55 protein-coding genes, 2 pseudogenes, 1 riboswitch and 1 other annotated feature are annotated in these 57,671 nt (G+C 41.0%); of the genes and pseudogenes, 49 read left to right on the top strand and 8 right to left on the bottom strand.

Annotated elements, in window-relative coordinates; genetic code table 11:
• Positions 1–2 precede the first annotated feature (2 nt).
• On the top strand, positions 3–977 hold the full coding sequence (locus AC4HAJ_RS05730) for a Fic family protein (RefSeq protein ID WP_491079203.1): 975 nt from the start codon (positions 3–5) through the stop codon (positions 975–977).
• 140 nt (positions 978–1,117) lie between these two features.
• Here AC4HAJ_RS05730 and AC4HAJ_RS05725 read toward each other — a convergent pair.
• Positions 1,118–1,459: pseudogene (locus AC4HAJ_RS05725) on the bottom strand (type II toxin-antitoxin system PemK/MazF family toxin).
• A complete protein-coding gene (gene mazE, locus AC4HAJ_RS05720) occupies positions 1,449–1,664 on the bottom strand; it encodes a type II toxin-antitoxin system PemI/MazE family antitoxin (protein WP_491079202.1) in 216 nt (71 codons plus the stop codon). Before mazE ends, AC4HAJ_RS05725 begins: the two are co-directional and overlap by 11 nt.
• A gap of 117 nt (positions 1,665–1,781) precedes the next feature.
• Between mazE and AC4HAJ_RS05715 the strand changes: the two genes are divergently transcribed.
• The 6 genes from AC4HAJ_RS05715 (at position 1,782) to mmuM (ending at position 8,209) form a co-directional block, all read left to right on the top strand.
• Positions 1,782–3,383 (top strand): type I restriction-modification system subunit M, encoded by a 1,602-nt coding sequence (locus AC4HAJ_RS05715; protein WP_491079201.1) that lies wholly within the window; start codon positions 1,782–1,784, stop codon positions 3,381–3,383.
• A gap of 109 nt (positions 3,384–3,492) precedes the next feature.
• Positions 3,493–3,741, top strand: coding sequence for a type II toxin-antitoxin system RelB family antitoxin (gene relB / locus AC4HAJ_RS05710; RefSeq protein ID WP_491079200.1), 249 nt, complete (start codon positions 3,493–3,495; stop codon positions 3,739–3,741).
• Positions 3,734–3,988: a type II toxin-antitoxin system RelE family toxin gene (locus tag AC4HAJ_RS05705; protein WP_491079199.1), complete on the top strand. Its 255-nt coding sequence runs from the start codon at positions 3,734–3,736 to the stop codon at positions 3,986–3,988. The genes relB and AC4HAJ_RS05705 overlap by 8 nt, the downstream gene beginning before the upstream one ends.
• 247 nt (positions 3,989–4,235) lie before the next feature.
• Positions 4,236–5,603, top strand: coding sequence for an FAD-dependent oxidoreductase (locus AC4HAJ_RS05700; RefSeq protein ID WP_491079198.1), 1,368 nt, complete (start codon positions 4,236–4,238; stop codon positions 5,601–5,603).
• 269 nt (positions 5,604–5,872) lie between these two features.
• The gene (locus AC4HAJ_RS05695; RefSeq protein WP_491079197.1) at positions 5,873–7,249 is read left to right on the top strand and encodes an amino acid permease; all 1,377 of its coding nucleotides are present in this window, start codon (positions 5,873–5,875) and stop codon (positions 7,247–7,249) included.
• 12 nt (positions 7,250–7,261) lie between these two features.
• Positions 7,262–8,209 (top strand): homocysteine S-methyltransferase, encoded by a 948-nt coding sequence (mmuM, locus tag AC4HAJ_RS05690; protein WP_491079196.1) that lies wholly within the window; start codon positions 7,262–7,264, stop codon positions 8,207–8,209.
• 72 nt (positions 8,210–8,281) lie between these two features.
• On the opposite strand, the gene AC4HAJ_RS05685 is transcribed toward mmuM, so the two are convergent.
• Positions 8,282–9,460 (bottom strand): MFS transporter, encoded by a 1,179-nt coding sequence (locus AC4HAJ_RS05685; RefSeq protein WP_491079195.1) that lies wholly within the window; start codon positions 9,458–9,460, stop codon positions 8,282–8,284.
• A 146-nt stretch (positions 9,461–9,606) separates the two neighbouring features.
• Positions 9,607–9,759 (top strand) — a sequence feature (ribosomal protein L10 leader region).
• Positions 9,760–9,789: 30 nt separating this feature from the next.
• Here AC4HAJ_RS05685 and rplJ point away from each other — a divergent pair.
• From rplJ to AC4HAJ_RS05660, 5 genes are all read left to right on the top strand, one after another.
• Positions 9,790–10,293, top strand: coding sequence for a 50S ribosomal protein L10 (rplJ, locus tag AC4HAJ_RS05680; RefSeq protein ID WP_491079194.1), 504 nt, complete (start codon positions 9,790–9,792; stop codon positions 10,291–10,293).
• Between the two features lie 74 nt (positions 10,294–10,367).
• A complete protein-coding gene (gene rplL, locus AC4HAJ_RS05675) occupies positions 10,368–10,736 on the top strand; it encodes a 50S ribosomal protein L7/L12 (protein ID WP_491079193.1) in 369 nt (122 codons plus the stop codon).
• Between the two features lie 208 nt (positions 10,737–10,944).
• On the top strand, positions 10,945–11,763 hold the full coding sequence (locus tag AC4HAJ_RS05670; RefSeq protein ID WP_491079192.1) for an oxidoreductase: 819 nt from the start codon (positions 10,945–10,947) through the stop codon (positions 11,761–11,763).
• A gap of 23 nt (positions 11,764–11,786) precedes the next feature.
• Positions 11,787–12,614 (top strand): AraC family transcriptional regulator, encoded by an 828-nt coding sequence (locus AC4HAJ_RS05665; protein ID WP_491079191.1) that lies wholly within the window; start codon positions 11,787–11,789, stop codon positions 12,612–12,614.
• Positions 12,611–12,730 (top strand): helix-turn-helix domain-containing protein, encoded by a 120-nt coding sequence (locus AC4HAJ_RS05660; RefSeq protein WP_491079287.1) that lies wholly within the window; start codon positions 12,611–12,613, stop codon positions 12,728–12,730. Before AC4HAJ_RS05665 ends, AC4HAJ_RS05660 begins: the two co-directional genes overlap by 4 nt.
• A gap of 53 nt (positions 12,731–12,783) precedes the next feature.
• Here the strand turns inward: AC4HAJ_RS05660 and AC4HAJ_RS05655 are convergent, their stop codons facing one another.
• The gene (locus AC4HAJ_RS05655; protein ID WP_491079190.1) at positions 12,784–13,653 is read right to left on the bottom strand and encodes a fumarylacetoacetate hydrolase family protein; all 870 of its coding nucleotides are present in this window, start codon (positions 13,651–13,653) and stop codon (positions 12,784–12,786) included.
• Positions 13,654–13,932: 279 nt separating this feature from the next.
• On the opposite strand from AC4HAJ_RS05655, the gene AC4HAJ_RS05650 reads away from it, so the two are divergent.
• A complete protein-coding gene (locus AC4HAJ_RS05650; protein ID WP_491079189.1) occupies positions 13,933–14,241 on the top strand; it encodes an antibiotic biosynthesis monooxygenase family protein in 309 nt (102 codons plus the stop codon).
• Positions 14,242–14,313: 72 nt separating this feature from the next.
• On the opposite strand, the gene AC4HAJ_RS05645 is transcribed toward AC4HAJ_RS05650, so the two are convergent.
• On the bottom strand, positions 14,314–15,234 hold the full coding sequence (locus AC4HAJ_RS05645) for a phosphatase PAP2 family protein (RefSeq protein ID WP_491079188.1): 921 nt from the start codon (positions 15,232–15,234) through the stop codon (positions 14,314–14,316).
• Positions 15,235–15,428: 194 nt separating this feature from the next.
• Between AC4HAJ_RS05645 and AC4HAJ_RS05640 the strand changes: the two genes are divergently transcribed.
• From AC4HAJ_RS05640 to AC4HAJ_RS05550, 19 genes are all read left to right on the top strand, one after another.
• Positions 15,429–16,307 (top strand): substrate-binding domain-containing protein, encoded by an 879-nt coding sequence (locus tag AC4HAJ_RS05640; protein WP_491079187.1) that lies wholly within the window; start codon positions 15,429–15,431, stop codon positions 16,305–16,307.
• Between the two features lie 10 nt (positions 16,308–16,317).
• Entirely contained in the window at positions 16,318–17,163 is an 846-nt protein-coding gene (gene pstC / locus AC4HAJ_RS05635) for a phosphate ABC transporter permease subunit PstC (protein ID WP_491079186.1), read from the top strand.
• 2 nt (positions 17,164–17,165) lie between these two features.
• Positions 17,166–18,044, top strand: coding sequence for a phosphate ABC transporter permease PstA (pstA, locus tag AC4HAJ_RS05630; RefSeq protein WP_491079185.1), 879 nt, complete (start codon positions 17,166–17,168; stop codon positions 18,042–18,044).
• The gene (gene pstB / locus AC4HAJ_RS05625) at positions 18,037–18,786 is read left to right on the top strand and encodes a phosphate ABC transporter ATP-binding protein PstB (protein WP_491079286.1); all 750 of its coding nucleotides are present in this window, start codon (positions 18,037–18,039) and stop codon (positions 18,784–18,786) included. Before pstA ends, pstB begins: the two co-directional genes overlap by 8 nt.
• The gene (gene phoU / locus AC4HAJ_RS05620; protein ID WP_491079184.1) at positions 18,786–19,436 is read left to right on the top strand and encodes a phosphate signaling complex protein PhoU; all 651 of its coding nucleotides are present in this window, start codon (positions 18,786–18,788) and stop codon (positions 19,434–19,436) included. The genes pstB and phoU overlap by 1 nt, the downstream gene beginning before the upstream one ends.
• Positions 19,433–20,107 carry a winged helix-turn-helix domain-containing protein gene (locus tag AC4HAJ_RS05615; RefSeq protein WP_491079183.1) on the top strand — a complete coding sequence of 225 codons (675 nt, stop codon included), beginning with the start codon at positions 19,433–19,435 and terminating at the stop codon, positions 20,105–20,107. Before phoU ends, AC4HAJ_RS05615 begins: the two co-directional genes overlap by 4 nt.
• Positions 20,097–21,755, top strand: coding sequence for a sensor histidine kinase (locus tag AC4HAJ_RS05610; protein ID WP_491079182.1), 1,659 nt, complete (start codon positions 20,097–20,099; stop codon positions 21,753–21,755). The genes AC4HAJ_RS05615 and AC4HAJ_RS05610 overlap by 11 nt, the downstream gene beginning before the upstream one ends.
• Before the next feature lie 144 nt (positions 21,756–21,899).
• A complete protein-coding gene (locus AC4HAJ_RS05605; RefSeq protein WP_447451311.1) occupies positions 21,900–22,892 on the top strand; it encodes an aldo/keto reductase in 993 nt (330 codons plus the stop codon).
• 186 nt (positions 22,893–23,078) lie between these two features.
• The gene (locus tag AC4HAJ_RS05600; RefSeq protein WP_491079181.1) at positions 23,079–24,671 is read left to right on the top strand and encodes a type I restriction-modification system subunit M; all 1,593 of its coding nucleotides are present in this window, start codon (positions 23,079–23,081) and stop codon (positions 24,669–24,671) included.
• Entirely contained in the window at positions 24,671–25,273 is a 603-nt protein-coding gene (fic, locus tag AC4HAJ_RS05595) for a protein adenylyltransferase Fic (RefSeq protein WP_491079180.1), read from the top strand. The genes AC4HAJ_RS05600 and fic overlap by 1 nt, the downstream gene beginning before the upstream one ends.
• 1 nt (position 25,274) lies before the next feature.
• Positions 25,275–26,573 carry a restriction endonuclease subunit S gene (locus AC4HAJ_RS05590; RefSeq protein WP_491079179.1) on the top strand — a complete coding sequence of 433 codons (1,299 nt, stop codon included), beginning with the start codon at positions 25,275–25,277 and terminating at the stop codon, positions 26,571–26,573.
• Positions 26,574–26,586: 13 nt separating this feature from the next.
• Positions 26,587–27,114 carry a restriction endonuclease subunit S gene (locus AC4HAJ_RS05585; RefSeq protein ID WP_491079178.1) on the top strand — a complete coding sequence of 176 codons (528 nt, stop codon included), beginning with the start codon at positions 26,587–26,589 and terminating at the stop codon, positions 27,112–27,114.
• A 52-nt stretch (positions 27,115–27,166) separates the two neighbouring features.
• On the top strand, positions 27,167–28,321 hold the full coding sequence (locus AC4HAJ_RS05580; protein ID WP_491079177.1) for an anticodon nuclease: 1,155 nt from the start codon (positions 27,167–27,169) through the stop codon (positions 28,319–28,321).
• A 60-nt stretch (positions 28,322–28,381) separates the two neighbouring features.
• Positions 28,382–28,654, top strand: coding sequence for a type II toxin-antitoxin system RelB/DinJ family antitoxin (locus AC4HAJ_RS05575; protein WP_491079176.1), 273 nt, complete (start codon positions 28,382–28,384; stop codon positions 28,652–28,654).
• Positions 28,641–28,919, top strand: coding sequence for a type II toxin-antitoxin system RelE/ParE family toxin (locus AC4HAJ_RS05570; RefSeq protein ID WP_491079175.1), 279 nt, complete (start codon positions 28,641–28,643; stop codon positions 28,917–28,919). Before AC4HAJ_RS05575 ends, AC4HAJ_RS05570 begins: the two co-directional genes overlap by 14 nt.
• A gap of 2 nt (positions 28,920–28,921) precedes the next feature.
• Positions 28,922–31,984: a type I restriction endonuclease subunit R gene (locus AC4HAJ_RS05565; protein ID WP_491079174.1), complete on the top strand. Its 3,063-nt coding sequence runs from the start codon at positions 28,922–28,924 to the stop codon at positions 31,982–31,984.
• 62 nt (positions 31,985–32,046) lie between these two features.
• Positions 32,047–32,697, top strand: coding sequence for an endonuclease III domain-containing protein (locus AC4HAJ_RS05560; protein WP_491079173.1), 651 nt, complete (start codon positions 32,047–32,049; stop codon positions 32,695–32,697).
• A gap of 79 nt (positions 32,698–32,776) precedes the next feature.
• Positions 32,777–32,874: riboswitch (purine riboswitch) on the top strand.
• Between the two features lie 171 nt (positions 32,875–33,045).
• A complete protein-coding gene (locus AC4HAJ_RS05555) occupies positions 33,046–33,627 on the top strand; it encodes a xanthine phosphoribosyltransferase (RefSeq protein ID WP_491079172.1) in 582 nt (193 codons plus the stop codon).
• Entirely contained in the window at positions 33,627–34,898 is a 1,272-nt protein-coding gene (locus AC4HAJ_RS05550; RefSeq protein WP_491079171.1) for a nucleobase:cation symporter-2 family protein, read from the top strand. The genes AC4HAJ_RS05555 and AC4HAJ_RS05550 overlap by 1 nt, the downstream gene beginning before the upstream one ends.
• Positions 34,899–35,216: 318 nt before the next feature.
• On the opposite strand, the gene guaA is transcribed toward AC4HAJ_RS05550, so the two are convergent.
• Complete coding sequence (guaA, locus tag AC4HAJ_RS05545; protein WP_491079170.1) at positions 35,217–36,770, bottom strand: glutamine-hydrolyzing GMP synthase; 1,554 nt, start codon at positions 36,768–36,770, stop codon at positions 35,217–35,219.
• Between the two features lie 142 nt (positions 36,771–36,912).
• Between guaA and AC4HAJ_RS05540 the strand changes: the two genes are divergently transcribed.
• The 6 genes from AC4HAJ_RS05540 to AC4HAJ_RS05515 all read left to right on the top strand — a co-directional run bounded on the left by AC4HAJ_RS05540 (position 36,913) and on the right by AC4HAJ_RS05515 (position 42,340).
• Positions 36,913–37,611, top strand: a complete 699-nt coding sequence (locus AC4HAJ_RS05540; RefSeq protein WP_491079169.1) for a GntR family transcriptional regulator — start codon at positions 36,913–36,915, stop codon at positions 37,609–37,611.
• Between the two features lie 73 nt (positions 37,612–37,684).
• Entirely contained in the window at positions 37,685–38,017 is a 333-nt protein-coding gene (locus tag AC4HAJ_RS05535; protein WP_491079168.1) for a putative DNA-binding protein, read from the top strand.
• Between the two features lie 30 nt (positions 38,018–38,047).
• On the top strand, positions 38,048–39,619 hold the full coding sequence (gene ffh / locus AC4HAJ_RS05530; protein WP_491079167.1) for a signal recognition particle protein: 1,572 nt from the start codon (positions 38,048–38,050) through the stop codon (positions 39,617–39,619).
• Between the two features lie 165 nt (positions 39,620–39,784).
• Positions 39,785–40,768 (top strand): hypothetical protein, encoded by a 984-nt coding sequence (locus AC4HAJ_RS05525; RefSeq protein ID WP_491079166.1) that lies wholly within the window; start codon positions 39,785–39,787, stop codon positions 40,766–40,768.
• Between the two features lie 149 nt (positions 40,769–40,917).
• Entirely contained in the window at positions 40,918–41,631 is a 714-nt protein-coding gene (locus AC4HAJ_RS05520) for a SatD family protein (RefSeq protein ID WP_491079165.1), read from the top strand.
• The gene (locus AC4HAJ_RS05515) at positions 41,618–42,340 is read left to right on the top strand and encodes a DUF3307 domain-containing protein (protein WP_491079164.1); all 723 of its coding nucleotides are present in this window, start codon (positions 41,618–41,620) and stop codon (positions 42,338–42,340) included. Before AC4HAJ_RS05520 ends, AC4HAJ_RS05515 begins: the two co-directional genes overlap by 14 nt.
• Before the next feature lie 70 nt (positions 42,341–42,410).
• Here AC4HAJ_RS05515 and AC4HAJ_RS05510 read toward each other — a convergent pair whose 3' ends face one another.
• The gene (locus AC4HAJ_RS05510) at positions 42,411–42,980 is read right to left on the bottom strand and encodes a TetR/AcrR family transcriptional regulator (RefSeq protein ID WP_491079163.1); all 570 of its coding nucleotides are present in this window, start codon (positions 42,978–42,980) and stop codon (positions 42,411–42,413) included.
• Positions 42,981–43,093: 113 nt separating this feature from the next.
• Between AC4HAJ_RS05510 and AC4HAJ_RS05505 the strand changes: the two genes are divergently transcribed.
• Both AC4HAJ_RS05505 and AC4HAJ_RS05500 read left to right on the top strand, forming a co-directional pair.
• Positions 43,094–43,795: an ABC transporter ATP-binding protein gene (locus AC4HAJ_RS05505; RefSeq protein ID WP_491079162.1), complete on the top strand. Its 702-nt coding sequence runs from the start codon at positions 43,094–43,096 to the stop codon at positions 43,793–43,795.
• Positions 43,796–43,804: 9 nt separating this feature from the next.
• Positions 43,805–46,426 carry an ABC transporter permease gene (locus AC4HAJ_RS05500; RefSeq protein ID WP_491079161.1) on the top strand — a complete coding sequence of 874 codons (2,622 nt, stop codon included), beginning with the start codon at positions 43,805–43,807 and terminating at the stop codon, positions 46,424–46,426.
• A 138-nt stretch (positions 46,427–46,564) separates the two neighbouring features.
• On the opposite strand, the pseudogene AC4HAJ_RS05495 reads toward AC4HAJ_RS05500, so the two are convergent.
• Positions 46,565–46,852, bottom strand: a pseudogene (locus AC4HAJ_RS05495) (transposase); the annotation flags it as partial.
• A 182-nt stretch (positions 46,853–47,034) separates the two neighbouring features.
• On the opposite strand from AC4HAJ_RS05495, the gene AC4HAJ_RS05490 reads away from it, so the two are divergent.
• From AC4HAJ_RS05490 to AC4HAJ_RS05450, 9 genes are all read left to right on the top strand, one after another.
• Entirely contained in the window at positions 47,035–47,859 is an 825-nt protein-coding gene (locus AC4HAJ_RS05490; RefSeq protein ID WP_491079160.1) for an HAD family hydrolase, read from the top strand.
• A gap of 259 nt (positions 47,860–48,118) precedes the next feature.
• Complete coding sequence (locus AC4HAJ_RS05485) at positions 48,119–48,709, top strand: TetR/AcrR family transcriptional regulator (protein ID WP_491079159.1); 591 nt, start codon at positions 48,119–48,121, stop codon at positions 48,707–48,709.
• A 99-nt stretch (positions 48,710–48,808) separates the two neighbouring features.
• Complete coding sequence (locus AC4HAJ_RS05480) at positions 48,809–50,062, top strand: MFS transporter (protein ID WP_491079158.1); 1,254 nt, start codon at positions 48,809–48,811, stop codon at positions 50,060–50,062.
• Positions 50,063–50,073: 11 nt separating this feature from the next.
• The gene (locus AC4HAJ_RS05475; protein ID WP_491079156.1) at positions 50,074–52,425 is read left to right on the top strand and encodes an ABC transporter permease; all 2,352 of its coding nucleotides are present in this window, start codon (positions 50,074–50,076) and stop codon (positions 52,423–52,425) included.
• A gap of 31 nt (positions 52,426–52,456) precedes the next feature.
• Positions 52,457–53,179: an ABC transporter ATP-binding protein gene (locus tag AC4HAJ_RS05470; RefSeq protein ID WP_491079155.1), complete on the top strand. Its 723-nt coding sequence runs from the start codon at positions 52,457–52,459 to the stop codon at positions 53,177–53,179.
• A 352-nt stretch (positions 53,180–53,531) separates the two neighbouring features.
• Entirely contained in the window at positions 53,532–54,542 is a 1,011-nt protein-coding gene (locus tag AC4HAJ_RS05465) for an SIR2 family protein (RefSeq protein WP_491079154.1), read from the top strand.
• 54 nt (positions 54,543–54,596) lie between these two features.
• Positions 54,597–55,280: a DUF3800 domain-containing protein gene (locus AC4HAJ_RS05460; protein WP_491079153.1), complete on the top strand. Its 684-nt coding sequence runs from the start codon at positions 54,597–54,599 to the stop codon at positions 55,278–55,280.
• The gene (locus AC4HAJ_RS05455) at positions 55,273–55,794 is read left to right on the top strand and encodes a hypothetical protein (RefSeq protein WP_491079152.1); all 522 of its coding nucleotides are present in this window, start codon (positions 55,273–55,275) and stop codon (positions 55,792–55,794) included. The genes AC4HAJ_RS05460 and AC4HAJ_RS05455 overlap by 8 nt, the downstream gene beginning before the upstream one ends.
• A 178-nt stretch (positions 55,795–55,972) precedes the next feature.
• A complete protein-coding gene (locus AC4HAJ_RS05450) occupies positions 55,973–57,484 on the top strand; it encodes a serine/threonine-protein kinase (protein ID WP_491079151.1) in 1,512 nt (503 codons plus the stop codon).
• Positions 57,485–57,671 lie beyond the last annotated feature (187 nt).

Genomic DNA, 57,671 nt, shown 5'->3' with positions numbered 1-57,671 from the left:
CTATGCAGCCTTCATACCGTATCACTGAAAAGATTTTGAACCAGGTTCAGCGGATTTCGGAGCTGACGACCCAGCTGGCCTTGGAGCGGCGGGAGTTGCACCTGCGTAAGGAAAATCGGGTTCGCTCGATCCAGTCCTCCCTAGCCATTGAAAATAATAGTCTGAGTTTGGAACAGGTGACGGCTGTGATTGACGGTAAGCGCGTGCTTGGTCCACCCAAGGATATTCATGAGGTGGAAAATGCCTATGAAGCATATGAGAGTGCTTTTAGACTAGATCCTTACCGTCTGGAGGATTTCTTAGAAGCGCACAGACTGCTGACCAAGGATTTGGTTAAGCATGCTGGTCAGTTTCGCACGGGTGATGTTGGTGCCTATGACAGTACAGGTCACGTAGTGCATGTCGGCGCCCGTCCTCAGTTTGTACCTGCCTTAGTTGAGGAGCTATTTGCATGGGCAAAAGCTAGTAGCGTGTCGGATTTTGTCAAATCCTGTGTTGTTCATTTTGAGTTGGAAATTATCCATCCCTTCGAGGATGGCAATGGACGTATGGGACGTCTCTGGCAGAGTCTGATTCTCAGTCAGTCCAATCCCATCTTTGAGTGGCTGCCTGTTGAGTCGGTGATTTACCACCACCAGCAAGGCTATTACGATGCCCTCACCCTCAGCAATCAAGCAAATGACTCGACTGTCTTCATTGAGTTCATGCTGGACGCTATCTTAGAGACCTTGCAGGAATATCAGACAGCTCAGCCTACTGCCTCCGTAACGTTAAAACCTAAAGAAGAAGCCGTCTGGCAAAAAATCAGAACCTACCTCCTTGAACATGGTGTCATTACCACTTCCTTGGCACAAGACGTGATTGGACTAAGCCAAGCCAGTACCCGTCGCTATTTGTCTTTGTTTGTTCAAAAGGATTTACTGACAGTAGAAGGATCGACACGTGACAGGCATTATAAGCTGCCCTCATCTCACTAAAAATTCGCTCATAATCCGCTTAAAATCCGCTCATTTTTATGAGCGGATTGCGGGATATTTTTATGGTGACACAGCATGATGAGACATCAAGCTATAACAAAAAAGACTGGACGAATTTCTGTCCAGTAACGTAAAGAGCTTTAAAAGATAAATTGGATCAGTTGTTTGACGATGACAAATTCTTGATCGGCCAGTTCAGCAATCTTTTCAATCTGTCTTGCCCTGAAGTCGAAGGTATGCAGCTGAAAAGGATTGACAGCACCGTCCACCTTTTTTGAATGAACAGGAACTAATAATCCTTTTTCTCTTAACTTAGCTTGGCCGTGTGTAATGGGACAGACAGCCACAAATCCTGTACGTCTACTCTAGTTTTCATTGGAGATGACCAGAGCTGGTCGGCGTTTTTGGATTTCTTTACCAGCAGAAGGGTCAAAGTCAATCCAGACAATATCTTGCCTTTGAGGAATGTAACTAGAATTCATTATCAAGTAACCTCATGTCCGCAAAGTCATCTTCCATCCGCAAATCATCATTGCCATCAAAGGGATTATTGATTTTGGGAGCTAGGAGAATAATGCCATTTCGCCCTCTTTCAATGATGAATTCCTGTCCATCTTCAACCTGCAAGTCTTTAGGAAGCGTTACAGTTACGGAATTTCCTACTTTTCTTGCTTTTATGGTAGCCATATGAGCACCTCCAGATGTTTTTATGTTGTATACACAAGTATATTATGATCCCTTAGCTTTTTCAAATATGGCTTACTTATATTAATACGAAAATTATTTTTAGAAAGTGAAAAACTTATGTCAGAAACCCCTACCTCACAAGCCCTTTATCAGGCACTTTGGAATTCAGCGGATTTGCTGCGCTCCAAGATGGATGCTAATGAGTACAAGTCCTATCTCTTAGGTCTAGTCTTTTACAAGTATCTCTCAGACAAGATGCTTTTTGAAGTCGCTAAGACCATGCAGGAGCCGACCGATGATTTGGAGCAGGCGCTTGAGCTCTACCGCAAGTATTATGCGGATGAGGAGACTCATGAGGATCTGATCTTTGTCCTCATGGATCAGCAATCCTATGTCATTGAGCCCGATCTGACCTTTACGGCTCTTATCACTGCCATCAATGACGGGACCTTCCAGCTGGAGTCCCTAGCTCAAGGCTTTCGCAATATCGAGCGCAGTGATGACCTTTTTGAAAATCTCTTTGAGGACATTGACCTCTATTCCAAAAAGTTAGGCGCAACGCCGCAGAAGCAGAATCAAACCATTGCCAGTGTCATGAAGGAGCTGGCTGGTCTTGATCTTGCCGGTCATGCCGGTGATATGCTGGGTGATGCTTATGAGTACCTGATCGGTCAGTTCGCCTCGGACTCGGGTAAAAAAGCCGGCGAGTTTTACACGCCCCAGCCTGTAGCCAAGCTCATGACCCGCATTGCCCTGCAAGGGCGTGAAGACAGGCAGGGCTTTAGCCTCTACGACCCGACCATGGGCTCTGGCTCCTTGCTGCTCAATGCCAAGAAGTACAGCCGCCAGCCAAACACAGTGACCTACTATGGTCAAGAGCTCAATACCTCGACCTACAACCTGGCACGTATGAACATGATTCTGCACGATGTCCCTGTTGAAAACCAGCACCTCAACAACGGTGACACGCTGGATGCTGACTGGCCGGATGAGGAGCCGACTAACTTTGACGGCGTCCTTATGAATCCCCCTTACTCAGCCAAGTGGTCTGCGGACTCTGGTTTCCTAGAGGATCCCCGTTTTTCACCTTATGGTAAGCTAGCGCCCAAGTCCAAGGCTGACTTTGCTTTTCTCCTGCATGGTTATTACCACCTCAAGCAGGACGGCGGGGTCATGGCTATCGTCTTACCTCATGGGGTTCTCTTTCGTGGCAATGCCGAAGGGCAGATCCGCCAGCACCTCCTAGAGGAAGGGGCTATCGATACGGTGATCGGTCTGCCGGCCAATATCTTCTTTAATACCAGCATTCCGACCACGGTCATTATTCTTAAGAAAGACCGTACCAATCGTGATGTCTACTTTATCGATGCCTCAAAAGAGTTTGACAAGGGCAAGAACCAGAACATCATGACCGATAGCCATATCGAGAAGATTCTGGACGCTTATACCCAGCGCAGTGATATAGATAAGTTTGCCCATCTAGCCAGCTTTGAAGAGATTGTGGAGAATGATTACAACCTCAATATTCCCCGCTATGTCGATACCTTTGAGGAAGAAGCAGTCGCCCCGCTGCCAGACATCATGGCCGACATAAGCAAGACCAACCAAACCATCGCTGAAAAATCTGCCCAGTTGGAAAACCTTCTCAAGGACCTGCGAGGCACCACCCCAGAAGCTCAAGCTGAGCTGGATGCCTTTTTGAAAGGGTTGAAGTTGTAAACTGAATATAGTTATCAGTCATTTTACAATGCCTCATCTCGTCACTTTGGAGATTGACTTTTATCAAATCAAGTAATACAATGGTATTACCTTGAGAATAGGAGGAATTATGGCAACTATTACATTAAAAGTCTCTGAAGCAGATAAGACATTTATGAAAGCCATGGCAAAGTTTGAAGGGGTCTCCCTGTCTGAATTGATCCGCAACAAGACCTTAGAATCCCTAGAAGATGAATATGATGCCCATGTCGGTGAGTCAGCCTATCAAGAGTATCTAGATGACCTCAAGGCAGGCCATGAGCCAATGAGTTGGGAGGATATGCTAGCTGAACTTGATTTGGAGGATGATCTTGTATAAGTTGGTTCCGACGAAAAGGTTTATCAAACAGCTTAAAAAGCTAGATAAGTTTACGCAAAAGCGAATCACAACTTACTTATCCTCACATGCTCTGGATGATCCAAGGCAGTATGGAAAAGCTCTTAGTGCTAATCGTACCGGCCAATGGCGCTATCGCATTGGTGATTATCGGGTCATCTGTCAGATTCAAGACCAGGAATTGATCGTATTAGCCTTGTCAGTTGGCCACCGACGAGATATTTACTAATTGATGATCAGTCATTCCTTTTAAAATCGTCAATAGAGCAATACCAAGCACCGGCAACTAATGCTGGTGCTTTTATATTTTTTAAATTTATAGGGTCATCAGTTGAAATCCTATGCCAAGAGCAGTAGAATGAGGGTGTAGTGGAAAGCGGTTACTTTTCACTGCGCAAGATCGCAAATCTGATGAGTGAGATGCCATCATCTCACGTCGTCTTAATGATATTTATAGCTTATCAGGAGGTATACCTATGGAGAAGCAAAAAGTTGTTATTGTCGGTGCGTCCCACGGTGGTCATGAGTCCGCTATTGAGCTGCTAGACCAGTATCAGGGGCTAGACGTTACTATTTATGAGGCAGGTGATTTTGTCTCCTTCATGTCCTGCGGGATGGAGCTCTATCTAAAAGATGAGGTCACTGCTAAAGATGATGTCCGCAACTTTGCACCAGCAGACTTAGAAGCCAAGGGCGGCAAGATTTTTAACAACCACCAAGTCACTGCGATCAATGCCGATCAAAAGACAGTGACTGTCAAAGATACGAAATCAAATCAGACCGAGGAAGTCGCCTACGACAAGCTGATTTTAAGTTCTGGTGTTCGTCCTGTGACGCTACCAGTTGAGGGATCTGACCTTGACAATATCTATCTCATGCGGGGCTATGACTGGGCGACTAAGATCAAGGCTGCCTTGGAATCACCGACCATTCAAAATGTCGTTGTGATCGGTGGAGGCTATATTGGATTAGAAGCTGTTGAGGTTTTTGCCAGCCGTGGTAAAAAGGTCAGCTTGGTTGATGTTATCGACCGACCGCTAGGTACCTACCTCAATCCTGAGCTGGCAGATCTAGTAGCCAAAGAGCTTGAGCACCATAATGTCGACCTCTACATGAATACCAAAGTAGAGCGTTTCCAAGGTGATGATAAGGTCCAAGCAGTCATCACTGATAAGGGAGACATTCAGGCTGACCTAGTGATCCTTGCAGCAGGTGTCAAACCCAATACTGACTGGCTGCAGGGAACTGTTGATTTAGAGCCACGTGGATTTATCAAGGTCGATGAATATTTCCGTACCAATCTTCCAGATGTTTATGCCATCGGTGATGCGGTCTTACCGCTCTCCATTCCTGCTGGCAAGCCAATGCCTATAGCCCTAGCGACGACTGCTCGGCGTGAAGCCCAGTATGTCGTCAAACACCTCTTTGAAGCTAAGCCTAGTCGAGCCTTCGCAGGAGTAGTCGGAGCTTCCGCCCTCAGTGTCTTTGATCTGCATTTCGCCTCTAGCGGTCTTAACACCTTTACAGCCGAGCAAGCGGGCCTTACCTACCAGACCAGCCTGTATCAGGATCGCTTACGCCCTGCCTATATCCCTGATGATAACAACCCTCAGGTTTATGTCAGCCTCACCTACCATCCTTTGACCCATCAGATTTTAGGAGGAGCTGTCTTATCGACTTACAACGTGACCGCCCAAGGCAACGTCCTAGCCCTAGCGATTGGGCATAAGATGACACTAGAAGATCTAGCTCAGGCTGATTTCTTCTTCCAACCAGGCTTTGATCGCCAGTGGAGCCTGCTCAATCTCGCTGCCCAGCATGCCTTAGGTCTCGCACCATTCTAATTGTTTTTCCCTTAGCTTAGCTCCCGTAAGAGCTTGTGTCTAGACTATATGACCACCTAGAAAAAGGGCTGATCGCATAGATGCCATATAATGAGCAAGAGCAGTAAAGCCAACTCGAAAATGAACTGCACCCCAAAAGTTAGACACAAAATTTAACGATTGGGGTGCTTTTCTATAGCCTATCCTTATACCACTTGATAAAAAAAGGCAATGGTCGTAGTTCTCTAAATCTATGGTATGATTAAGGGACAAAACTATTTGGAGGCGCTATGGAAAATCATAACTTTGAAAATGAAGGCCAATTCCAGCGAAAGATGACCAGTCGACATCTACAGATGCTGTCAATCGGTGGGATCATCGGTACAGGTCTCTTCCTGAGTTCGGGCTATGCGATTGCTCAGGCAGGGCCGCTCGGTGCGGTCTTATCCTATATCTTTGGCTCTGTCATGGTCTATCTGATCATGTTTTCTCTAGGAGAGCTAGCAGTAGCTATGCCAGTTACAGGCTCTTTTCATACCTATGCGACCAAGTTCATTAGTCCAGGGACTGGCTTTACGGTTGCTTGGTCTTACTGGCTTTGCTGGACAGTTGCTCTGGCATCTCAGTTCATCGGAGCCGCCAACCTCATGCTACGCTGGTTCCCTGGCGTACCCGTTTGGATTTTTGCGACTGGTTTTGCAGCCTTGGTCTTTTTGGTCAATAGTTTGAATGTCAAATGGTTTGCTGAGACTGAGTATTACTTTTCTAGTATCAAAGTCTACGCCATTATTCTCTTTATCCTATTAGGAGGGCTGGCGATTTTGGGAGTGCTTCCCTATGAGGGAAGTCATCAGGCGCCGCTCTTGACTAATTTCGTCAAAGATGGGCTCTTTCCCAAAGGGCTGCTAGGAGTCATCACTGTTATCCTATCGGTCAACTACGCCTTTTCAGGGATTGAGTTGATCGGAGTGGCAGCAGGGGAGACTGACAATCCTAAAAAAGAGATTCCTTTTGCCATCAAATCGACTATCGGTCGCTTGGTGCTTCTCTTTTGTATGACCATAGCAGTGCTCGCTGCCTTGATGCCAGCCAGTCAGGCGGGTGTCGTAGAAGCTCCTTTTGTCGTAGTCTTCGACAAGATTGGCATTCCCTTTGCCGCTGATCTGATGAACTTTGTTATCCTGACGGCTATTTTATCCGCAGCCAACTCTGGACTCTATGCCTCTGGGCGCATGCTCTGGTCACTGGCTAATGAAGGTATGATCAGTAAGAATGTCGTTCGTATTAATGAAAACGGTGTGCCCATGCGTGCCATGATTCTCTCAATGATCGGTGTTGTGATTGCCCTGGTAGCAAGTGTCTATTACGAAAAGACTATTTTCTTGGCCCTAGTATCGATCGCAGGTTTTGCAGTTGTCGTGGTTTGGCTGTCCATCCCGATCGCCCAGATCAATTTTCGTAAGCGTTGGCTCAAAGACCATAGCCTTGAAGAATTAGACTACAAGACACCGCACAGTCCAGCACTGCCTTACCTCACGATCATTCTTCTGGTCATTTCTATCATCGGAATCGCCTGGGACCCCTCCCAGAGAGCCGGACTTTATTTTGGGGTTCCCTTTGTCATTCTTTGCTACATTTATCATTTTATCCGCTTTAAAAAGTGGTAGAAAGGAGCAGTCATGGGAGCATTTCATTCATTACTGCAATCGCAAGATTATATCATTTTGCACGGTGCCTTGGGGACTGAGCTTGAATATCAGGGACATGATGTCTCAGGTAAGCTTTGGTCAGCTAGGTACCTCTTAGAAAATCCAAAACTCATCCAAGACATTCACGAAACCTACCTGAGGTCTGGCAGTGATCTGGTCACGACGTCGAGCTATCAGGCAACCCTACCGGGTCTCCTTGATTATGGTGTCTCCGAGTCTAAAGCTAGGGCCTTGATCGCTCTGACAGTTGATCTGGCCAAGCAGGCACGAGAAAAGGTTTGGCGAGAGCTATCTGATCAGGAAAAAGCCCAGCGTCCCTTCCCTTTAATCAGTGGCGATGTTGGCCCATACGCAGCCTATCTAGCTGACGGCTCCGAATATACCGGTCGCTATGGTGACGTGACCAAGGAAATGATCAAGGATTTTCATCGCCCCCGCATTCAGATTCTTTTGGATAACGGCGTCGATCTCCTAGCCCTTGAAACCATGCCCAACTTTCTTGAAGCGCAAGCGCTTGTTGAGCTATTAGCCCAAGAATTTCCTCAGGCTGAAGCCTATATGAGCTTCACATCGCAAGATGGCAAGACTATCTCAGATGGGACTAGTATCGGGACTGTAGCAGAGCTCATCAATAGTTCTGAGCAGATTTTAGCACTGGGTCTCAACTGCAGCTCACCTAGTGTTTATCACGATTTCTTAACCCAGCTGAGACGCTATACCGACAAACCCTTTGTGACCTATCCCAATTCTGGTGAAGTCTATGATGGCGCTAGTCAAACCTGGACACAAGCCGCTGATCACTCGCACAGCCTTTTAGAAAATACTCAAAGCTGGCATGAACTAGGTGCCAAGGTGGTCGGTGGCTGCTGCCGTACCCGACCGCAGGATATCGCAGTCTTATCCAGTCAATTACGCTAATAAAAACGACCCTAAGTGGTCTGCCTTACAACAATCTAACCTGTTTCGGGCAGTACCAAGGTCGTTTTTTTATTAAATAATGCTATCAGCTCTTTCAAAGGAGATTAGGGCTACAGCCATTATGAGAGTGACCAGTGCTAAAATCCAAACGAGAGCATTCCAAGAACCAAAGAGCTGTTGGCTATAGCCTAGAAGAATAGGCCCGATAGCTGCCAGCAGATAACCGCCTGTCTGTACCATACCAGAAAGCCGGGCGGTCTCTTGTGCAGTTCTCGTCTTAAGATTAAAGCTAACCAGCATATAAGGAAAAAGAGCTGCTACTGATAAACCTAGGCTGAGGTGAGCAGTAGCCCAAACCATATAATTCGCTGGTCCTAAAAGAATCAGGGCTAGACCGACGAGACTTAGACTGGAAAAACTCAGCATAGTCCAAACTCTAGCCTGACGGGACTGCTGACTTACTAAGCCAGGGATAAGTAAAGACATAGGGAAACTGACCAGATTGAACAAGCCCAGAAGGGAGCCTGCTTGATTGGCTGAAAATCCTGCCGCCTGAGAAACCGTCGGCAGCCAGGTCAGCTCAGTATAAAACAGCAGGGACTGTAAGCCTCCAAAAATGAGCATAGACAGAGCAGCAGGATTCCTCCAGAGACTTCGAGAAACTGGCTGCCTAGACCCGGCTTGAGCCCTGCTAGCTTGCTGAGGGGCAGGCTTAGCATTAGGTAGCCAAATCAGAAAACCGATTAAAACAAGGCTAGATAACAATAGGATAAAGCCCCGCCAGCTGATGATTGTAGAGATAGGTGAAGCCAGTGAAGTCAGGGCGGTCGATGACAAGCCCATAATACTGGTGTATAGACTTGTGTACAGGCCGATTTTATGAGGAAAATGAGTAGCCACAATACTTGGCAATAATACATTGACACAAGCGATACTAGCACCCACGAGGACCGTCCCTAGATAGAGAGTAGGCAGAGAAATGATGCGCACCGCAGAGCCTACAGCCATGATCAAAAGTGCCAGTGTTATCAATCGTTCTAAGCCAAAGCGCTGAGATAATTGGGGAGCCAATGATGAAAAGCCTGCAAACATCAGCAGAGGAATAGAAGTCAAAGCTCCCAAAGAGCTCAAAGAGACTCCCAGATCCCGAGCAATATCAGGCAGGATAGTCGAAATCGTCGTAAAGGGCGAGCGCATGACAACCCCTAGCATGATCAGTCCCAAAACAATCCAGAATCTTTTTAATCGCATAGTCTTATACCTCAATTTTAAATTCAGGATCATCATATCAAATCTCAAGAGACATTTCATCCTTATTTTTAGGCATTTTCCATTTTTTTATTAATTATTGGGCTGTAAGTGTTGACAGTGATAAAAAGCCATGATACTATAATTAAGGTTTTGAAAAAAACTGACCTAAGACAGCAGGGGAGCTTGACTCATAAGAATCCTGCCGAGGCACAAAAACGTCACAATACCAGCTTGGTCTGGTTACTATAGCGTATTTGTACTTTCGTGTCTGGGTTTGGATGCGATTTTTTCGTATTCAGACAAAATAATTACGGAGGTAAATCTTAATCATGAGTGAAGCTATTATTGCTAAAAAAGCTGAACTGGTCGATGCAATTGCTGAGAAAATGAAAGCTGCTGCAGCTATCGTGGTTGTAGACTCACGTGGTTTGACTGTTGAGCAAGATACCAACCTTCGTCGCAATCTTCGTGAAAGCGGCGTTGAGTTGAAAGTTATCAAAAACTCAATCTTGTCACGCGCAGCTGAAAAAGCTGGTCTTGACGACTTGAAAGATATTTTCGTCGGACCATCTGCTGTAGCATTTTCAAACGAAGATGTTGTAGCGCCAGCGAAAATCATCAACGACTTTTCAAAAGAAGCTGAAGCACTTGAAATTAAGGGTGGTGCCATCGAAGGCGCAGTATCTTCAAAAGAAGACATCCAAGCATTGGCAGCTCTTCCAAACAAAGAAGGTATGCTCTCTATGCTCCTTTCAGTACTTCAAGCGCCTGTCCGCAACGTTGCTTACGCAATCAACGCTGTTGCCGACAGCAAAGAAGACGGTGCTGCCTAAGCAGATTATCGTTACAGGTAGCCTAAGGCTACAACCCATTTATTAAATAAAAAAACATTTGGAGGAAAATGACAATGGCATTGAACATTGAAAACATTATTGCTGAAATTAAAGAAGCTTCAATCCTTGAATTGAACGACCTTGTAAAAGCTATCGAAGAAGAATTTGGCGTATCTGCAGCTGCTCCTGTAGCTGTCGCTGCTGCTGGCGGTGAAGACGCTGGTGCTGCTAAAGATTCATTCGACGTTGAATTGACTTCAGGCGGAGACAAGAAAGTTGCCGTTATCAAAGTGGTTCGTGAAATCACAGGTGAAGGTCTTAAAGAAGCTAAAGGTCTTGTTGATAACGCACCATCAGTTCTTAAAGAAGGTGTAGCTGCTGCAGAAGCAGAAGAAATGAAAGCTAAATTGGAAGAAGCTGGTGCTTCTGTAACTCTTAAATAATAGAGTCCAATTATCATAGAAACCGTTCCCTAGGGGGCGGTTTTTTTAGTGCCATTTTTAACTAACGACGACAAAGAGTTTCACAATTAAGAGCTTAACATTGTGAAATTATCTGTCCATAGATAGCTTGTCGCCTTTTGTCCTTCCTTAGCCAGTGATAGTTCTTTATAATGAAAAGAAAACTAAGAAGAGTGGAGGACTATTAGGTATGACAAAGGTTGTTTTACTGACAGGAGCATCATCTGGTATTGGTCTAGCAACAGCTAAGCTGCTAGCGCATAAAGGTTACAAAGTTTATGGATCAGCCAGACATTCATCTGTGATTACTGATCTAAATCACCCTCATATCCAGCCGATCACTATGGATCTGACAGATACTAGCTCTATCGAGCAAGCACTGGAGAAAATTCTTGACAGTGAAGGACGGATCGATATCCTAATCAATAATGCTGGCTACGGTCAATTTGGTCCTATTGAAACGACGGCCATAACTGACGCCCGTCAACAATTTGAAGTCAACTTATTTGGCTTAGCACGGCTGACCCAATTAGTCCTTCCAATAATGAGGAAGCAAGGGCAGGGGCGTATTATCAATCTATCATCGGTTGGCGGACGCTTGACAACCCTGATGGGTGGATGGTATCATGCCAGCAAATATGCTCTTGAAGCCTTATCAGACGGACTGCGTATGGAGACCAGAGCTTTTGGAATCACAATAGTCCTCATCGAACCTGGCAGTGTCCGAACCCCTTGGAATACAATTATGCAACAGCATCTAGCTGATAGTAGTAAGAAAACCGTCTATAGTAGTCAAGCTCAAAAAATGATCAAGCGACTGCCTAAACTGTACCAAAGCGCTCTCTTCTTAGAGCCAGAATCAGTTGCAAAAACCATTGTCAAGGTCTGTCAGAAAAAACATACCAAGGCACGCTACCTTGTAGGAAAAGGAAGTAGGGGACTCATCTTTTTACACGCTATCCTACCAGCCAAATGGTTTGACCGCCTTGTCATCAAATCTTTAACCTAAATAGTAGCCAAGGAAAAACGACTGTGAAAATAGTATTAACCCCTGCATTTCAAAACTTTTTACACACTAATGGCATAGATGTCCAAGCCATTATAGAGAGTGCTCACTTATCTAATCAACTGACGCACCATACACTTCGCTACAGCAATAGCGACTACCACCAATTCATGATGACTGCTGATCCCCTAATCTCTGATCAAGCCATACTGGAACTAAGTAAAATAGAGAATATCCAGTACTTTGTTCCAGTATTTTTTGCAGCCTTATCCAGCTCCAATGGATTAGTAGCCTATGAGAAAATCAAACGCTATAAATCGCTAATAGGGCCTCTGCAACTGAACATTCAGGATCTTGGTGAGACCATCAGTCTATCCTTTGACTATCAATTTCCGTATTTACCGCGTACTGTTTTGCTTCAAGAGCAATTATTATTGCTGAATCTTCTAAGAGCAGGAACGGCTAAACAGATCAATCCCATCAAAGTTTCTGGACCTTATCGCTATGGTTCGCTCTTAGAGCAGGCATTAGGGCTTCCTACTGAGAAAGCAACTAACAATACTATAGTCTTTCAGAAAGCAGATCTAGAGCTACCTTTTTCTAAGGCAAACCATACCCTGTGGCTGATTTTAAAACCCTATCTTGAGCAACAATTACACTTGACTAAGCAAAAGCAAATGCTGCAAAGGCAGCTCATCGAAGCTATCATCAAGGGGGACACCTCCTTAAGGGCTGTATCTCAGCAGCTCCATATCAGTCCACGGACTTTACAGCGCCAACTGGCGCGACAAAATACAAGCTTCAAGCTAGAGCTAGCTGCCATTCAAAAAGCCTTTGCCCTTAGCTATTTATAACAACAGACGATATTGCTTTTCTGCTGGGTTTCTCAGATAGCTCCAGCTTTCTGAGAGCCTTTAGGAGATGGACAGGACTAGGGATTAAAGAATATCACAAACAGCTAAAAAAGTAGCAGAACTATAAGATATTAAAATGAGTTAAGCAATGGCTCAACTCATTTTATATTTATATCCGCAATTTGAAAGTGTTGATCAGTGTTCCAATACCTGTGATAGAGATATCAATCGTATCGCCGTCTGATAGCCAAGATTGTTTATCTTCATCTTGGCCCAAGATAACACCACTCGGGGTTCCTGTAAAAATCAAGTCCCCCGGTAGAAGAGTCATATACTTGGAGAGGTAGGAGACAATTTCATGAGGCTTATAAATCATGTGACGCACTTGCTCTTGTTGACGAATCTCTCCATTAACACGGGTGATCAGTTCTGCCTCTTCAAAGTCAAAGTCTTCCCTAGTCACTAAGAAGGGGCCAACTGGGGCAAAGCCGTCCATAGACTTTCCTAAAGTCCATTGACTGGTCTGGAACTGCGGGACACGTGCAGTAAAGTCATTGCCGATCGTATAGCCAAAAATGGCTTTCTCTGCCTGATCCAGATTGGCATTTTTGACAGTTTGCCCAATGACTATGACCAACTCCCCTTCATAGTCATAATGGTGGGCAACATCTGTCCCATAAATCGTAGCATTATGATGATTCAAGGTATTAGGGAGCTTGGTAAAAATCTCAGGAAAGTCAGATTTGATAAACAAATCGGTCTCAGATTGATGATCCCTATAATTCAACCCTACCGCTAAAATCTTTGAAGGATTAGGGAGAATAGGTGCACGGTCGTAGCCAAAAATATCTTTAACAAGATAGGCAGAAAAGTCTATACCTTCCAGCGCTTGCTGGGCCTCTCCCGATTGGATAAATTCTAATAGATCACTCTGCTTGGATTTAGTATCTGCCAATAGTTGACTGACATTGATCCAGTAGCCCTGCCATTCCATCAGGACCTGCTCCTGATTGTCTTTGGTAATTGCTGTTAATTTCATCGCTAAACACCTCACTTTATTCCCCCCTATTATACCAGAAGAGCCTTGAAAAAATAACTAATCTTAAAAAATGATAAATAGATCGTGATCTTTCTGATAGCCTTGCAACGGAGCTAGGAGGAGAAGCGTTCTCTATGTGATCCCAACTTTCAAACGAATCATTTGCTGGCTATGACTGATTTTGCTACACTAAGAGCACAAAAGGTTGTTGGGAAATAGGAGTAATGTCCTAAAGTTTCAATGCAGCCTGATGCTAATAACGTTAGGGAGGACTTTCTTATGACACATGTACAAACCGCTGTATTTACTGTAGACGCTGATTACCAAGCAGCTTTTGAAGAAAAGATAAAAAATGACCTCAATTCTCTTCATTCTTGGCCTGGAAATGTCTCAGCAGAAGCATGGCAAGCAGGCGAAGAAGACGGTAAAATCGACTTTGTCTTAGTATCTAAATGGACAGACAAGGCTGATTTTGAAGCCTGGCTCAGCCGCCCAGAACATGCACAGAGACATCAAAAACCAGAGGTACAAGAAGTCCGCAAACACGTGACAAGAAAAGTTGCTAGCTATCAAGTCTTGGCTGACTAAGTCAAGAACCTAAGATAACAATAAAAGAGTTGATTAGACCAAGCTGTAAAGCCCGATCTAATCAACTCTTTTTTAATCGTCTTCAATAAAGCGATAACCAGCAACCTTTGCCAAGGCAAAGATAACAAAGAAGGTAATCATAGCGCTGGCTGCGACATCAGATAAGAAATGCGCCTCTACCCGCACACGTGAGATTGCCATGAGAAAGCCGTAAGCTAAGCAGATATAAGTCATGCGAGTTTGCCCCTTGACGTGGTCACGACTGATGAGAAAAGGAAAGAACATGGCACTCATCCCAGCTAGCGTGTGCCCAGATGGGAAGGAACGATGACCGTTTTCCCCATTGATCTGCCACCAATTAGTAAAATGAGCCCCATCGACATGGCCAAAGACTTCGTAAGGACGAAAGCGCCCCCAGGTTTCCTTCATTGTATCGATGATGTTTTCAGATAAGAAGTAAAAAGCGATCCCTAAAATAGCAACAGAGATAAGATCATTAAGAGCTCTGGGCTTTTTTTTTGAAAGCCATCTAAACTGTATGATACTGCCCACAGCCCATATAGCTATACTCATGCTGTATTTCAAGCTCATAGGGTAGCTGATGGCAGCTCCCGTATCGTTATTAGCCGTGGCAATAGGAAGTCCTTTGGCGATATTGTCTGCACTACTATAGCCATAGTAAAGCCAGTCATCCACCATATGAAGAATAGCCCAAAAAGATAACAGCAGAGCAGCTCCGGTTAGAATCAACTTAAGCAGAGGAACCTGGCTGCGCTTATAGGCTACAAACCCTAGAATATTGGCAGAGACAAAGAGTACCAGAGGTTCTGGAAACATGCCAAAGTCCTGAAAGACGGTCCCAAAGATAGAGTCTTGGCTCCCCAACTGTTGGGAAATAACTTGATCAAAAAAACTAGCCAAGATGAGCAGTAGGATAGAACTACCATAGACAATGGTCAGCAGACGTTTTTCCTGACGATTAAGTGTAAACATATCAAAATCCTTTCAAAAGTGATGGGCTCATTGTAACAAGTCTTTTCAAAGAAACCATCAGCTTCATGTAAAATCCATGCAAAATCAATCGATTCCCAGATTTTACAAAAACTTTACAAAACTATAGGAATAAATTTGATAGTTGATCGGTAAAATAAGACGTGTAAAAATTAAAACTAAGGAGACCCTTACTCATGAAAAAAATGACACGTTTCTCACTAATCGCCTTAGCCGGATTGGCTGGCCTAAGTCTCTTAACGGCTTGTGGTGGTTCAAAATCAGGATCTAGCAACCAACCTATCAATATCATCACTCGTGAAGATGGCTCTGGCACACGCGGTGCCTTTATCGAACTCTTTGGCGTCGAAGAGAAAAACAGTGATGGTAAAAAAGTTGATAAGACAACTCAACAAGCAACTGTTACTAATTCAACAGCCGTCATGCTGACGACAGTGGCTGGTGATGAAAGTGCGATTGGTTATGCGTCGCTGGGATCTGTCAATGACACCGTTAAGGTACTAAAAGTCGATGGAACCAAGGCTAGCGCCGAGGCAGTGAAAGATGGTAGTTATAAGATTTCACGTCCTTTCAATATCGTAACCAAGGACAATCTTAATAGCCAAACAAAAGATTTCATTCAGTATATTCAAAGTAAAGATGGGCAAAAGATTGTCGAAGACAATGGCTATATCTCGGATTCCAATACAGGTGCCTACAAGTCTCAAAACAAGAGTGGAAAGATCGTTATCGCAGGCTCAAGCTCAGTGACTCCAGTTATGGAAAAACTCAAAGAAGCCTACATCAAGGAAAATCCAGATGTAACGATCGAGATTCAGCAAAGCGATTCCACAACAGGGGTAACCAGTGCCATTGATGGAACATGTGACATCGGTATGGCTTCTCGTGAACTGGAACAGTCTGAAACAGACAAGGGTGTTAAATCACAAGCCATTGCACTAGATGGTATCGCCATTATCGTCAATAAGAATAACAAAGTAAACAATATTACAAGTGATCAAGTCAAAGCCATTTATACTGGTAAGACAAGCACTTGGGCTGAACTTGACAAATAAGGAGTCTTAGATGGCCCAGACAAAGGAAAAAATCATGCAGGCAGTCTTCTTCCTGACTGCTTGTATTTCTGTATTATCGGTTTTACTGATCTGTCTCTTTATCTTTTCAAATGGAATTCCAGCTATCACAAAGATTGGACTAGGTGACTTTATCTTTGGCAAGATATGGCAGCCAGCTAATAATAGCTATGGAATCTTTCCTATGATCATCGGATCTATCTATGTGACGGCGGGTTCCTTGGTAGTCGGGGTTCCTGTCGGAATTCTCAGTGCCATTTACATGGCTAAATTTTGTCCAGATAAGATCTATAAGCCACTCAAGATGGCCATTAATCTCATGGCGGGGATTCCATCGGTTGTCTATGGTTTCTTTGGCTTGGTAGTCTTGGTCCCCTTTATCCGAGAACAGACACTGAGTCTTGGTACTGGGGTTCTGACAGCTTCCCTACTTTTGGGGTTGATGATTCTTCCAACCATCATTACCGTCTCAGAGACGGCTATCCGAGCAGTCCCTGATAGTTACTATGAAGGAGGGCTAGCTCTCGGTACCTCCCACGAGCGCAGTATCTTTTTCATTGTTGTCCCCGCTGCCAAACGCAGTATCTTAGCTGCCGTGATTTTAGGATTAGGACGTGCTATCGGTGAGACTATGGCTGTTATTATGGTCGCAGGAAATCAAGCCGTCATCCCGACATCGATCACCTCTGGTGTCCGGACCTTAACCACCAATATTGTGATGGAGATGGGCTACTCAACTGGTCTTCATCGTCAAGCCCTAATCGGGACGGCAGTCGTCTTGTTTGTCTTTGTACTAATCATCAATGTCAGCTTCTCGCTGATACGTAAAGAGGAGTAAAGATGAAAATCAAAAAATCAAGCCACTGGCAAGAAAAGTGGTTAGCCTATAAAAATGATCCTCTATCCCTATTTTTAAACCTACTGGTGCATATAGGGATTGTCTTAACCGCTTTATCGATCCTAACGCTTGTGGGCTACATAATGATCAAGGGTATTCCCAATATTAAGTCCAGTCTCTTTGAAATGACTTACACCACACAAAATGTATCCCTCATGCCTGCTCTCATCAATACTGTTTTTATAACGATACTAGCGCTCTTGTTTGCAGTTCCAGTTGCCATCGGAGCTTCTATCTATTTGACAGAATATGCAAGACGAGACAATCCCTTTGTAACGGTGATCCGTATTGCAACTGAGACTCTGGCAGGTATCCCATCCATTATCTATGGTTTGTTTGGTGCCCTCTTTTTCGTTAAATATGCCCATATGGGTCTCTCGCTCCTATCTGGAGCAGTGACCTTAGCGGTTATGGTCCTTCCTTTAGTGATGCGCACGACAGAAGAAGCTCTTCTATCAGTTCCAGATGGCTATCGTGAAGGGAGCTTCGCTCTGGGTGTTGGAAAATTGCGCACCATTTTTCAAATTGTTTTGCCGAGCGCCCTGCCTGGAATCTTTTCTGGGATTATCCTAGCCATTGGTCGCATTGTCGGTGAGTCTGCTGCCCTGATCTTTACAGCGGGAACCGTAGCAGAAGTGGCTAAGAGTGTCTTTAGTTCCAGCCGTACTTTGGCTGTTCATATGTATGCTATTTCAGGAGAAGGACTCTATATCAACCAAACCTACGCTACAGCGGTTATCTTGCTAGTCTTAGTTATCGTCATCAACCTCTTTTCAGAATGGGTTGCTAAAAAATTAGAAAGAAGGATCAATGGTGAATAAATTAGTAATAGACCAATTAAATCTCTACTATGGTGACCATCATGCGCTCAAGGATATCAAGCTAGACATTGCTGAAAAAGAAATCACTGCCTTTATCGGCCCTTCTGGTTGTGGAAAATCAACCCTGCTTAAAAGCCTCAATCGCATGAATGATTTAGTTAGAAACTGCCATATCCAAGGACTAGTAGCCTTGGATGGTGAAGATATCTACAAGGATGTAGATACAAATATCCTGCGCAAAAAAGTCGGTATGGTCTTTCAGAAGCCCAATCCCTTTCCTAAAAGCATCTATGATAATGTTGCCTTTGGACCACGCTCACACGGGATTCACAACAAGGCCAAGCTCGATGAAATTGTCGAGCATTCTCTGCGCCGAGCTGCCATCTGGGACGAAGTGAAGGACCGACTCAACAAATCAGCCCTAGGACTATCAGGGGGACAGCAGCAGCGATTGTGCATTGCGCGTGCCCTAGCTATTGAGCCTGAAATTCTGCTCATGGACGAGCCAACTAGTGCCCTAGACCCAGTTTCCACCGCTAAGATTGAAGAATTAGTCATGGAACTGAAAAAGAACTATACCATTATCATGGTCACCCACAACATGCAGCAAGCTGTCCGGGTATCTGATAAAACAGCTTTCTTCCTATCTGGTGAGTTGGTCGAGTTTGATAGGACCAGTCAACTCTTCTCAGTGCCACAAGACAAACGAACAGAAGATTATATTACAGGGAGGTTTGGCTAATGCGTTCTAAGTTTGATCACCAACTCAATGACCTCAATAAGGATTTAACCCTTATGGGTTCTCTCTGTGAGGAAGCTATCATCCTATCCTTAGAAATTTTAAAGGAAGATGAATTTCACCTAGCTGACCAAGTGACAGAGACCGCTCGCCACATTGATCAATTAGAAAGAGACATCGAAGCTCAGTGCCTCAAGCTCCTTTTACGCCAGCAGCCAGTTGCCAGAGATTTGCGCCGTATCTCAGCAGCTCTTAAGATGGTCTATGATATGAAGCGCGTGGGAGCCCAGTCTGGTGAAATGGCAGCTATCATTGCACAAAAGCATATCATCTCAGGTCCAGAAGTCGAGCTTTTAGAAGAGATGACCAAGCTTGTGGCTAAGATGGTAACTAGAAGTATCGATGCTTTCGTGGATGAAGATAGAACGAAAGCTCAAGAAGTCATCGAACATGATGAGCAAGTCAACCAACAATTTGATACAATAAAAGAAAAACTGATTGCCTACTTTGCTCAGCCAGAAGCGGATGGGGAATATGCAATAGATCTCTTGATGGTCGCTAAATATGTAGAACGTATCGGAGATCATACGGTTAATATTGCTAAGTGGGTGCTTTATTCAATTACAGGACAGTTAGATGGAGATACTGCATGATTTATTGTGTCGAAGATGATGATGATATTCGTGAGCTCATTTTATACACTTTAGAGACTTCTGGATTCAAAGCCAAAGGTTTTGAAGACAGTACTCTTTTTTGGGAGATGTTTGACCAAGAACAACCAGAACTTATCTTATTGGATATTATGCTGCCAAATGAAGATGGTCTGACAATTCTCAAACGGCTCAAGAACAGCTTAGGGACCAAAGATATACCTGTCATAATGACAACAGCCAAGGGAACTGAATTTGACAAGGTCAAGGGTCTGGATCTCGGAGCAGATGACTACCTCGTCAAACCTTTTGGTATGATGGAGATGATCTCTAGAGTCAAGGCTGTTCTGCGTCGTTCTCAAACCAAGACCAATCTCCTAGAAATGGGAGCCCTATCTTTGGATAGCGATGCTCATCTCATTATGCTTAATCACAAAAGACTAGAGGTCACCCGAAAAGAGTTTGATCTGCTGGAACTCATGATGAGCCATCCCAAGCGGGTCTTCACCCGTCAGGAGCTTTTAGACACGGTGTGGGGAGAACAAGCCGTTTTAGAGACACGGACAGTTGATGTCCACATCGGCACACTACGAACCAAGCTCGGCTCTTACAGCCATTATATCCAAACTGTTCGTGGGGTAGGCTATCGAATGGAGGTAACCGATGACCCGTAAGATTTTTAAGTCAACACTCTTAGCAACCTTAGGGGTACTTATAGCTTCCTTAGTCATGATTTTAGGGGTGCTTTATCGCTACTTTACCGACAACCAAATGGCTCAACTGCGTACAGAGACCAGTTTGGTTGCCCAAGGGATAGACCTGGGCGGTTCACGTTATTTTGACCAGCTGGATACGTCTAGTATTCGAGTGACTTGGATCGATGATACAGGAACTGTGATCTATGACAGTGATAAGGATCCTGCCAAGATGGCCAATCATGCTAATCGTAAAGAGGTCAAAGAGGCTTTAAGAAGCGGAGTAGGGGAGAGTTCACGCTACTCATCGACAATGACCCAACGCTCGCTCTACACCGCTAAACGCCTAAAGGATGGAACTGTCGTAAGACTGTCGGTCACCCAACATACTGTCCTCTTACTCTTGATACGAATGGCACAGACGATTTTCTTAGTAGTAGTAGTTGCTTTTCTGCTCTCTATTATGCTTGCTCGCTATACAGCCAATCGCCTAGTTGAGCCCATTAATAGACTCAACCTTGAAGCGCCTATGGAAAATGACACCTATGAAGAACTGTCTCCCTTGCTACGCCGGATCGACCGTCATCAAAGGGAGATCAGCCAAAGAGAAACCCTGCTGGCGCAACACCAACAAGAGTTTGATACCATCATTTCCCGAATCAAGGAGGGGATGATCCTACTCAATAGCAATCGTCATATCATCAGTATCAACCCATCTGCCCAGAAACTCTTCAATACGGATGAAACAGCCATCACCAAGGATATGATCGAAATCTCACGTGATTACGATCTCAATCAATTAATCGACAAAGGACTAGATGGCAAAAAAGGTGAAGGCTATCTAGAATTTGATCAAGCTACCTATCGTGTCTTGGGACGTCCTGTCAAAGAGGGGGACCAGATAACAGGACTTGTCCTCTTACTTTTTGATATTACCGATCAGCTTCAAATTGAGCAGATGCGCCGTGAGTTTACAGCTAATGTCTCTCATGAACTAAAAACACCTCTCCATGTCATCGCAGGCTACTCCGAGATGCTTAGCGGTCAGCTCGTCAATGCAGATGATATTCCTAAATTTGCGCAGAAGATTTATCGAGAATCCCAGCGTATGATCCAACTCGTAGAGGATGTCATCAATCTATCTCATCTGGATGAATCTGATCAGATAGAGATGGAGCTCCTTGACCTAAATCAAATCAGCGAGCAGATCGTCTCATCCTTGCAAACAAAGGCAAAAGATAGTCATATCACCCTCGATCTAACCGGACAAAAAGCCCTTATTATGGCTAATCCAGCCTTGATCGAATCGATCGTCTATAATCTCTGCGACAATGCCATCCGCTATAATAAAGAAGGCGGTCAGGTCTTCGTGCGTATCCAGTCTAGCTCTGACTCTGTTCAGCTGGAAGTAGAAGATACTGGAATCGGAATACCTAAAGATGAGCAACAGCGCATCTTTGAGCGCTTCTATCGTATTGATAAGAGTCATTCTAAGAAAGTTGGAGGCACAGGTCTTGGGCTCTCTATTGTGAAACATGCTGTTCAACTCCATGGTGCTCAGATCCAAATTGACAGCCAAGAAGGTAAGGGAACCAAGATGACCGTGATCTTCAAAGCCGTCAAATAAAAGATCACTCTTATAAACGTTAGCCAAGACTGAAGCCTACCTGAATCCTGCGTAAATAATTTGTTTGTTTTTTAAGTTTTAACTTGACTTATAGTGGACTTCAAGGTATAGAATAAAAATGAAATTTCTACAGGAGGTAGCATCATGGAATATGTGAAATTAGGGGCAACAGGTTTGGAAGTTTCTAAGCTCTGCTTAGGTTGTATGAGTTTTGGAGATGCCACGCTGGGATTTCACTCAGGCTGGCTTCTCGATGAGGACAAGAGCCGTGTCATCATTAAGAAAGCCTTGGATCTAGGAATCAATTTCTTTGATACGGCTAATGTTTATGCGGCTGGCAGCAGTGAAGAGTACCTCGGCCGAGCTCTTCGTGATTTTGCCAACCGTGAAGATGTGGTGATTGCGACCAAATGCTTCTTCAGTGATTTGCCTAATGGTGAAAGTAAGCCCAACAACCACGGGCTTTCACGCAAGGCTATTTTCCATCAGGTTGAGCGCAGCCTTAAGCGGTTGGGGACTGATTACATTGATATTCTCTATATTCATCGCTGGGATTATCATACGCCAATTGAAGAGACCATGTCAGCTCTGAACGATTTGGTAGGCAGCGGTAAGGTTCGTTATCTGGGAGCTTCAGCCATGTATGCTTGGCAGTTCCAGAAAGCGCAATATGTTGCTGAAAAGAACGGCTGGACTAAATTTTCCGTCATGCAAAATCATTATAATCTCCTCTATCGTGAAGATGAGCGCGAAATGCTGCCTTTCTGTCAGGAGACAGGTGTTGGTTTAGCGCCCTACAGTCCTTTAGCATCGGGTCGTGTCGTGCGCGATTGGACAGCTGATACAGCCCGCAGTAAGACGGATACAACAGCCCAAAGTAAATACGACAGTACCGAGGAGCAGGACATGGCGATTGTTAACCGGGTCGCTGAACTTGCTGATAAATACGGTGTCACCCGCACGCAGATCGCCTTGGCGTGGTTGTGGCAAAAAGGCGTCCACTCACCAATTGTCGGTGTCACCAAGGAAAAATATCTGGATGACTTTATGGGAGCTTTTGACCTTCACTTGACTCAGGAAGATATGGATTATCTGGAAGAAAAATATCTCCCTCACAAGGTTGTCGGGGCTTTGTAAACAGAAGATGGGCTTGAGTTGTTCAGATTGGGATTTTAATGATTGGTCAATAAGATAAACGAACAAGATTGAGAGTGTTGATCTCAGTCTTGTTTTAGTTACAAATACTAAAAATAAAAGCAGACAGATAGATAGCAGTTTTTATGGTAAAATGTAAGGTATCACTATTAGTTAATGGAAAGAAGTATGAGTAAAGAAGTACAGCAAAGAGAAGAATTACATAGAAAAATCTGGAGCATCGCTGATGATGTACGCGGAGCCGTAGATGGTTGGGATTTTAAACAGTATATTTTAGGGATTTTGTTTTACCGCTTTATCTCTGAAAATATCTCAGCCTATTTTGATAAAACAGAGCACGAAGCAGGAGATTTAGACTTTCGTTATGCTGATTTGAGTGATGAAGAAGCGCAGGAAGACTTTCTTCCGGGAACAGTTGATGAAAAAGGTTTCTTTATTCTACCATCACAGCTTTTTGAAAATGTCGTAAAAAACGCTAGCGATAATAAGGATTTAAATACAGACTTAGCCAAGATTTTTAAAGATATCGAAGCTTCTTCTGTTGGTCATGCTTCCGAAAGTAGCTTTAAAGGACTGTTTGACGATTTAGATACAACATCTAGCCGTTTGGGAGGAAATGTAAAGGAAAAAAATGAACGTCTTGCCAGTATTTTAAAAGGTATCGCTAAAATTAATTTTGGTAATTTCGAGGATAATGATATCGATGCTTTTGGTGATGCTTACGAGTTCTTAATTTCTAATTATGCGTCTAATGCAGGTAAGAGCGGTGGAGAATTTTTCACGCCTCAGACCGTTTCAAAACTGCTTGCTAGATTAGCCATGGTAGGTAAGAAAAAGATAAATAAAGTTTATGATCCTACCTGTGGTTCAGGTTCTCTATTGTTACAAATGAAAAAGCAATTTGAGGAACATGTCTTGGAAGAAGGTTTCTTTGGTCAGGAAGTCAATATGACCAATTACAATCTAGCTAGGATGAATATGTTTTTGCATAATATCAATTATAATCATTTTGATATTCGTCGTGGAGATACTCTCTTAAATCCTCAGCATTTAGACGAGCGTCCATTTGATGCTATTGTGTCAAATCCACCTTATTCTATCAAGTGGATTGGTGATGGCAATCCAATTTTAATCAATGACGAACGTTTTGCTCCAGCAGGAAAGCTAGCGCCCAAATCTAAAGCCGATTTTGCTTTCATTATGCACAGCCTCAATCATTTATCTAACAAGGGACGAGCGGCTATCGTCTGTTTTCCTGGTATTTTTTATCGTGGTGGTGCTGAAAAAACTATTCGCCAGTACCTTGTAGATAATAACTTTGTTGAAGCAGTCATTGCTCTGCCAGATAATCTATTCTATGGAACCAGTATTGCTACTTACGTATTAGTTTTAGCAAAAAATAAATCCGAGGATAAGACTCTTTTTATTGATGCTTCATCAGATGAGAAATTTCCCTCCACTGATAAAAATAAATTTTATGAGACGGTTACCAATGGCAAGATATTGAGTTCTGATAATATCGAAGCGATTGTTGAGCTTTTTAGTAATAAAAAGGACGTTGACTATGAGTCTAAACTTGTTGATAATAGTCTTATAGCTACGGAATATGATTATAATTTATCGGTATCAACTTATGTTGATAAGAGAGACACCCGTGAGGTTATCGATATTGACGTGCTAAATGAGGGTATCCAAAAAACCGTAAAGAAAATTGATAATTTACGAGCTGAAATTGATAAGATTGTTGAGGAGTTAAGCTGATGGTATTAGAGAATAAATTAGGGCTCACCAACAGTGCTGACTTGGCGCGTGAAGAAGAGCGTATCACAAAGAGTAAGGCTAAAGAACTCTTTGAACAAGGCGAGCTTTTTCAGTTTGAAGTAGGGACCTTTAAGGGGTTAGCGGCCATCCATCAGGCTCTCTTTTCTGAGATTTATGCGTTTGCAGGCAAACTCCGTGAGGTCAATATTGCTAAGGATAATTTCCAGTTTGCACCCCGTATCTTTTTAGAACAATCCCTGAGTTACATTGACCGATTGCCTCATCAGACCTTTGATGAGATTGTGGACAAGTATGCGGATATGAATGTCGCCCACCCTTTTCGTGAGGGTAATGGTAGAGCTATGCGCCTGTGGCTAGACTGCATGCTACAGGATCAACTGGGAAAAATCGTGGATTGGAATGCCATTGATAAAGATGAGTACTTTGCAGCAATGGTGCGTAGCCATGTGTCAACAGGTGAGCTTAAATACCTTCTACTAAACCACCTCACTACAGACCTCAGTCATGCCAGCTTTTTCAAAGGTGTTGATGCCTCTTACTACTATGAAGGTTACACGCTCTATAAAACGGAGGACTTGTAACATGACAACTATCGAAGCAATGATTAAAGACCTCTGTCCCAATGGTGTGGAGTGGAAAGAGCTGGGGGAGGTTTCCACATTTTACGGTGGATTAACAGGAAAAAGCAAGAAAGATTTTGAAATTGGTAACGCAAAGTATGTTACGTATAAGAATATTTTCAATAATTTTCAAGTAGACGAATCGTTGCTGGAATCTGTGACTGTGAGAGAGACAGAAAAACAAAATTTTATTGCTTATGGCGATGTTCTAATTACTGGATCTTCGGAAAATGCAGAGGAAGTTGGAATGTCTTCAGCTGTAACTTTTGTTCCATCTGAACCAGTTTATCTTAATAGTTTTAGTTTTGGTGTAAGATTTAATACAGATTTTGAGATGATTCCTGAATTTTCTAAACATTTATTTAGAGGACTAAAACTGAGAAAGCAAATTGAAAAAACTGCTAGTGGTGTTACTCGGTTTAACGTCTCCAAAGAACGTTTTAGACGTGTAAAAGTTCCAAATATCCCCTTAAAAATTCAGCAAGAAATCGTGCAAATACTTGACAAATTCACGGAGTATGTTACAGAATTGACCGCAGAATTGACCGCAGAATTGACCCTACGCCAAAAGCAATATTCTTTTTATCGGGATAAATTACTATCGTTTGAAGATGACGTTTATCAGGTGGAGTGGAAGACGCTGGGGGAGATAGCGGACTTTAATTATGGCTACACTGACAAGGCACAAGATTTTGGGGAAGTCAGATTTATTAGGATAACAGATATTGATGAGAACGGTTATCTTAAGATGACAGATAAGAAATTTGTTTCTTTGACTAATGAATCACAAAAGTACATGGTCAATTATGGCGATTTACTTATGGCTAGAACTGGTGCAACTTATGGTAAAACGTTATTTATAGACACTGATGAGCCTAGTGTATATGCATCTTTCTTAATAAAAATTATACCTAAGGAAAGTTTGAATGCTCGGTATTACTGGCATTTTTCAAAAAGCGATTTATATTGGAATCAAGCTAACAATCTAGTTTCAAAAGCAGGTCAACCGCAATTTAATGCGAATAGTTTGAAAAAAGTAAAAATTCCCGTCCCTCCGCTTGATATCCAATCCCGCATCGTTCAAGTTTTGGATAATTTTGACACGGTTTGTAATGACTTAAATATCGGACTGCCTAAGGAGATTGAACTCCGTCAGAAGCAGTACGAATATTTTAGAGATAAGCTCTTGACCTTTACCGCCGAAGGCGTGTATACTGACAGTACAGTACAGTACAGTACAGTACAGACAAGACCTAATTAGGCTCTTGCAATGGGTGTTTGGACCGGTACGGGTCAGACTTGGAGCTATTGCAGATATTTCACGTGGGAAACGTGTTGTTCGTAAGGAGCTGTCACTTGATAATGGATATCCAGTTTATCAAAACAGTCTTATGATACTAGGGTATTACGAACAGTTTAATACTCCTGCTAATACAGCATTTATCATAAGTGCGGGAGCTGCTGGAGAAATTGGATTTAGTCATGAAAAATTTTGGAAAGCTGATGATGTCTGGACAATGAGTTCTAAATCTATTAATCAAAGATTTTTGTATCACACGCTTTTGAACAATCAATCCAGAATTAAAGATCAGGTAAGAAGAGCTAGTATACCTAGATTATCTAAAAATGTAATTGAAAACTTAATCATTTGTCTTCCTGAAAATGAAACTCAATCCCACATTGTCTCTATCCTAGACAACTTCGATACTTTAACCAATTCCATTTCTCAAGGGTTACCCAAAGAAATTGAATTGCGACAAAAGCAGTATGAGTATTTTAGGGATAAGTTGTTGAGTTTTTAAGTTTTTAGCTGGTCCAAAGTTGTTTATTATGTAGGAATATTAAGGAGGATAAATGACAGAATTTGATAGTTTAGAAGATGTTGCAGTCGAGTTGAAAGACGCTAAAAAGAATATCAAATTAGTTTATGCCTTTAATGGAACAGGAAAGACTAGATTGTCCATGTTGTTTAAAGACTTGATTCAGCCTCAAGTAGATATTGAAGCTGAGACAAGCTCCTTAAAGAAAATTCTTTATTATAATGCTTTTACGGAAGATCTCTTTACATGGGATAATGATCTTGAAAATGGAAGTGAACGAAAGTTATTAATCAACACAAATTCTGAGTGGATTAAAAAAATTATCACAGTAGAAGGAGATAGCGCTCGAATTGTAGAAAAATTTCAGGACTATGTTCTTGAAGATAAAGAAGATATTTCAGAAAAAATTGAGGCAGAGTTCAATGTAGATGTAACAGCCGTTTCTTTTAGAAGGAGCTATCAAGGAAACATTTCTGAAAACATAAAAATTTCAAGAGGAGAAGAAAGCAATTTTATTTGGTCAATTTTTTACATTTTCATGGAATTTATCATTGAGCAACGTAGTTCAGAAGAAGATAGGCGGACGCATGAGTATGATGAACTGGAATATATATTTATAGATGATCCTGTTTCTTCTTTAGATGATAGGAGAATTATTGATGTAGCTCTAGATCTAGCCCACCTCTTAAAAGAGAGTAATCAAAATAATACTGGATTAAAATTTGTTATCACTACTCATCATGCTTTATTTTTTAATGTCCTTTTCAATGAATTAAAGAATAATAGCAGTAAGTTTTTATTAAAAAAAACAAATCAGAAATATCTACTGAATTCTCAGGATAATGGTTCTCCATTTGCTTATCATTTGATGCTTGTAGATGAACTAAAAAAAGCTATTGCAGAGGATAGAATCGAGAAATATCATTTCAACTTACTGCGTAATTTGTTAGAAAAAACTGCAACTTTTCTAGGTTATAAAAATTGGGGTGATTGTGTCGTTTTAAGGGATGAAGATGGTAGTCTAGAAGAGTCCGCTCCTTATATTCGCCGTATTAATCTACATAGTCATAGTGCACACTCAGATTATGAAACTAGAGTGTTAACAACTCAGGAAAAAAAGGCCTTGGAGCGTATTTTTAACCAGTTTCTTCAGAATTTTGGCTTTAATATCCAAAACAATAAAAAGTAAGAAAAAACTACTGTTTTTTCTTACTTTTTTGATATAATAAACTCAAAAGGAGTTAATTATATGGTTGTAAAAAATAAAGCAAATATCAATATCAAAATTGATTCGGAGGATAAGGCAGCAGTTGATGCGATTTTTGCCCACATGGGTCTAACAACAAGTGCTGCTGTCACTATGTTTATTAAACGTGTCATTGATGATCAAGCTTTACCATTTACCCCAAGGGTAAGAAATACTTTGGACATTGCTTTAGAGCAGGTTAAAAATGATGATGTTGAAACTTTTAATAATTTTGATGATTGGAAATCAGAGATGAGTGCCTATGTTAAAGATTAAGCAAACCAAGCAATTTAAAAAATCTTTTAAACGAATGGCAAAGCAAGGTAAAGATATGAAAAAACTTTTTATGGTTGTGGAACTCTTGAGTAAACAATCGGAACTGCCATTGTCTTTGAAAGACCATGAACTAAAGGGCAAGTGGCGGGGTATTCGAGAACTTCATATCGAACCAGACTGGCTGTTAGCTTATCAAGTTAAAAATGATGAGCTTGTGCTTTTACTGATTGATACAGGCAGCCATGCACAGATGTTAGGAATGTAAAAATGAAACCAGTAGATCATTCAAAAGTAATAATACCTGCAGCAGAGTTAACCAACGGGATTATTTTAGGGGAATTTATCAAAACTAATCGTCATAACTGCGATGCTTATCAGACAGAGGCTGAACTTGAAAAGCAGTTGATTGTAGATTTACTTCAAGGACAGCAATATGAACATTTTTTCGGTAAGACTTCAGAAGATTTGCTAGCCAATCTTAAGCAGCAGATTGAGCGGTTAAATGGTGTTAGCTTTTCTTCTGTAGAGTGGCAGCGATTTCTAGATGAATATTTGGATAAAGTCAGTGATGGTATGATTGAGAAGACTCGCAAAATTCAGGAGCATCATATCTATGATTTTATTTTTGATGATGGTCATATAAAAAATATCATGATCATTGATAAGAACAATATTCATCGGAATCATCTTCAAGTAGCTAATCAAATCAGCCAGAAGGGCAGTCATAAAAATCGTTATGATGTAACAATTTTAGTCAACGGACTGCCTTTGGTTCAAATTGAGTTGAAGAAGCGCGGTATACCTATGAAAGAAGCATTTGAGCAAATACATAGGTATAGTAAAGAGTCTTTCAATTCTCAGCATTCACTGTTTCAGTACGTTCAACTTTTTGTTGTCTCCAATGGGACGAGAACTCGTTATTTTGCTAATACGACAGCTCAAAATAAAAACCATTTTGAATTTACATGTGAGTGGGCAGATAAGAAAAATAATGTAATACATGATTTAGAAGATTTTGCCCAGACCTTTTTAAATAAGCATGTTTTGCTGTCAATCTTGACTAAGTATTGCATTTTTGATGCTAGCGATACGCTTTTAGTCATGCGACCGTACCAAATAGCTGCGGCTGAAAGTATTATGCACCAGATTAATATTGCTCATGAAAATAAACGATACGGTACTGTTGATGGAGGCGGCTATATTTGGCATACTACTGGTTCTGGAAAAACGTTAACAAGTTTTAAGACAGCACGCTTAGCAACAGAATTAGACTATATTGATAAGGTATTCTTTGTTGTGGATCGCAAAGATCTGGATTATCAAACAATGAAGGAATACCAAAAGTTCCAAAAAAATTCTGTTAATGGCAGTAAAAATACTAAAGAACTTAAAGCTTCTATCGAAAAAGATGACAATAAGATTGTCGTTACAACCATCCAAAAGCTCAATGAGTTTGTCAAAAAAAATCCAAATCATCCCATTTTAGATAAGCAGTGCGTTCTTATCTATGATGAGTGCCACCGTTCGCAATTTGGTGATTCTCAAAAGAATATTCAGGGAGGGTTCAAGCAGTATTATCAATTTGGATTTACAGGGACTCCCATTTTTCCTGAGAATACTCTAAATGGGCAGACAACAGACAGTATCTTTGGACGGCAACTTCACTCTTACATTATTACAGATGCTATTCGTGATCAAAAGGTCCTCAAATTTAAAGTTGATTATAACTATGTTAAACCTGAATTGAATAAATTCCGAGAAGCTGAACAAGCCGTTGGACAGGAAATAGATGAGAAGCAACTTAAAAAAATAGAAAGGGATATGCTTCTTCACCCAGAGCGAATTACAACTGTATCCGAATATTTATTGCGTGTATTTGATGATAAAACCCACCGCCGAACTCAGTATACATACAAAAAGAAACGGCTGAATGGCTTTAATGCCATGTTTGCGGTTCAAAATATCCAAGCGGCTAAAGTTTATTATGAAGAACTTAAGCGTCAGCAAGCTCATTTACCTGATGATAAACGTTTAAAAATTGCAACTATCTTTAGTTTCGCTGCAAATGAAGAGCAGCAAGCTTATGGATCGATTGAGGAAGAAAATTTTGAGCCTAGTGCTATGGATTTGTCATCTAAGGAATTTTTAGATAAAGCTATCTATGACTATAATCAGATGTTTCGGACAAATTATTCTACTGATGCCAAGCAATTTCAAGATTACTATAAAGATCTATCAAGGAGGGTTAAAAATAAAGAAATTGATTTACTCATTGTAGTAGGGATGTTTTTGACAGGTTTTGATGCTCCCGCTATGAATACCCTTTTTGTAGATAAGAATCTTCGGTATCATGGATTAATTCAAGCCTTTTCACGCACCAATAGGATTCTTAGTAAGGAAAAACCATTTGGAAATATTGTCTGCTTCCGCGACCTTGAAAAAGCGACAGTAGATGCTATTAAACGTTTTGGTGACCCTGATGGAAAAGGTAACGAAAATAGTATCCACATCATTTTGGAGAAAAGTTATCAAGATTATATGGATGGTTTCGTTGATGACGATACAGGGCAGTCTAATCGAGGTTATAAAGAGATTTGTCAGGAATTACTGGCTAAATATCCAGATCCAACTGAGATTCATCTTGAGTCAGAAAAGAGAGAATTTGTTCAGCTGTTTGGTGAAGTGCTTAAGATGGAAAACATTCTACGAAACTATGATGAGTTTGTAGAAGAAGGAAGTATGATTTCTCCTAGTTTGATGCAGGATATGCGTAGTGTCTATGTTGATATTCGTGATGAAGCGTATGGTGGACCTAAAGCAGGAGAGAGTGAAACTAGCATTGACTTTTCGGATATTGAATTTGAAATCGAATTATTAAAGACTGAAGAAATTAGTCTGGATTATATCATCAATTTAATTTCTGAAAAGTCGAAAACGATAGAATCGAAGGACGATCTAAAAGCCGAAATTCTTCGTGTTATTCGTTCAAGTATTGATATGCGCTCTAAAGAATCTTTGGTAATGAGCTTTATAAATGACACCAATTGGGAACAGTTGCAGGATGAGCAAGTGATTCTAGATCAATTTTATACTTATGCTCGACGTCAAAAATCATTAGCCATTGCTGACCTCGCTAAGAATGAGAAATTGCAAGGAGAGTATCAGCATTTTATTGAACAATCTTTGATTCGTGGTTATGTATCTAGTGAGGGGACGGAACTAAATGAGTTAATGCCTCCAACTTCTAGACGTAAGGGTGCTAGAGAGCGCAAAAAACAAGAAATCTACCAAAAGTTACAGGAAATTGTAGAAATTTATAATGGTATCTAAAAATTTTGTGGATAGTTACTTACTCTGAAGTATGTGTATGGTATTCAAAGGATTGTAATAGTATGGAGTTAACCCTATACGACCTCTATCAAAAGATGCTGGCTCACATGGGGCCCACCGGCTGGTGGCCGGCTGACAGCAAGCAGCAGATCATCATTGAAGCTATCTTGATTCAGAATACAACAGAAGGCAATGCTGTTCGTGCATCACAGCTGATTAAAGCGCAGACTGACTATGATTTTCAGCGCATTCAGCAACTAACTCTGGAAGAGTTGGAAGAGCTCGTTAGGCCAGCTGGCTTTATGAAAAATAAGAGTAAGGCGATTACGACACTGACCCAGTGGTACCTAGCTCATAACCAGGATCCCAAGGCTACTGTAGCACTGTACGGTGACACCCTTCGTGACACCCTTCTTAAGCTGCATGGTGTCGGACCTGAGACGGCTGATGTCCTGCTGACTTATATATTTGACCAGCCGCAATTTATAGCAGATAAGTATGCTCGTACGCTTTTTAGTCTCCTAGGTGTCGAAGGGTTGACCAACTACCAAAGTTTGAACCGTCAGCTCTCAAGACTGCCAGAGCCCTTTACTTATCAGGATGCCCAAGAATTTCACGGCTTGATTGATGAGTTTGGCAAAAGCCATTTTCATCCTATAGAGAACTTCAAAACAAGCTTTCTGGCTGACCATAGGTTAGACTGGCGGGCTTAAAGAAAAGCAAGCTAAATCAGGATTTACAATTTCAATACTGCGTGGTATGATTAGAGCAATCGATTTTTCGATCATACAATAAAATAATCTATCAGAAACTTATTTAAACTGTGAATAGGGCACAGCGTCTCTACAAGACACCGTAAATGTCTTTCAATAAGTATGGCAGACAAGAACTAACTTCAAAGTGCTTTTGTGTATCAAAAGCCTTCAAAAGCTAGTGCTAAAAATGAGTATCTGACACAGTTGGATGCTCATTTTTTATGCTATTTTAAAACCAATTAGAGGCAATTAAGAAAGACTAATCCCTATTCAAGTTATTGTTTTCTGCTAATTGAGGAGGAAAATGTGAAAGCACTGGAAGATCGTATTCGCAAAGATGGTCAGGTTTTGGGAGAGAACATTCTCAAGGTAGATAGTTTCTTGACCCATCAGGTAGACTATCAACTCATGCAGGAAATGGGACAAGTATGGGCGGAAGTTTACAAGAAGGCAGGGATTACAAAAATTGTCACTATTGAAGCTTCTGGCATTGTACCTGCTGTCTATACCGCCCAAGCATTAGGGATCCCCATGATTTTTGCCAAAAAACATAAAAATATCACCATGACTCAAGGAATTTTGACAGCAGAAGTTTATTCTTTTACCAAGCAGGTGACTAGTACCGTTTCTATTGCTGAAAAGTTTCTCTCCAAAGATGACAGGGTCTTGATCATTGATGATTTTTTAGCCAATGGACAAGCTGCCAAGGGATTGATTGAAATTATCCAGCAAGCAGGAGCAGAAGTGGTGGGAATAGGTATCGCCATCGAAAAATCATTTCAGACAGGACGTCAGCTCCTGCAGGATATGGGACTGCAAGTAACCTCTTTAGCACGTGTAGCTAGTTTTAGTAACAATCAAGTAAACTTCAAGGAGGCAGACGCTTAATGAACAAGGAAAGTCATACCCAATCAGCTATTTTAGGGCTGCAGCATCTCTTATCCATGTATGCAGGATCTATTCTAGTACCCATCATGATCGCCAGCAGTCTAAACTACTCTGCGACCCAGCTGACGTATCTGATTGCAACTGATATTTTTATGTGTGGGGTAGCAACCTTTTTGCAGCTTCAGCTCAATCAATACTTTGGCATTGGTCTGCCGGTCGTACTCGGCTGTGCCTTTCAGTCGGTTGCCCCTTTGATCATGATCGGACAGAGTCAAGGATCTGGCTATATGTTTGGTGCCTTGATTGCCTCGGGTATCTACGTTATTTTAGTGGCTGGTATCTTTTCTAAAATTGCTCGATTTTTCCCGCCGATCGTGACAGGCTCTGTTATCACTGTCATCGGTCTTAGTCTGATTTCAGTAGCTATGGGCAATATGGGAGATAATGCGGATAAACCAAGTCTTGAATCATTATTTCTATCTCTGGTAACCATTGCCATCGTTCTTTTAGTTCAAATAGTTGCTAAGGGCTTCATCAAGTCCATTGCTATTTTGATTGGACTAGTTGGTGGTACCCTTCTTGCCAGCTTCATGGGTCAGGTTGATTTCTCTGCTGTTTCCCAAGCACCACTGGTCCATGTCCCCCAACCATTTTATTTTGGCCAGCCTAAGTTTGAATTAACCTCGATCATTATGATGTGTATCATTGCAACCGTCTCTATGGTCGAATCGACTGGTGTTTACTTAGCCTTGTCTGACTTGACCAAGGATAGATTGGACAGCAAGCGTCTGCGTAATGGTTATCGTGCAGAAGGATTGGCTGTCCTTCTCGGCGGGATTTTCAATACCTTCCCTTATACTGGCTTCTCGCAAAACGTCGGACTTGTCCAGCTCTCAGGAATCAAGAATCGTCGTCCAATTTATTACACCGCTGTCTTTCTAATCATACTGGGGCTCGTTCCTAAGTTTGGTGCCCTAGCACAGTTGATCCCCAATCCCGTCCTAGGTGGTGCTATGCTCGTCCTCTTTGGTATGGTAGCGCTTCAAGGTATTCAGATGCTCAATACCGTCGACTTCAAAAATGAAGAGCACAATTTCATTATCGCAGCTGTCTCTATTGCCGTTGGACTAGGGTTTAACAATACCAATCTCTTTGCCAGCACCCCCACAACAGTCCAAATGTTCTTTACCAACGGTATCGTCATGGCTACACTTAGCTCAATCCTACTCAATATCATTTTCAATACCAAGTCGAAAAAGAAGCAGAGCTAGTGAGCTTGCCTGTTAAAGTAAAAAAATCCTATGACCTTCTCATTCATAGGATTTTTAATAGATTGTTTTAGCAGCAGTCGCTTAGCAATCCCTAATTTTTTGCATAACACGTGACAGCAGTCAGTCTAAATTAAAATATAAAATATCTTCCTTCTTTTGAAGGAAGATATTTTGATATAACTTAGATACTGCTATTTTTTAAGAGTCCGCACATTATTTTTTGGTGGGGAACCAAATTAATTTAGTTCTATTTTCACATTTTATAGCACTTAGAAATGCTGTTAAACCAACCATTTCACTTCAAATTAGTTTAGTCATTTATTCCCACTCCACTGTTGCAGGTGGTTTGCTGGTAATGTCGTAGACAATGCGGTTGACATGATCGACTTCGTTGACGATACGGGTTGAGATTTTTTGAAGGACTTCCCAAGGCAGCTTGGCAAAATCGGCAGTCATCCCGTCAATAGAAGTGATAGCACGAATGGCTATCGTATAGTCGTAAGTCCGACCATCTCCCATAACACCGACTGAGCGGACACCAGTATTCACCGTAAAGTATTGCCAAACATCACGTTCCAGTCCAGCCTTAGCGATTTCCTCACGAAGGATAGCATCTGATTCACGGACAGTTTCCAGCTTTTCGGCAGTAATATCTCCCATGACACGGATAGCTAAACCAGGCCCAGGGAAGGGCTGGCGCCAAACGATGTCATCTGGCATACCAAGAGCAGTTCCCAAGGCACGGACTTCATCTTTAAATAGAGTATTGAGGGGTTCAATGAGCTCAAACTGCATATCTTCAGGCAGGCCTCCGACATTGTGGTGGGATTTGATCGTTTGAGCTGTTTCCGTTCCAGATTCAATAATATCGGTATAGAGAGTTCCTTGAGCTAGGAAATCTACCCCTTTTAGTTTGCTGGCTTCATCATCAAAGACATAGACAAACTCATTCCCAATAATCTTACGTTTTTTCTCAGGATCATCAACGCCGGCTAGGAGATCCAAAAATCGCTTAGAGGCATCGACACGGATAATATTGAGACCAAATTTACCACCCAGCATCTGCATGACCTGATCGCCTTCTCCCTTACGGAGCAGACCATGATCGACAAAGATACAGGTCAGTTGATCGCCGATAGCACGTTGCAGAAGGACACCAACAACAGAAGAATCGACTCCGCCAGATAACCCTAAGAGAACTCTTCGATCTCCAACTGTCTGGCGAATTTTAGCAATTTCCAGATCGATAAAGTTGTCCATAGACCAATCTGCCTTAGCACCGCAAATCTTGATAGCGAAATTTTTAAGAATGTCATTACCATAAATGGAATGTCTAACTTCTGGATGAAACTGGATACCATAGATATGGCGCTCCGTGTCTTCAATCGCAGCATAAGGACAATCTTCTGAATCACCGACTAGTTGGAAGCCCTCAGGGATCTCTGTTACAGCGTCTCCATGACTCATGAGCACTACTTGCTGGTCAGGCGTTCCTGCAAATAAAGGAGAAGCAGTACGCAAACGTAACTCTGACTGTCCGTATTCAGAACTACCGGTCTCATCCGCAGGGACAACCTTACCCCCAAGGCGATCTGTCAACAGTTGCATACCATAACAGATCCCTAAAATCGGAATCCCCAAGTTAAAGATCTCCTCGTCAATTCCGAAAGAATCCTCAGCATAGACGGAGTTTGGTCCACCCGACAGGACAATTCCAATGGGATTTAATGCCTTGACTTCAGCAGCTGTGATCTTGTGGCTCTTTAATTCTGAAAAGACTCCCATCTCACGGATACGTCGTGCAATCAGCTGGTTATACTGACTCCCATAATCCAAGACGATAATCTTCTCTAAATCGTTAAATTCAGTCATCGCTAACCCTTTCCATTTTTGTCAGACACCTGACAGATTATTAGAACTATTTTAGCACACTTTAAACCCAAGTGCAGTAGAATTCTGGTTAAATTTACAAGAAGAATATGGTAGACTATTGGTATAGACAGGAGGGGAAATTATGCTGCCAGCTTATATTAAAATTCATAATAGCATCAAGGAAGATATCAGCCGAGGACTTTGGAAGATTGGGAGCAGACTGCCAAGTGAAAGAGCCTTGTCCGAGCAATTTCAAGTCAGCCGCATGACCCTGCGCCAAGCCATTACTCTCTTAGTCCAAGAAGGAATATTAGAACGTCGTGTCGGCAGCGGAACTTACGTAGCCAGTCAGCGTGTCCAAGAAAAGATGCGAGGCACGACAAGCTTCACCGAAATTATCAAATCTCAGGGAAAGACGCCCTCAAGCCAGCTTATCTCCTATCAGAGGACCTATCCCAATGATCAAGAAATTCGCCACCTCGGATTAGCAGGGAATTCTTACATCATTCGTATGGAAAGAGTACGCTATGCAGACCATATCCCTGTTGTCTACGAGATCACCAGTATCCCAGAGCGCCTGATCCGCCAGTTTAAAAAAGAAGAAGTAACCAATCATTTTTTTCAAACCATGGTGGACAATGGCTATACTATCGGTAAAAGTCAGCAGATCATATCAGCTGATACCGCTAATCAAGAACGCTCTAAAGCGCTCAACGTTGAACCAGGACACGCGCTTTTGACCCTGCAACAAACCTCCTACCTAGAGGATGGCACAGCTTTTGAGTTTGTCCGCAGCCAGTATGTAGCTGGTCGATTTGAATTTTATTTAGAAAACAACTAACAGCCTCTACAAAAGCAGCCTTATCCTAATTTCAGGCTATAAAAACCCCTATTTTTTTGCTATAATGATGCTTATGGAAATTGAAAAAACCAACCGCATGAATGCGCTGTTTGAGTTCTATGCGCCACTGTTAACGGACAAGCAGATGAACTACATTGAGCTCTACTATGCGGATGACTACAGCTTGGCGGAGATAGCAGAGGAGTTTGGTGTCAGCAGGCAGGCGGTTTACGACAATATCAAGCGTACAGAAAAAACACTGGAAGACTACGAGATGAAGCTCCACATGTACTCAGACTATATCGTCCGCAGCGAGATCTTTGACACCATATTGGAAAAATATCCTGAGGATAGCTTCCTGCAGGAGAACATCAAGCTTTTGACCAGTATTGATAATAGAGACTAAGCACAAAAAGAAAGGAAAGCTAATTTAACTATGGCTTTTGAAAGTTTAACCCAACGCCTACAAGGCGTCTTTAAAAATATCCGAGGGAAGAAAAAGCTCTCTGAAAAAGATGTCCAAGAGGTCACCAAAGAGATTCGTATGGCTCTCTTGGAAGCCGATGTTGCCCTTCCAGTCGTTAAAGACTTTATTAAACGTGTACGTGAGCGGGCTGTCGGACATGAGATTATCGATACGCTGGATCCTACCCAACAGATCATCAAGATTGTCAATGAGGAGTTGACCGAGATTCTAGGGTCTGAAACAGCTGAGATCGAAAAAGCCCCAAAAATCCCAACCATTATCATGATGATCGGGCTCCAAGGGGCTGGTAAAACGACTTTCGCAGGTAAATTGGCTAATAAACTGGTCAAGGAAGAAAAAGCACGTCCTCTTATGATTGCGGCTGACATTTATCGACCAGCAGCCATTGATCAGTTGAAAACCCTTGGTGAGCAAATCAATGTGCCAGTTTTCGATATGGGAACAGAAGTCCCAGCTGTAGAGATCGTTAAAAACGGTTTAGCCCAGGCTAAGGAAAACCATAATGACTACGTCCTTATTGATACCGCCGGACGGCTGCAGATCGATGAAACGCTCATGCAGGAGCTTCAAGATGTTAAAGAACTAGCGCAGCCTAATGAAATCCTTCTGGTTGTCGATAGCATGATCGGTCAGGAAGCGGCTAATATCGCCCGTGAGTTCAACCAACAATTAGATATCACTGGGGTTGTCCTGACCAAGATCGATGGTGATACCCGTGGTGGTGCTGCACTGTCTATTCGCCACATCACAGGCAAGCCTATCAAATTTACCGGAATCGGTGAAAAGATCACTGATATTGAAACCTTCCACCCAGATCGTATGTCCAGCCGCATTCTGGGGATGGGGGATCTCCTTACCCTGATCGAGCGTGCCAGTCAGGACTATGATGAGAAACGTACCGCTGAGATGGTTGAGAAGATGCGTGAGAACACCTTTGACTTCAACGATTTCATCGAGCAGTTAGACCAGGTTCAAAATATGGGACCCATGGAAGACATCCTCAAAATGATTCCAGGTATGGCCAATAATCCAGCTCTCAGCAATATCAAGGTAGATGACAAACAAATCGCTCGTCGCCGTGCCATTGTATCATCTATGACTCCTGAAGAGCGTGAAAATCCGGATCTTCTTAATCCTAGCCGCCGTCGTCGTATCGCTGCTGGTTCAGGCAATAGCTTTGTTGAGGTCAATAAATTTATCAAGGATTTCAACCAAGCTAAGAGCATGATGCAGGGAGTAATGAGTGGTGATATGAACAAAGCCATGAAGCAGATGGGACTGGATCCCAACAAACTCCCCAAAGATATGTCAGGAATGGAAGGTATGATGGGACAGGGGGGTATGCCTGATCTCTCAGCTATGGCAGGTGGTGCTGGCATGCCAGACCTTGGCAATATGGATCTGAGCCAAATGATGGGCGGCGGTCTAAAAGGTAAGGTCGGTTCCTTTGCCATGAAGCAAATGATGAAGCGCCAAGCTAATAAGATTAAAAAAGCTAAGAAAAAACGTGGGAAGAAGTAAGCAGCACATTCTCTTATTTTAGGGTTCAGATTGCAAGCCACCACTGCGTCAATCTGATAGCTTTAGAAATCACTAAAATGAGTCTAGGCTTTTTGTCTCAGACTCTTTATTATGCCTACAAATGGTTTAGAAAAAAACGAAAACAAGAGGAGATTGATCTTATACATGAAAAAGAAGAAGTGGATAAATTGGATCGTTACGATTATTACAAGTAGCATTATTATTGGAAGTTTAATGTGGATGATTCGTTACCAAAATTACTTAGAAATGGGAGATGAAGCACATCTAAAACCCGGTCATGACCAAGTTGATGTGAAGGTTCTCGATATTTCGGATGAAGGAGCCAACCAAAATCTCCGATTCCAAACACTTTATGCCACTAGTTCAATTAGAGTAAGCGAGGGGGATTATAAACAGATTAATAGTTTTGACGACTATATTGATTATTCAAGAAAAAAACAATCAGTCTATGACGCAGAATCACTATATACACAAGATCCATTCAAAAAAATTGAAAAAGATGGCATAACATTTTTTCCAATGGCTTTCCCAGCCTATAGTGTCAACCTAACTCATGAATTTTTAACTGATCTAACTGATTACTATGGAATAACTAAGGAGAGTTATCCTAAAGAAGCGGACTTATTACTGTTAACTGATTCTAAAACTCTCTTTCAGCCCTATTTTCCAGGCGCTAGTGTGATGCTTAATAATGTAACCTTTAAGTATAAAGATAAAAAAACATCAACACCCATGTGGGTAACTCGTAGTGAGACTGAAAAAACTTCTGATGTAGATTATATCTTTTTGGATAAAGCAAAACTGAATGGATTCTTTAAAAATTTAAATAGCCTTCCCTTTTTACCGAAAACATTTACCACATATGACAGAAGTTCTGGATTTACGACAAAAAATTATGATATATCGCTAATTCCAGCACGGTCTTTAAGTTATGTAGCAGCTACAAATTTTAGTAACTATGATAATAATATAGATAGTATCTTATATATTACAGTTACAAATGCTAATACAGGCCGAAATAAGAGATTTCAAAAGGATTTCTCAGCAAATTTGAGATACGATTCAACAAAAGATGATGTTCAAACCCTAGTCAGACTGATTACAGGAAATTGGGATTACACTTATTAATAGAGGTAAAATGAAACTCCGAAGGAGGGTGCTAGCGTCCGATAGCACTTAAGGATGGTAGCAAACAATACTTTTTCTTCAGGTTAAAATGTCTATAAAAATAGACATTTTTTATTTTGTCTGTTAAAATAGACAAAAAGGAGGTGCTGATGATCTATATTGCTATTATTGGAGACATCATCCAGTCAAAGACACTGAACAATAGAGCCCAAGTACAAGAAACCTTGCACCAGCAACTTTTGAGTATTAATCAGAACTATGCGGATAGTATCGCGTCGCCCTTCACCATAACAACCGGCGATGAATTCCAAGCTTTATTAGTCCCAACAGATCATATTTTTCAAATGATCGAGAGAATACAGCTAGCAATGAAGCCTGTAGAACTACGCTTTGGGGTAGGACTTGGAGAGATGCTGACCCCCATTAATAAAGAGCAGAGCATTGGCTCAGATGGTCCTGCCTTCTGGAGAGCACGTGAAGCTATCAATTATATCCACGATAAGAATGATTATGGTGCTTCTCAGATTGCCTTAGTCTGTGATAGGCCGGAGCTGCAAGAAATGATTAATAGCCTTTTGACAACCGGCGACTTTATCAAGTCTAAATGGACGAAAAATCAATGGGCTATCTTAGAAGTTCTACTCGATGACAAGATCTATCAAGAGCCTTTTGAGCATCAAAAAATTGCCTCAAAATTAGGCATTAATCCTAGTGGATTTACCAAACGGCTCAAGGCAAGTGGATTAAAACAGTATCTACGCTCAAGAAAGGCAGCAGCTGATATGATCCTTAGTATGACAAAAGACAAGCCTCTAGTCCCAAAAGAGAAAAGAGAAGGGAGACAAGTAGATGAAAAGCCTTAATATCGCTGAATTTCTAGAGAGCAATCCCCTTTTAACCCTAGCTTTGATTGCCCATGTGTTAGCAGACTTTCACTGGCAGTCCCAAGACTTAGCTGATCGTAAAGTCATAAGTCAAAAAGCCCTATGGGAGCACCTTGGTATCGTTGCTATCCCGCTCGTCCTGAGCAGTTTTATATCACCGAGCAGCTGGCGCTTCATGGGATTGATATGGTTGAGTCACGTCATTATCGACTATGCCAAGTTTTTCTTGGCACCAAAATTTTCAAATGGACGGTGGCCATCCTATATCTTTACTGTCGATCAACTCTGCCACTACCTAGCTATAATCGGACTCTATCTGTGGCTCTCCCCTCAGCAAAACTCCCCTAGCTTAAATCTCGATTGGCTGGGGCTTGCTCTATTCTTCCTGATCATTACCAAACCGATCAATATCGTCTTCAAGCTTTATTTTGAAAAGTATCAAGTAAAACCAGAGGATAGCAGCAGTATCTCAGGTGCTGGTGCAATGGTTGGGAATTTAGAGAGACTCATTATCGGTATCTTCCTCATTCTTGGGCAGTATGCAGCCATAGCCCTAGTCTTTACTGCAAAATCTATTGCCCGATACGATATGATTTCCAAAAATCAAGCCTTTGCTGAATATTATCTCATCGGTTCCTTATTTAGCATGATCAGCGTACTGGTAGCTTATAGCTTATTAATCCTTTAACACTCAAAACGAGGTTGGAATTAAAAGGTTCCAACCTCGTTTTTTTCATGTCTATATCAAGCTCTAGCGCCTAATCTTGCTCAATCGGCTCATCTAAAAAGAGGATTTTTACGATAATATCAGCCATATCAGCTGTACTTTTGTCGGCTCCTTGATTGATCCAATAGGTAATGAGGCTTTCACTACTAGCCAGGTAAACTTCTAAAGCATAATCTTCCGGAATATCATAGTGCTTGGCGATAATCTTTTTCCAATCAAGGTTGCTAGGATGGCTGATAATGAGCTGAAAGACAAAATCCTTGATGATTTGGGAGAAATTGACATAAGATGTCTTGGCGATGGCAGAGACAAAGTCGAAGTCCTTGACAAGATAGTCAAGCACCTCTTTTATCACAGGTCTAGGGTCTTCATCCAAGTCTTCCTTTTGCAAAATATTAAAGAGCTGGGTCAGCATTTCCTCTTTCATCTGGCTAATCATGTCATATTTATCTCGATAATGGAGATAGAAGGTCCCACGATTGATGCCAGCTGTTTTGGTTAAATCTGATATGGTAATGGTTTCAAAATCTTTTTCAGATAATAAGCGAGCCAAAGCCTTTTTGAGATAGTTTTTGGTTTCAGTCTGCCTAATTTGGGTCATGATATGGCTCCTAAATCAACACTTTGTTTATTTTTGTTCTTGTTAAATCAACAGCGTGATTATATAATAATCCCGATTATAAATCAATAAGGTGTTTATTAAGGAGGAAAAATATGGCCTATATCGAAGTCAAACATTCTATCAAGCGTTACCACATGGGGGATACCACTATCTCAGCCAATGACGATGTTAATTTTGAAATTGAAAAAGGAGAGCTGGTGATCATCCTTGGATCTTCGGGAGCAGGAAAATCGACCTTGCTCAATATCCTAGGAGGAATGGACACCAATGATGAAGGGCAGGTCATCATCGACGGCACTGACATTGCCCAATTCAATTCACACCAGCGGACCAATTACCGCCGCAATGATGTCGGCTTTGTGTTTCAATTCTATAATCTAGTAGCCAATCTGACGGCTAAAGAAAATGTCGAATTAGCCTCAGAAATTGTCAAAGATGCTATGGATCCTGTTACCATTCTCAAAGAGGTTGGTCTCGAAAATCGGATCAACAACTTTCCAGCGCAATTATCTGGAGGGGAGCAGCAGCGGGTTTCCATTGCACGTGCTGTAGCTAAAAGACCCAAGATCCTGCTGTGTGATGAACCGACCGGTGCCCTTGACTATCAAACTGGTAAGCAAGTACTGCAAATCCTTCAGGACATGTCCCGCCAGCAAGGAGCAACGGTCATCATTGTAACCCATAATTCGGCTTTAGCCCCTATTGCAGATCGTGTCATTCACATGAGAGATGCGACTGTAAAATCCATCAAAACCAATGCCCACCCACAAGATATTGCAAGTCTAGAATACTAGGAGGGAGCCATGTCTAAAAAAATCTATTGGAAAGATGTCCGTAAAGCTATAGCAGGATCCAAAGGACGCTTTATTTCGATTGTGCTCTTATTGATGCTGGGCTCCTTTGCCCTAGTCGGCCTCAAGTCGACCACACCCGATATGCAAACAACTGCCAGTGACTACTTATCCAAGTATCACACGATGGACCTAAGCGTTATGGCCGATTATGGACTGAGTAAGGACGACCAAAAGGAGCTGTCTGCCATCAAGGGAGCAACAGTGGAGTACGGCTACCTAAATGATGTCACGATCAAAGATCATACAGACGCTGTTCGTATTTTCTCCTATGATCATGCTAGCAATGATATCTCCCGCTATGAACTTAAATCAGGAAGGTTTCCTAAAAAGGCCAAAGAAATTGCTCTATCTAAGTCCTACAGCAAGGATTATAAGATTGGGGATAGTATTACTTTTAAAAGAGGTAATAAAGACTCATTAAAATATGATACCTACACGATCACAGGCTTTGTCAACTCAACAGAAATCCTCTCCAAGACCAGCTTGGGCAGCTCAACAGCTGGTGATGGCAGCCTATCAGGCTATGCTGTTGCTTTACCAGAAGCCTTCGACAGTCATGTCTACAGTATCGCTCGCATTCGTTATAATGATCTGACTGGACTTAATCCTTTTAAGCATACCTATAAGAAGAGACTAGCCGACCACCAAAAAGACCTAAATGACTTTCTCAAAGATAATGGTAGCAAGCGTTTGGCTGACCTCAAAGCTGATGCTCAAGAAAAAATTGATAAGAAGCAAGCGCAGGTAGATAAGGTCAAAGGTTCATTAGCACAAGCAGGAGCTCAATCTCAATCATCACCTCAGCAAGCAGCAGAGGTCAGCAAGCAAATCAGTCAGGCACAAGCGAAGATTGCTGCTGCTCAAAAAGAGAAAGAACGATTAAACAAACCAGCTTACACCAGCTACACACGCTCTACGCTTCCAGGTGGCGATGGCTATACCTCTTTTTCGGCAACAGCTGATAGTATCGCAATCGTCGCTGATCTGTTTCCCATTGTTTTGTACCTAGTTGCTGCCATGGTCACCTTTACGACCATGACACGTTTTGTCGATGAGGAACGGCAAAATTCAGGACTCTTCAAGGCCCTTGGTTACTCCAATCGCGATATTATCCGTAAATTTGTCATTTATGGCGCTACAGCTGGTATTGTCGGAACGATCCTAGGAGTGATAGCAGGTACCTATTACCTCCCTGTCAATATCGGCAATATCGCTATGAGCGATCTGACCCTAAATAAGATGGAATTGTCTCCTCATGCTTCTTACATTCTCTTAGCATTGGGCCTAGCCATTCTCTCCAGTATTCTACCAGCTTTTTGGGTAGCTTATCGTGAGCTGCGCGATAAACCAGCCCAGCTCTTACTGCCCAAACCGCCAGCAGCGGGTTCTAAGATTCTCTTAGAGCGACTGACTTTCCTCTGGAATCGTCTCAGCTTCACACACAAGGTCACTGCTCGTAATATCTTTCGCTATAAACAGCGCATGCTGATGACCATCTTTGGGGTGGCTGGCTCAGTTGCTTTATTATTTGCTGGATTGGGTATCCAATCGTCCATTTCCGGAGTTGCTGACAAGCAGTTCGGACAGATTTTCTCTTACGACATGATTGCCGTTCGCAACAAGCAAGCAACCTCTCAGGAAAAAACGGCTGTCAAAAAAGCCATTGCTTCCAAAGACTTCGGTAAAAACTTAGACATCTACTATGAAACGAATGAACAGACGATTAAAAATGTCACAGAGGACCAAACGGTAATCAGCCTAGTAACACCGAATAAAGACTTTTCTGGCATGATTAATCTATCATCATCCAAAGACCAAAGACTCAAACTATCAGATGATGGGGTTATTCTATCTGAAAAACTCGCCCAACTCTATCAGGTAAAGGCCGGTGATCACTTTGATTATATCGATAAGGATGGCCATAAGGTCTCCTTGAAAGTATCTGGCATTGCTCAGATCTATACAGGCCATTTTATCTTTATGACACAGAATTACTACCAAAAAGCCTTTAAGACTGATCTATCAACCAACGCCTATCTCTTACAGGTTAAAAATAGTTCAGACAGCAAGGTAAAAAAACTGTCGACTGATTTGTTGGATGTTAAAGGAGTAGAAGCTGTTTCACAGAATATTGCCATGGTCAATTCTCTGGAAAAAGTAGTGGACTCTCTCAACAGCGTCATGCTGATTTTGATTATCGTTTCGATTTTACTGGCCCTTGTGATTTTGTACAATCTCACCACCATCAATGTAGCTGAACGTATTCGTGAACTCTCAACCATCAAGGTGCTCGGTTTCCACAGTAAAGAGGTCACCATGTATATCTATCGTGAGACCATCACCCTGTCGCTAATCGGTATTCTGGTAGGCCTTATTGGTGGATTTGGACTCCACAGACTTTTGATCAGCCAGATGGGCGGAAATGATTTCAGCTTTAATGACTCGTTAACTTGGTCTGTCTATCTCATTCCAGTAGTAGCCATTATCGTGATTCTAAGTGCATTAGGCTGGCTGGTCAATCACAGACTAAAGAAGGTTGATATGCTGGAAGCCCTCAAAAGCGTTGACTGATAAAATAAAAATATTACCAGAACAATTCCTGAAAAATCTCTGCATAGGCAGGGATTTTTTGGCTCTTTGTCAACTGTAGTGGGCGGCATATAGCTAAACACGAGAGGAGACGAAATTCGTCCTCTCTTTTTGGCTCTTTTAAATTTTTAGGAGACAAGCTAAAACGGTCTCTTCCCAGACCGTTTTACTGTTCAAAGCGAGGTAAACACGTTTTTTAAATTATCAAAGTTCTTCTAGCCAAAAGTATTCCGTTTGATATCTTTTATGAATTTATTGGTTGTTTCTAGTTTTGAGTTAGAATAAGGCCGTTCCATGAATGGCATTAGTGATATAGTTTTTATAGCGAATAAAAGTGCTCAAAGTCGTTTTGAAGGTGTGGTTGAGATAAGGAAGTGCGTCTTGAATTACCCCAAAGAATGGCTCAGTCTTGTTAGGGAACTTGAGATAATTCATCACGGCTGCCATACTCATTGCCAAAATGTTTACCTGTCTGATTAACCATGATGAAATTTGCCGAAGGGTTGATCATTTTAACTTTGCATCTCGACTTATTTTTGATGGTGTGATTATGCTATAATGAAATCAAAAATCAGTCAAGGAGAAAACTTATGTATCAATTAATCGCCTTTGATATGGATGGAACACTTTTAACCAGTCAAAAAAAGATCGCAGCGAGCAGTACTGCGGCTATAGAACGGGCATGTGCATCCGACTGCAAAGTTGTCCTTTCAACAGGTAGATCCTTGTCAGAACTGAATCTCTATCAAAAGAACTTGAAAGGTATCCGCTATGGCATTCTGGCTAATGGCTCACTTATCTATGATTTTGAGCTGCAGAAAGTTCTTGCCAAGCAGAATTTGCCTGCTCAAGCAGTAGATAATATCCGAGAAATGGCGAAACCCAAAAATTTGATGGTTGTAGGAGTGATTGATGGTCAAGGCTATCTTCAACGGTCTCACCTAGAAAACATTGCTAGCTACCACATGTCAATCTATACAGAGCTTTATCAAAAAACAGCAATCTTGGTAGACGATATTTACAGTCTGATGGCCCGAGAGCGAGCAAATTTTAGCAAGATCAATATTTATCATTTAACGGCAGAGCATCGAGATCAGTCTTATGATAATTTGCTTTCCCAAGACTCTATTGCCATGATTAAGGCAGAAAAAAGTGGCCTTGAGCTGATGGCAGCAGGTGTGGGAAAAGGGGACGCTTTAGTTCGTTTGACTCAGCTGCTTGAGATACCTCTGTCACAGACTATTGCTGTCGGTGATGATGATAATGACGAGGGCATGATTCGTGAAGCAGGATTAGGAATTGCTATGGGAAATGCCAATCCCTCAATTAAAAGCCTAGCTGATATTATTGTTAATGACAATGACAGCGGCGGCTGCGCTCAAGCGATCGATGATTACCTGCTGAAAAAGTCATGACTAAAAGGTTTATAGTATTATTTGGTCTTGAATTTACAATATAAGTGTGCACAATAAAAAACCATAAGATTTTCTAATAAAATAAGGTTGAACAAACATCTGACGAAAGGAAATCTTATGAGCTATCATCATTTTACCATAGACGAGCGCGAAAAGATTCCTATTTATAGCAGGCTATATTTAGATTTGACAGAAATACAAGGGTTATGTTATGCTGTATTTGAGAAATCGACCATCGGTCGGTTACGAAGGAGGAAGCATGAGAATTGTCAAAGGGTACGATGAGCGCCGGGGTGAGATTCTTGCAGCTGCTACCCAGCTCTTTCAAGAAAAAGGATTTGAAAAGGCAAGTGTCAACGATATTTTGAAGGTCGTTGGGATTGCCAAGGGGACATTTTATTACTATTTTAAATCTAAGGAGGAAGTACTGGAAGCTGTTGTAGATGAAGCGACTGCCGTTCTGAAATCAAGAGTAGCAGCTGTTATCAATATGCCAAACAAGGATCCAATGGACAAGCTGGTAGAGGCTTTCCAAAGTATGAATATTACAGATATCTATGGCGGAAAGCTGCTGGAAGATATGCACAAACCCAAAAATGCTCTCCTCCATCAGAAATCCTTACAAGCTATCCTGCACGAAGTGACGCCTCTGCTAACAGGTATTATTGAAGAAGGGGTGCAAGCTGGCCAATTTGACTGTCCCTATCCTAAACAACTGGTGCAAATCGTACTTGCTGCTGTAGCAACACTCTTTGATGACGGAATTTTTCAGCTGGATAAGAAGGAGCAGCAGCAATTGCTTGAGGCTTTTCAATTCTTCCTCTTCAAGCAACTTGGTATTGAGAATTGAACCATTCACTAAGATAAAATTGCCCTTGTTACAATTTTATTTTTGACCACAACCGACCGTTGGTCGACGTATAAAGATATGATTCAAAGGAGAGCAAAATTGAAAAAATTTTTCACCCTATGGTTTGGGGAATTGATTTCCAGTATTGGCGGAGGGATGTCTGCCTTTGCTATGACTATTTACGCTTTGAAGGTTACAAATAGTGTAACCGCAGTTTCTCTTATAACCCTACTGGCATTTTTGCCAACTGTTCTGTTAGCTCCATTTGGCGGTTTTTTAGCCGATCGCTATGATCGGAGAGCCTTGATGATGATTGGTGACAGCTTCTCAGTCCTAGGCTTGCTTTATATCGTACTGAACTTGAATATCGGCTCAACCAATTTAAGTCCCATCTATATCGGTGTAACCATTAGTGCTGTCTTTTCGTCTTTGGTTGAGCCAGCCTATCGTGCAACAGTGAGCGATTTATTGACCAAAGATCAGTATGCCAAAGCAAGCGGTATGGTTCAACTGGCAGCTAGTTCACGTTATTTAATTTCTCCTGCCTTAGCCGGATTCTTTCTAGCCTACTTCGATATTCGTTTTATTCTTTGGCTGGATATCCTCTCTTTCCTAGTAGCTGTCCTCTTGATTTTCTGTGTTAAAAAAGGAATAAAAATTTCAACTCAAAAAGACAAAGAGAAAAAGATATCATTAGGAGAAACTTGGAGACTTACTCGGAACTACAAGGGCTTGCAAGCATTAATTGCTATGATGACCTTGGTCTGTTTCTTTATCGGCCTGGTTCAAATTTTAGTCGAACCTCTGGTACTGAACATGGCTGATACGCAAACTGTTGGAATCATGGAAGCTCTTTGCACAGTAGGACTCTTAGTCGGCAGTCTCTGGATTGGGATCAAAGGCATTCATCAGCAGCATGCAGTCATTTTAGCACGGACTGGATTATTAGCAGGTCTTTTCATTGGATTATCCGGTTTTGTCATGAATATATGGTGGGTCGGTATCACAATTTTCCTCTTCTTTATGACTTTGGCCTTTGTCAATACCTGTGCCGATGTGCTGGTCAGAATAACCATTCCTAATGAATTACAAGGCAGAATCTGGGGAATGATTAGTTTTATCACCCAATTCGGTACTATCATTGCCTATCTGTGTGCAGGATTTCTGGCAGACCATCTATTTGAACCCCTGATGGCCAAACAAGGTGCCTTAGCAAGAACTATTGGACAACTGATTGGAAGCGGAGCGGGCAGAGGAATCGGACTTATGCTGATTATATCAGGAATTGGCCTGATCCTTAGTTCACTATTGATCGGCAGCAATCGCTCAATCAAGCAAATGAAAGTAGAGTAAAGGGGTGTCACATGTTCTACAAACTCCTAAAAAGTGACCTCAAGCGGCATCCTATCAAAAATCTGTTATTAGTTGGTCTGACTAGCCTGTCTCTCTTTATCGCTTGTAGTGTTTTCTTTCTCACAAAACAGACGGTATCCAGCATTTCTGATATGTACCAAGTAGCCCAGCCGCCTCATTTCATCCAAATGCACCGCGGTCAGCTAAACCAAGAAGAGATTGATCAATTTAATCAATCATACTCAGGTGTCAAAGCTTGGCAGACTGTGCAACTATTAAATGTCGAAGGAAAGCAGCTGACCGTTTATCACCAAAGCAAAAAGCGCGATGCCTTAGCGGATTCACAGCTGGATATTAGCTTTGTCAAACAGAATAAAACCTACGATCTGCTCTTAAATGCACAGCATGAAAAAATAGCGTTAAAATCGGGAGAAGTAGCCGTTCCAAAAATTTTACGGGATCAATTTTCTATGAAAATTGGTGATCGGCTTCGTATTCAAGAGGGTACATTTAGCAAAACCTTTACCATTACAGAGGTTGCTCACGATGCCCAGATGAACTCAACCTTGGCTTCCTCTACACGATTTTTAGTGAGCGATGCTGACTTTGCAGAGTTAACAAAAAATCTTTCTCAAAAAGAAGTCATCATCGAAACTTACTTTAACGATACAGGACAAGCAGACAGCTATCAATCGGCCTATAAGAAAGCAAATTTACCACAAAACGGCTCATCCTTGACTTATCGCATACTCTTTTTTCTCAGTGCTTTAACAGATTTGGCCACTGCAGCCATCTACCTTCTAGCAGGAGGTTTGCTGCTTGTTATTACACTGATTTGCCTTCGCTTTATTTTACTAGCAGAGATTGAGGCTGAAAGCGGCGAGATCGGACTGTTAAAGGCTATTGGTCTGCCCAACAGGACTATCAAACAGCTCTATCTGCAAAAGATAGTCTTGACGGCTGGCTTAGGTAGTTTAATAGGCTACTCTCTGGCTCTTGTTTTTCTACCTGTAACGACGCAAAGAATCAGGGAAACCTTTGGCCAGACAGCTCTCTCATTAGTCGATGGTATGTTAGGCTTTGTGATTGCAATCTTACTTTTCTGCATCATCACTTTCTATTCTTGGATAATTTTGAATCGTATTAAAAAAGCAAGTGTTGTGGATCTCCTTGTTCAGGGAAATGGCTTTGTCTTGCGTAGGAAAAAAAGGAAATTTCCTCCTGTCCGCCATCTGTCTGCCAACCTCTTAATAACAAGAAGAAAGCTCAAAAACGGTTATGCTTTTCCGTTTTGGCTCTGTCTTTTTATAAGTCTAACTATCCTCCTGCCTTCTCGCCTTATTCATACCATGAATGCGCCAGAATTCATTACCTACATGGGAAGCACCAAATACGATATTTCTTTGGAAGTAACAGAAGGAGAAGGAGTCTACGCAAGAGCAAAAACTGCGAGGCAGACCCTACAAAAGATTTCACAGAGCCAATCTGTATCTCTCTCTGAAATCAGAAGAACACAACTGCAGGCCGCCTCATCACAAGGAGATACAGTCAGTCTCTCAGTAGATATGGGGCAGGATTCAGGAAAAGAACTGCATTATACCCAAGGGCATGCAGCTAGAAATAATCAGGAAATTGCTCTGTCTCTTTTAGCAGCCGAGGAATTAGGGAAGGGTCTAGGAGATAAACTCACTCTGACAGTGAATGGGCAATCCATTTCTCCAAAAATCGTCGGACTCTATCAGGATATTACAAATGGTGGAAAAACAGCGAAATTACCCAGTGAGTTCAGTCAGGCACATTCGCAAAAATACATTTTCTACCTCCGGCTGACCAACCACCATCAGAAGAAAAAAATACTGCAACTATTAACATCGAAGCTTGGTAAGAAAGGCTACCGCATTAACGATGCCAAAGGAATTGTTCAGCAAACCCTAGGCGGAATGATTCAAGAGCTGCAAAAGGCTTCAAATACCACTTTAGGAGTGAGTTTGCTGATTTTTGGCAGCCTTCTCTTCTTATTTTTAAGTTTACATGTTAATCGCAATCTCAAAGAATTCATATTTAAGCGCATGTTGGGATTATCCTTTAGTTCTGTCTATTTACAGGAACTTTATCCGCTGGCCATCAATTCTTTGCTTGGTGCTTTCAGCGGAATATTATTGGTACAGTATCTAGGAGAACCCTTTATTAGTAGTCTGTTTGGTCTGCTAAATTCTGGTATTCAGCAATTATCATTTGTCGCCATGAGCTGGACTGAACTCGCCGTTTATTTTTGCGTCTTGTTCCTTATTATTGCCATCCTCACTTATATGGCACTCATTCCTGTTAAAAAGCAGTCATTCTTAGCCTACAGAAACGAATAACTCGATCATCAGAAAGGAAAAAGGTCATACCATGTTAAGCATTCAGCATTTATCTAAATTTTTCGGAAAGAACCAAGTTTTAACCGATATCAATGCAACCGTTCATAAAGGTGATTTTATGACCATCATGGGGCCGTCAGGCTGCGGAAAAACGACCTTTCTTTACCAAATCAGCGGTTTAGACAGAATCGAGCACGGAGATGTCTCCCTTAATAATCAGTCACTCAGCCAGTTATCTGACAACCAGTTAAGTCAATTGCGTTTAGAAAACATGGGGTTTGTTTTTCAGAAAAATCAATTTCTCAGCAATCTCTCCCTTATTGACAATATCGTTTTGCCAGCTCTCCAGCTAAAAAAAGAAGCCAAAAAAGAGATTTACCAACATGCCTATGACTTACTCGAAACGATGGCAATAGCAGATTTGGCAGATATGGATATCCGCCAAGTATCGGGCGGTCAGCTCCAGCGTGCCAGTATCTGTCGGGCGCTTATTAATCAGCCTGATATCATATTTGCGGACGAACCAACAGGAGCACTCAATTCCCAAATGAGCCTAGAAGTTATGAGTATTTTCCAAAAACTAAATCAAGAAGGAAGGACCATCATCCTCATCACCCATGACAGCCATGTAGCCTCCTATGGAAAACGCTGCCTGTTCATGAAAGACGGCCAGATCATTTCTGAAATCATAAAGGAGGAAACAGAAGATTTCCTACTAAATATTGAACACGAAGCGAAAAAATTAGGGATATAAGACCAGCCTTTAATAAAACCCAGCTGCCTGAACGTCTTTTATGTGGCTGGGTTTAGTTGTGACTCGAAAAACGTAAAACTAAAAAATTATGTACTTTACTAGTAATAGTAGTTAAAGTATTGATATGATAAAAATAGAACGATAAAGTACATTATTTTGAAAATGTACTTTATTTTATTTTGTACTTTATTATTTAGTGGAATATAAAGTACACTATCAGTAAAATAATAAATTGAAAAATGAATTCAATTGTTCATTTTTTATTAAGTTTTAGTAGGAAAATATTATATGTTAGTGATTTTACTAAGTTCTTTCGTGGTATAATGGGATTATAATATCTGTAGGAGATAATATGAGGCCACATACAGTAATTCTTGGAGCTGGAGCTACAATTGCAACAATTCCTAATGGTGATAAAAATGGTAAAGAGTCTTCCGTAATGAACGGATTGATAAAGAAGCTTGATCTAGAAGAGTTGTTGATAGGAATTGAGTTGCAAACTACTAGTGATAATTTGGAAGATATTTATTCAGAATTATATGAAAGAGAAGATTGTTCCGAGATAGTTAAAGAGCTTGAGAAACGACTCTATGGTTATTTTGCCTCATTAAAGTTACCTGATGAACCAACCATTTATGATATGTTGGTCCTAAGTTTAACAAATAAGGACTGTATAGCGACATTTAATTGGGATCCATTACTTATTCAGGCATATGTTAGGTGTTCTAAAATAACGGAAAATCTACCGCATATACTTTGTTTGCACGGCAATGTTGCTGTTGGTTTTTGTGAAGAACATATTGAATTTGGAACTCTGGATTATACCTGTCCAAAATGTCTTAATAGATTCAAGCCAACAAAGTTATTGTATCCAGTGAAAAATAAAAATTATTCTTCGGATAAGTATATCGATTGGTGTTGGGAAGCTTTAGATTACTTTATTAGTGAATCATATATGCTAACTATTTTTGGATATAGTGCTCCGAAAAGTGATGTAGAAGCTGTCAATTTAATGAAGAAAGCCTGGGGAAGAGTTGAGGAAAGACAACTAGAAGAAGTGTCAGTAATAGATATTGCTGATGAGGAATCTGTACTAGATACATGGAAAGACTTTATTCATACACATCATTATAGATATTCTAAGTCATTCTTTGATTCATACTTAGCAAAATTCCCTAGAAGAACTTGTGAAACTGTATTTGCTACTTTTTCTCTAAATGTTCCTTCAGATGGAAATCGAGGTCTTAAAGAAAACTTCTGTTGGGAAGATTTAAAAGAGTACTTTTCAGATTCATTTATTGAAGAAAAAGAAAGCAATGGAAAGACCGATCTTCATTCTAGATATTTGGTTTGGGATTGCTAAAAAAATTATAAAAAATTGTAATAAAAAATACATCTTTTAGGAGTAAAACAGCGCATGTTAAATCTATATTGTGATGAATCGTGTCATTTAGAAAACGATAATGAAAAAGTAATGCTTATAGGTGGAATTTCTTGTCCAGATTATGCAAGAAATGTTGTTTATAAAGAAATTAAAGAGATCAAGAAGAAATTTGGAATATCTTCTTATACTGAAATTAAATGGAGGAAGGTGTCTCAATCAAAGCTGGAATATTATAAAGAATTAGTTAATTACTTTTTTGACAATGAGTATCTTAATTTTAGAGTTGTGATGATAGATAAAGACAAATTAAATCATCAAAAATATAATCAGACTCATGATGATTTCTATTATAAACAATATTTTTATTTAGTAAGAAAATTTCTTTTTGAGGATGATGTTAATGTTTTCATTGATATAAAAGATACGAATAGTATTTTTAAAGTTAACAAACTAAAAGAAATTCTTAATTCATGGAATAAAACGGAAAAAAATATTAAAAATATCCAGCAAATCCGATCACATGAAAATTCAATAATGCAGTTGGCTGATCTCTTAATCGGAGCTGTTGCATATAGGAATAGGGGATTTAGAACTAGTCATGCTAGGGCTGAACTTTGTGGTCTAGTTTCTAAGAGAGCAGCACATGATCTAATATCTAACACAAACTATAATGCTCATAAATTCAATATTTTTAAAATGGAGTTGAGTAATGAATAGCAATAATATTAATCAGTGCCAAGCTCTTCCGCCTATTATTACATTAGATGATTTTTATGGTGATTTTGAAAAATATGATAACTATTTATATCACGAAATATTTTTAAAAGAGTTATATGATTATAAAGTTCACTTCAGAGGAAAACTAGTAGCGCTTAAAACATTTCCTCTTTATAATGATCGAGAAGATAGTTATTTCCATCTGACTTGTAAGAATTTTGATAAGAAATCTCAAGAAAGACTTCCTGATTTGAGAAGAAGTGAGAGACTATGTTGGTTGAGACCGTCTATAGAAACGGAACATACCCAATTGTGTAACCAAAGCTGTTTTTTGATTTATGAGCGTCCCTATAAAAGTAAAACTAGAATTTGTTTGCTTAACCCTGTTGATAGGTATTTTATAGTTTTAGAAGAAAGAAAAAATTATTATTTATTAGTAACTGCCTTTTATATTGATTATGATAATGTTCTTGAGAAGAAATTAAAGGAGTACCATAAATATAAAGACAACTAAACAGAAAACGCCCTTATGATTAAGGACGTTTCCGCGATCTCCTTCAACTACTAGGTCGATGAGTTACTTATATTATACCAAGAGTTTGACAAAAATACAATTTATTTAAAAATATTTTCTAGAATTTGAAGGAGCGCAGATCTGTTCTGTATTTTCGCAAGTATTTTAGGAGAAAAGTATGCCCGTAAATTTAGAGTTCTATGAAAAATTATCAAAAATATTTTGCGGTGATGAGGAGAATTTTTTTGAGTATAAATCTGGACCTCAACTAGTATCTTTTTTTAATACTCATTTTCATTATAAGGACATTTATGGTCAAGGTTTCAATACTAGATGGAAATACGTTAACGAAAAATTATTAGATTTTTCTTCCAGTGGTAGGGTAAATGAATTTTTAAATATTATACTCAGTAAAAATTATATTTTGACTGAAAGAAAAGTTAGCGAAGTCGATGCATTGGAGCATCAACAGAAAGTATTGGAAGCAGTCAATAAAATATGTTCTGTCTACGGCTTAATAATTTCTAGAAGGGATAACAAGTTTTTCTTACTTGAAATCAATGATGATCTAGTTGAAATTGGTAAAGGTGGGTTTGCAGTTATTTACCTTCAAAAATCTACTGGTTTAGTGATGAAAAAGCTCAGCGATGATGCCATCAAGAGAAAAGCTCTTAGAAGCCGCTTAAAACGTGAATATGAAATAACAAAATCTTGCTCAGATATTGAGAGTATCATAAAAGTATATGATTTTGATGATAGTAATTGTTCATATACAATGGAAAAGGCTGACACTACCTTAGCTGACTTTATTGGAGAAAGTGATCTGCCTAAAGATTCGAAAATAAATATCATTAGACAGATACTACATACCATGTCTATTGTTCATCAAAGAGAGATTTTACATAGAGACTTAAGTCCGACAAATATTTTCTCAGTCGGTGGGATTATCAAGATTGCTGATTTTGGTTTAGGGAAAAGCTTAAATGTACTAACGTCTCATCAAACTATGGATACTGCGTCTTTTGGGCAACTGTTTTATTGTGCCCCTGAACAATTAACTCTTTTAAAAGATGCTGATAAAAGAAGTGATGTCTATTCCCTTGGCCGAATTATTAATTTTATTATGACAGGAGATCCTAACACTTATTCACATTCTTTTCGTTCTATTAGCGAAAAAGCTACTAATTTGAATCCAGAGTACCGATATCAAGATGCTACAGAAATGTTAAATGCATTAAATAAGTGGATGAGTATGAGAAGTGACAAAGAGTTTGAAAATATTATATGGAGTAAAATATCACAAGAAATCTTTGACTCGGATGTTGAGAACTATATTTATGAAATGTCTGGGGACGACTTGTGTAAGAATTGCATTAAGAAAGGACATGTTTTCTTGAATTGCTTAATTCAATTCATGTCAATTGATGACTCACATGCTAATAATATCATGCAACTAATTGATTCAAATTTCGAGAAACAATTAAAGAGATATGAAGATGCTGATCCTTTCGCAACATTAACTTATATTATTTTAAAAGAAAATTTCACCTACACAGTTAATGAGGTGGCAGCTAAAATTCTTCATTACGTTGCCCATGATGTCGGACGTTTTGATGCTCAACGTAAAGTTGATGTTTTAATTGAATATGGTCTAGAACCTATGATTGAAGAACAACTAATTAAAGAATAGTGGGAGGAGGAGTAAGATAAGAAAAGTGTTCATATATTGATTTTTATTTGAGAGAATGTGTCATCCCGCGTTGTAAAATGAAGTGCAACACAAAAGACATGTTCGTCTGATATACTAGAATCCTCCAACTCAGTATAGAAAGCAGATGAACATGTCCACTAATTATTCTACCAAAAAGTCGCGTTAT

This window comes from Streptococcus sp. ALY_211 (assembly GCF_058314555.1).
The sequence above is the reverse complement of the archived record's forward strand: the minus strand, read 5'-3'. Positions and strand labels throughout refer to the sequence as shown.

What these genes read in the sequence shown, in the direction of transcription:
- AC4HAJ_RS05730 (WP_491079203.1), top strand. Translation starts at nt 3, where the DNA reads ATGCAGCCTTCATACCGTATCACTGAAAAGATTTTGAACCAGGTTCAG.
- mazE (WP_491079202.1), bottom strand. Translation starts at nt 1,664, where the DNA reads ATGGCTACCATAAAAGCAAGAAAAGTAGGAAATTCCGTAACTGTAACG.
- AC4HAJ_RS05715 (WP_491079201.1), top strand. Translation starts at nt 1,782, where the DNA reads ATGTCAGAAACCCCTACCTCACAAGCCCTTTATCAGGCACTTTGGAAT.
- relB (WP_491079200.1), top strand. Translation starts at nt 3,493, where the DNA reads ATGGCAACTATTACATTAAAAGTCTCTGAAGCAGATAAGACATTTATG.
- AC4HAJ_RS05700 (WP_491079198.1), top strand. Translation starts at nt 4,236, where the DNA reads ATGGAGAAGCAAAAAGTTGTTATTGTCGGTGCGTCCCACGGTGGTCAT.
- AC4HAJ_RS05695 (WP_491079197.1), top strand. Translation starts at nt 5,873, where the DNA reads ATGGAAAATCATAACTTTGAAAATGAAGGCCAATTCCAGCGAAAGATG.
- mmuM (WP_491079196.1), top strand. Translation starts at nt 7,262, where the DNA reads ATGGGAGCATTTCATTCATTACTGCAATCGCAAGATTATATCATTTTG.
- AC4HAJ_RS05685 (WP_491079195.1), bottom strand. Translation starts at nt 9,460, where the DNA reads ATGCGATTAAAAAGATTCTGGATTGTTTTGGGACTGATCATGCTAGGG.
- rplJ (WP_491079194.1), top strand. Translation starts at nt 9,790, where the DNA reads ATGAGTGAAGCTATTATTGCTAAAAAAGCTGAACTGGTCGATGCAATT.
- rplL (WP_491079193.1), top strand. Translation starts at nt 10,368, where the DNA reads ATGGCATTGAACATTGAAAACATTATTGCTGAAATTAAAGAAGCTTCA.
- AC4HAJ_RS05670 (WP_491079192.1), top strand. Translation starts at nt 10,945, where the DNA reads ATGACAAAGGTTGTTTTACTGACAGGAGCATCATCTGGTATTGGTCTA.
- AC4HAJ_RS05655 (WP_491079190.1), bottom strand. Translation starts at nt 13,653, where the DNA reads ATGAAATTAACAGCAATTACCAAAGACAATCAGGAGCAGGTCCTGATG.
- AC4HAJ_RS05650 (WP_491079189.1), top strand. Translation starts at nt 13,933, where the DNA reads ATGACACATGTACAAACCGCTGTATTTACTGTAGACGCTGATTACCAA.
- AC4HAJ_RS05645 (WP_491079188.1), bottom strand. Translation starts at nt 15,234, where the DNA reads ATGTTTACACTTAATCGTCAGGAAAAACGTCTGCTGACCATTGTCTAT.
- AC4HAJ_RS05640 (WP_491079187.1), top strand. Translation starts at nt 15,429, where the DNA reads ATGAAAAAAATGACACGTTTCTCACTAATCGCCTTAGCCGGATTGGCT.
- pstC (WP_491079186.1), top strand. Translation starts at nt 16,318, where the DNA reads ATGGCCCAGACAAAGGAAAAAATCATGCAGGCAGTCTTCTTCCTGACT.
- pstA (WP_491079185.1), top strand. Translation starts at nt 17,166, where the DNA reads ATGAAAATCAAAAAATCAAGCCACTGGCAAGAAAAGTGGTTAGCCTAT.
- phoU (WP_491079184.1), top strand. Translation starts at nt 18,786, where the DNA reads ATGCGTTCTAAGTTTGATCACCAACTCAATGACCTCAATAAGGATTTA.
- AC4HAJ_RS05615 (WP_491079183.1), top strand. Translation starts at nt 19,433, where the DNA reads ATGATTTATTGTGTCGAAGATGATGATGATATTCGTGAGCTCATTTTA.
- AC4HAJ_RS05610 (WP_491079182.1), top strand. Translation starts at nt 20,097, where the DNA reads ATGACCCGTAAGATTTTTAAGTCAACACTCTTAGCAACCTTAGGGGTA.
- AC4HAJ_RS05605 (WP_447451311.1), top strand. Translation starts at nt 21,900, where the DNA reads ATGGAATATGTGAAATTAGGGGCAACAGGTTTGGAAGTTTCTAAGCTC.
- AC4HAJ_RS05600 (WP_491079181.1), top strand. Translation starts at nt 23,079, where the DNA reads ATGAGTAAAGAAGTACAGCAAAGAGAAGAATTACATAGAAAAATCTGG.
- fic (WP_491079180.1), top strand. Translation starts at nt 24,671, where the DNA reads ATGGTATTAGAGAATAAATTAGGGCTCACCAACAGTGCTGACTTGGCG.
- AC4HAJ_RS05590 (WP_491079179.1), top strand. Translation starts at nt 25,275, where the DNA reads ATGACAACTATCGAAGCAATGATTAAAGACCTCTGTCCCAATGGTGTG.
- AC4HAJ_RS05580 (WP_491079177.1), top strand. Translation starts at nt 27,167, where the DNA reads ATGACAGAATTTGATAGTTTAGAAGATGTTGCAGTCGAGTTGAAAGAC.
- AC4HAJ_RS05575 (WP_491079176.1), top strand. Translation starts at nt 28,382, where the DNA reads ATGGTTGTAAAAAATAAAGCAAATATCAATATCAAAATTGATTCGGAG.
- AC4HAJ_RS05570 (WP_491079175.1), top strand. Translation starts at nt 28,641, where the DNA reads ATGTTAAAGATTAAGCAAACCAAGCAATTTAAAAAATCTTTTAAACGA.
- AC4HAJ_RS05565 (WP_491079174.1), top strand. Translation starts at nt 28,922, where the DNA reads ATGAAACCAGTAGATCATTCAAAAGTAATAATACCTGCAGCAGAGTTA.
- AC4HAJ_RS05560 (WP_491079173.1), top strand. Translation starts at nt 32,047, where the DNA reads ATGGAGTTAACCCTATACGACCTCTATCAAAAGATGCTGGCTCACATG.
- AC4HAJ_RS05550 (WP_491079171.1), top strand. Translation starts at nt 33,627, where the DNA reads ATGAACAAGGAAAGTCATACCCAATCAGCTATTTTAGGGCTGCAGCAT.
- guaA (WP_491079170.1), bottom strand. Translation starts at nt 36,770, where the DNA reads ATGACTGAATTTAACGATTTAGAGAAGATTATCGTCTTGGATTATGGG.
- AC4HAJ_RS05540 (WP_491079169.1), top strand. Translation starts at nt 36,913, where the DNA reads ATGCTGCCAGCTTATATTAAAATTCATAATAGCATCAAGGAAGATATC.
- AC4HAJ_RS05535 (WP_491079168.1), top strand. Translation starts at nt 37,685, where the DNA reads ATGGAAATTGAAAAAACCAACCGCATGAATGCGCTGTTTGAGTTCTAT.
- ffh (WP_491079167.1), top strand. Translation starts at nt 38,048, where the DNA reads ATGGCTTTTGAAAGTTTAACCCAACGCCTACAAGGCGTCTTTAAAAAT.
- AC4HAJ_RS05525 (WP_491079166.1), top strand. Translation starts at nt 39,785, where the DNA reads ATGAAAAAGAAGAAGTGGATAAATTGGATCGTTACGATTATTACAAGT.
- AC4HAJ_RS05520 (WP_491079165.1), top strand. Translation starts at nt 40,918, where the DNA reads ATGATCTATATTGCTATTATTGGAGACATCATCCAGTCAAAGACACTG.
- AC4HAJ_RS05515 (WP_491079164.1), top strand. Translation starts at nt 41,618, where the DNA reads ATGAAAAGCCTTAATATCGCTGAATTTCTAGAGAGCAATCCCCTTTTA.
- AC4HAJ_RS05510 (WP_491079163.1), bottom strand. Translation starts at nt 42,980, where the DNA reads ATGACCCAAATTAGGCAGACTGAAACCAAAAACTATCTCAAAAAGGCT.
- AC4HAJ_RS05505 (WP_491079162.1), top strand. Translation starts at nt 43,094, where the DNA reads ATGGCCTATATCGAAGTCAAACATTCTATCAAGCGTTACCACATGGGG.
- AC4HAJ_RS05500 (WP_491079161.1), top strand. Translation starts at nt 43,805, where the DNA reads ATGTCTAAAAAAATCTATTGGAAAGATGTCCGTAAAGCTATAGCAGGA.
- AC4HAJ_RS05490 (WP_491079160.1), top strand. Translation starts at nt 47,035, where the DNA reads ATGTATCAATTAATCGCCTTTGATATGGATGGAACACTTTTAACCAGT.
- AC4HAJ_RS05485 (WP_491079159.1), top strand. Translation starts at nt 48,119, where the DNA reads ATGAGAATTGTCAAAGGGTACGATGAGCGCCGGGGTGAGATTCTTGCA.
- AC4HAJ_RS05475 (WP_491079156.1), top strand. Translation starts at nt 50,074, where the DNA reads ATGTTCTACAAACTCCTAAAAAGTGACCTCAAGCGGCATCCTATCAAA.
- AC4HAJ_RS05470 (WP_491079155.1), top strand. Translation starts at nt 52,457, where the DNA reads ATGTTAAGCATTCAGCATTTATCTAAATTTTTCGGAAAGAACCAAGTT.
- AC4HAJ_RS05465 (WP_491079154.1), top strand. Translation starts at nt 53,532, where the DNA reads ATGAGGCCACATACAGTAATTCTTGGAGCTGGAGCTACAATTGCAACA.
- AC4HAJ_RS05460 (WP_491079153.1), top strand. Translation starts at nt 54,597, where the DNA reads ATGTTAAATCTATATTGTGATGAATCGTGTCATTTAGAAAACGATAAT.
- AC4HAJ_RS05455 (WP_491079152.1), top strand. Translation starts at nt 55,273, where the DNA reads ATGAATAGCAATAATATTAATCAGTGCCAAGCTCTTCCGCCTATTATT.
- AC4HAJ_RS05450 (WP_491079151.1), top strand. Translation starts at nt 55,973, where the DNA reads ATGCCCGTAAATTTAGAGTTCTATGAAAAATTATCAAAAATATTTTGC.